The 56,744-nt window shown below is 70.8% G+C and carries 47 protein-coding genes (1 of these 47 running past the window's edge); 22 read left to right on the forward strand and 25 right to left on the reverse strand.

Annotated elements, in window-relative coordinates; all coding sequences use genetic code 11:
* A partial coding sequence (locus HG543_RS08255; RefSeq protein ID WP_211193803.1) for an NIPSNAP family protein occupies positions 1 to 354 on the reverse strand: 354 nt, incomplete at its 3' end.
* Positions 355 to 433: 79 nt separating this feature from the next.
* Between HG543_RS08255 and pdxR the strand changes: the two genes are divergently transcribed.
* The 6 genes from pdxR (at position 434) to HG543_RS08285 (ending at position 15,912) form a co-directional block, all read left to right on the forward strand.
* Positions 434 to 1,915, forward strand: coding sequence for a MocR-like pyridoxine biosynthesis transcription factor PdxR (gene pdxR / locus HG543_RS08260; RefSeq protein WP_169344147.1), 1,482 nt, complete (start codon positions 434 to 436; stop codon positions 1,913 to 1,915).
* A 48-nt stretch (positions 1,916 to 1,963) separates the two neighbouring features.
* On the forward strand, positions 1,964 to 3,325 hold the full coding sequence (locus tag HG543_RS08265; RefSeq protein WP_169344148.1) for an ATP-grasp domain-containing protein: 1,362 nt from the start codon (positions 1,964 to 1,966) through the stop codon (positions 3,323 to 3,325).
* Between the two features lie 148 nt (positions 3,326 to 3,473).
* Positions 3,474 to 5,297, forward strand: coding sequence for a GNAT family N-acetyltransferase (locus HG543_RS56235; protein ID WP_169344149.1), 1,824 nt, complete (start codon positions 3,474 to 3,476; stop codon positions 5,295 to 5,297).
* Position 5,298: 1 nt separating this feature from the next.
* Positions 5,299 to 7,122, forward strand: coding sequence for a DHHA1 domain-containing protein (locus HG543_RS08275; RefSeq protein ID WP_169344150.1), 1,824 nt, complete (start codon positions 5,299 to 5,301; stop codon positions 7,120 to 7,122).
* Positions 7,123 to 7,162: 40 nt separating this feature from the next.
* On the forward strand, positions 7,163 to 14,515 hold the full coding sequence (locus HG543_RS08280) for a non-ribosomal peptide synthetase (protein WP_439332601.1): 7,353 nt from the start codon (positions 7,163 to 7,165) through the stop codon (positions 14,513 to 14,515).
* Positions 14,516 to 14,652: 137 nt separating this feature from the next.
* Positions 14,653 to 15,912, forward strand: coding sequence for a tetratricopeptide repeat protein (locus HG543_RS08285; RefSeq protein WP_171817959.1), 1,260 nt, complete (start codon positions 14,653 to 14,655; stop codon positions 15,910 to 15,912).
* 6 nt (positions 15,913 to 15,918) lie between these two features.
* Here HG543_RS08285 and HG543_RS08290 read toward each other — a convergent pair whose 3' ends face one another.
* On the reverse strand, positions 15,919 to 16,533 hold the full coding sequence (locus HG543_RS08290; protein ID WP_169344152.1) for a DUF4230 domain-containing protein: 615 nt from the start codon (positions 16,531 to 16,533) through the stop codon (positions 15,919 to 15,921).
* Positions 16,534 to 16,615: 82 nt separating this feature from the next.
* Between HG543_RS08290 and HG543_RS08295 the strand changes: the two genes are divergently transcribed.
* Positions 16,616 to 17,218 (forward strand): 2OG-Fe(II) oxygenase, encoded by a 603-nt coding sequence (locus HG543_RS08295; RefSeq protein WP_169344153.1) that lies wholly within the window; start codon positions 16,616 to 16,618, stop codon positions 17,216 to 17,218.
* A 7-nt stretch (positions 17,219 to 17,225) separates the two neighbouring features.
* Here the strand turns inward: HG543_RS08295 and HG543_RS08300 are convergent, their stop codons facing one another.
* Positions 17,226 to 17,783, reverse strand: a complete 558-nt coding sequence (locus tag HG543_RS08300; protein ID WP_169344154.1) for a helix-turn-helix domain-containing protein — start codon at positions 17,781 to 17,783, stop codon at positions 17,226 to 17,228.
* A gap of 86 nt (positions 17,784 to 17,869) precedes the next feature.
* Between HG543_RS08300 and HG543_RS08305 the strand changes: the two genes are divergently transcribed.
* Positions 17,870 to 18,598, forward strand: coding sequence for an SDR family NAD(P)-dependent oxidoreductase (locus HG543_RS08305; RefSeq protein ID WP_169344155.1), 729 nt, complete (start codon positions 17,870 to 17,872; stop codon positions 18,596 to 18,598).
* Positions 18,595 to 19,620, forward strand: a complete 1,026-nt coding sequence (locus HG543_RS08310) for an S-adenosylmethionine:tRNA ribosyltransferase-isomerase (RefSeq protein ID WP_171817958.1) — start codon at positions 18,595 to 18,597, stop codon at positions 19,618 to 19,620. The genes HG543_RS08305 and HG543_RS08310 overlap by 4 nt, the downstream gene beginning before the upstream one ends.
* Before the next feature lie 8 nt (positions 19,621 to 19,628).
* On the opposite strand, the gene HG543_RS08315 is transcribed toward HG543_RS08310, so the two are convergent.
* The 10 genes from HG543_RS08315 to HG543_RS08360 form a co-directional block, all read right to left on the reverse strand.
* Positions 19,629 to 20,849: a zinc-dependent alcohol dehydrogenase gene (locus HG543_RS08315; RefSeq protein WP_169344157.1), complete on the reverse strand. Its 1,221-nt coding sequence runs from the start codon at positions 20,847 to 20,849 to the stop codon at positions 19,629 to 19,631.
* 155 nt (positions 20,850 to 21,004) lie between these two features.
* A complete protein-coding gene (locus HG543_RS08320) occupies positions 21,005 to 22,519 on the reverse strand; it encodes a Ppx/GppA phosphatase family protein (RefSeq protein WP_169344158.1) in 1,515 nt (504 codons plus the stop codon).
* Between the two features lie 95 nt (positions 22,520 to 22,614).
* Complete coding sequence (locus HG543_RS08325) at positions 22,615 to 23,517, reverse strand: DUF3396 domain-containing protein (protein ID WP_171817957.1); 903 nt, start codon at positions 23,515 to 23,517, stop codon at positions 22,615 to 22,617.
* Entirely contained in the window at positions 23,514 to 24,128 is a 615-nt protein-coding gene (locus HG543_RS08330) for a hypothetical protein (RefSeq protein ID WP_246356847.1), read from the reverse strand. Before HG543_RS08330 ends, HG543_RS08325 begins: the two co-directional genes overlap by 4 nt.
* A 394-nt stretch (positions 24,129 to 24,522) precedes the next feature.
* The gene (locus HG543_RS08335) at positions 24,523 to 25,341 is read right to left on the reverse strand and encodes a DUF3396 domain-containing protein (protein WP_246356848.1); all 819 of its coding nucleotides are present in this window, start codon (positions 25,339 to 25,341) and stop codon (positions 24,523 to 24,525) included.
* Between the two features lie 80 nt (positions 25,342 to 25,421).
* A complete protein-coding gene (locus tag HG543_RS08340; protein ID WP_246356849.1) occupies positions 25,422 to 26,036 on the reverse strand; it encodes a hypothetical protein in 615 nt (204 codons plus the stop codon).
* 394 nt (positions 26,037 to 26,430) lie between these two features.
* Complete coding sequence (locus HG543_RS08345) at positions 26,431 to 27,336, reverse strand: DUF3396 domain-containing protein (protein WP_211193805.1); 906 nt, start codon at positions 27,334 to 27,336, stop codon at positions 26,431 to 26,433.
* Positions 27,333 to 28,145 carry a hypothetical protein gene (locus HG543_RS08350; RefSeq protein ID WP_169344161.1) on the reverse strand — a complete coding sequence of 271 codons (813 nt, stop codon included), beginning with the start codon at positions 28,143 to 28,145 and terminating at the stop codon, positions 27,333 to 27,335. The genes HG543_RS08345 and HG543_RS08350 overlap by 4 nt, the downstream gene beginning before the upstream one ends.
* A gap of 92 nt (positions 28,146 to 28,237) precedes the next feature.
* Positions 28,238 to 29,371: a phospholipase D-like domain-containing protein gene (locus HG543_RS08355; protein WP_169344162.1), complete on the reverse strand. Its 1,134-nt coding sequence runs from the start codon at positions 29,369 to 29,371 to the stop codon at positions 28,238 to 28,240.
* A gap of 77 nt (positions 29,372 to 29,448) precedes the next feature.
* Complete coding sequence (locus HG543_RS08360) at positions 29,449 to 29,664, reverse strand: hypothetical protein (protein ID WP_169344163.1); 216 nt, start codon at positions 29,662 to 29,664, stop codon at positions 29,449 to 29,451.
* A gap of 197 nt (positions 29,665 to 29,861) precedes the next feature.
* Between HG543_RS08360 and HG543_RS08365 the strand changes: the two genes are divergently transcribed.
* Positions 29,862 to 30,875: a serine/threonine-protein kinase gene (locus HG543_RS08365; RefSeq protein ID WP_246356851.1), complete on the forward strand. Its 1,014-nt coding sequence runs from the start codon at positions 29,862 to 29,864 to the stop codon at positions 30,873 to 30,875.
* Positions 30,876 to 30,889: 14 nt separating this feature from the next.
* On the opposite strand, the gene queF is transcribed toward HG543_RS08365, so the two are convergent.
* Positions 30,890 to 31,252 carry a preQ(1) synthase gene (gene queF, locus HG543_RS08370; RefSeq protein WP_169344165.1) on the reverse strand — a complete coding sequence of 121 codons (363 nt, stop codon included), beginning with the start codon at positions 31,250 to 31,252 and terminating at the stop codon, positions 30,890 to 30,892.
* Positions 31,253 to 31,447: 195 nt separating this feature from the next.
* On the opposite strand from queF, the gene HG543_RS08375 reads away from it, so the two are divergent.
* The gene (locus HG543_RS08375) at positions 31,448 to 33,373 is read left to right on the forward strand and encodes a hybrid sensor histidine kinase/response regulator (RefSeq protein ID WP_169344166.1); all 1,926 of its coding nucleotides are present in this window, start codon (positions 31,448 to 31,450) and stop codon (positions 33,371 to 33,373) included.
* Here HG543_RS08375 and HG543_RS08380 read toward each other — a convergent pair.
* Positions 33,357 to 34,106 (reverse strand): carbohydrate deacetylase, encoded by a 750-nt coding sequence (locus HG543_RS08380; protein WP_169344167.1) that lies wholly within the window; start codon positions 34,104 to 34,106, stop codon positions 33,357 to 33,359. The genes HG543_RS08375 and HG543_RS08380 overlap by 17 nt on opposite strands.
* A gap of 185 nt (positions 34,107 to 34,291) precedes the next feature.
* Between HG543_RS08380 and HG543_RS57250 the strand changes: the two genes are divergently transcribed.
* Positions 34,292 to 34,369 carry a DUF3892 domain-containing protein gene (locus HG543_RS57250; RefSeq protein WP_369334958.1) on the forward strand — a complete coding sequence of 26 codons (78 nt, stop codon included), beginning with the start codon at positions 34,292 to 34,294 and terminating at the stop codon, positions 34,367 to 34,369.
* 87 nt (positions 34,370 to 34,456) lie between these two features.
* Entirely contained in the window at positions 34,457 to 35,167 is a 711-nt protein-coding gene (locus HG543_RS08390; protein ID WP_169344169.1) for a lysoplasmalogenase, read from the forward strand.
* A 49-nt stretch (positions 35,168 to 35,216) separates the two neighbouring features.
* Here HG543_RS08390 and HG543_RS08395 read toward each other — a convergent pair whose 3' ends face one another.
* Both HG543_RS08395 and HG543_RS08400 read right to left on the reverse strand, forming a co-directional pair.
* Positions 35,217 to 35,999, reverse strand: a complete 783-nt coding sequence (locus HG543_RS08395) for a zinc-dependent metalloprotease (RefSeq protein WP_169344170.1) — start codon at positions 35,997 to 35,999, stop codon at positions 35,217 to 35,219.
* 176 nt (positions 36,000 to 36,175) lie between these two features.
* Positions 36,176 to 38,524 carry a protein kinase domain-containing protein gene (locus tag HG543_RS08400; protein WP_169344171.1) on the reverse strand — a complete coding sequence of 783 codons (2,349 nt, stop codon included), beginning with the start codon at positions 38,522 to 38,524 and terminating at the stop codon, positions 36,176 to 36,178.
* Positions 38,525 to 38,682: 158 nt separating this feature from the next.
* Between HG543_RS08400 and HG543_RS08405 the strand changes: the two genes are divergently transcribed.
* From HG543_RS08405 to HG543_RS08415, 3 genes are all read left to right on the forward strand, one after another.
* On the forward strand, positions 38,683 to 39,141 hold the full coding sequence (locus HG543_RS08405) for a hypothetical protein (protein WP_211193806.1): 459 nt from the start codon (positions 38,683 to 38,685) through the stop codon (positions 39,139 to 39,141).
* A 66-nt stretch (positions 39,142 to 39,207) separates the two neighbouring features.
* The gene (locus HG543_RS08410) at positions 39,208 to 40,497 is read left to right on the forward strand and encodes an amidohydrolase family protein (protein ID WP_169344194.1); all 1,290 of its coding nucleotides are present in this window, start codon (positions 39,208 to 39,210) and stop codon (positions 40,495 to 40,497) included.
* A gap of 50 nt (positions 40,498 to 40,547) precedes the next feature.
* Complete coding sequence (locus tag HG543_RS08415) at positions 40,548 to 41,090, forward strand: peroxiredoxin family protein (protein ID WP_169344172.1); 543 nt, start codon at positions 40,548 to 40,550, stop codon at positions 41,088 to 41,090.
* A 21-nt stretch (positions 41,091 to 41,111) separates the two neighbouring features.
* On the opposite strand, the gene HG543_RS08420 is transcribed toward HG543_RS08415, so the two are convergent.
* The 3 genes from HG543_RS08420 to HG543_RS08430 are packed head-to-tail and all read right to left on the reverse strand — an operon-like array spanning position 41,112 to position 44,241.
* Complete coding sequence (locus HG543_RS08420; RefSeq protein ID WP_169344173.1) at positions 41,112 to 41,987, reverse strand: carbohydrate ABC transporter permease; 876 nt, start codon at positions 41,985 to 41,987, stop codon at positions 41,112 to 41,114.
* Entirely contained in the window at positions 41,984 to 43,405 is a 1,422-nt protein-coding gene (locus tag HG543_RS08425; protein ID WP_169344174.1) for an ABC transporter substrate-binding protein, read from the reverse strand. The genes HG543_RS08420 and HG543_RS08425 overlap by 4 nt, the downstream gene beginning before the upstream one ends.
* Entirely contained in the window at positions 43,402 to 44,241 is an 840-nt protein-coding gene (locus HG543_RS08430) for a carbohydrate ABC transporter permease (protein WP_169344175.1), read from the reverse strand. Before HG543_RS08430 ends, HG543_RS08425 begins: the two co-directional genes overlap by 4 nt.
* Positions 44,242 to 44,421: 180 nt before the next feature.
* Here HG543_RS08430 and HG543_RS08435 point away from each other — a divergent pair, with 180 nt between their 5' ends.
* Positions 44,422 to 45,522, forward strand: a complete 1,101-nt coding sequence (locus tag HG543_RS08435) for a serine hydrolase domain-containing protein (RefSeq protein ID WP_169344176.1) — start codon at positions 44,422 to 44,424, stop codon at positions 45,520 to 45,522.
* 64 nt (positions 45,523 to 45,586) lie between these two features.
* Here the strand turns inward: HG543_RS08435 and HG543_RS08440 are convergent, their stop codons facing one another.
* Positions 45,587 to 46,417 carry an NmrA family NAD(P)-binding protein gene (locus tag HG543_RS08440; RefSeq protein WP_343073301.1) on the reverse strand — a complete coding sequence of 277 codons (831 nt, stop codon included), beginning with the start codon at positions 46,415 to 46,417 and terminating at the stop codon, positions 45,587 to 45,589.
* 198 nt (positions 46,418 to 46,615) lie between these two features.
* Positions 46,616 to 47,368 (reverse strand): VOC family protein, encoded by a 753-nt coding sequence (locus HG543_RS08445; RefSeq protein ID WP_169344178.1) that lies wholly within the window; start codon positions 47,366 to 47,368, stop codon positions 46,616 to 46,618.
* A 204-nt stretch (positions 47,369 to 47,572) separates the two neighbouring features.
* Between HG543_RS08445 and ftsH the strand changes: the two genes are divergently transcribed.
* Complete coding sequence (ftsH, locus tag HG543_RS08450; protein ID WP_211193807.1) at positions 47,573 to 49,432, forward strand: ATP-dependent zinc metalloprotease FtsH; 1,860 nt, start codon at positions 47,573 to 47,575, stop codon at positions 49,430 to 49,432.
* A 74-nt stretch (positions 49,433 to 49,506) separates the two neighbouring features.
* Here the strand turns inward: ftsH and HG543_RS08455 are convergent, their stop codons facing one another.
* Positions 49,507 to 50,508 (reverse strand): UDP-glucuronic acid decarboxylase family protein, encoded by a 1,002-nt coding sequence (locus HG543_RS08455; protein ID WP_169344196.1) that lies wholly within the window; start codon positions 50,506 to 50,508, stop codon positions 49,507 to 49,509.
* A 271-nt stretch (positions 50,509 to 50,779) separates the two neighbouring features.
* Here HG543_RS08455 and HG543_RS08460 point away from each other — a divergent pair, with 271 nt between their 5' ends.
* Together HG543_RS08460 and HG543_RS08465 are read left to right on the forward strand one after the other, a co-directional pair.
* The gene (locus HG543_RS08460; protein ID WP_211193814.1) at positions 50,780 to 51,751 is read left to right on the forward strand and encodes an MDR/zinc-dependent alcohol dehydrogenase-like family protein; all 972 of its coding nucleotides are present in this window, start codon (positions 50,780 to 50,782) and stop codon (positions 51,749 to 51,751) included.
* A gap of 19 nt (positions 51,752 to 51,770) precedes the next feature.
* The gene (locus HG543_RS08465; protein ID WP_211193808.1) at positions 51,771 to 52,787 is read left to right on the forward strand and encodes a Gfo/Idh/MocA family protein; all 1,017 of its coding nucleotides are present in this window, start codon (positions 51,771 to 51,773) and stop codon (positions 52,785 to 52,787) included.
* Here the strand turns inward: HG543_RS08465 and HG543_RS08470 are convergent.
* The gene (locus HG543_RS08470) at positions 52,775 to 53,290 is read right to left on the reverse strand and encodes a GNAT family N-acetyltransferase (RefSeq protein ID WP_169344179.1); all 516 of its coding nucleotides are present in this window, start codon (positions 53,288 to 53,290) and stop codon (positions 52,775 to 52,777) included. The two genes, HG543_RS08465 and HG543_RS08470, sit on opposite strands and share 13 nt — an antisense overlap.
* A 112-nt stretch (positions 53,291 to 53,402) precedes the next feature.
* Here HG543_RS08470 and HG543_RS08475 point away from each other — a divergent pair, with 112 nt between their 5' ends.
* Positions 53,403 to 55,223 carry an ABC transporter ATP-binding protein gene (locus tag HG543_RS08475; RefSeq protein WP_169344180.1) on the forward strand — a complete coding sequence of 607 codons (1,821 nt, stop codon included), beginning with the start codon at positions 53,403 to 53,405 and terminating at the stop codon, positions 55,221 to 55,223.
* 72 nt (positions 55,224 to 55,295) lie between these two features.
* Positions 55,296 to 56,024 (forward strand): SitI6 family double-CXXCG motif immunity protein, encoded by a 729-nt coding sequence (sitI6, locus tag HG543_RS08480; protein WP_169344181.1) that lies wholly within the window; start codon positions 55,296 to 55,298, stop codon positions 56,022 to 56,024.
* A gap of 9 nt (positions 56,025 to 56,033) precedes the next feature.
* Here the strand turns inward: sitI6 and dsrP are convergent, their stop codons facing one another.
* Positions 56,034 to 56,744, reverse strand: the 3' portion of a protein-coding gene (gene dsrP / locus HG543_RS08485) for a sulfate reduction electron transfer complex DsrMKJOP subunit DsrP (RefSeq protein ID WP_211193809.1). It continues 567 nt past the right edge of the window; the window shows 711 of its 1,278 coding nt (coding positions 568-1,278); the start codon falls outside the window, past its right edge; its stop codon occupies positions 56,034 to 56,036.

A 56,744-nucleotide genomic window follows, 5' to 3' on the forward strand; every position in this document is an offset into this window, starting at 1 on the left:
GGCCGGGCGCTCGGCGGGGAGCTTCGCGAAGCCGGAGCCGGGGCGGGCGGGCTTGAGGAACAGCACGTTCGACGAGTCCAGCATCGTCTCGTTCGCGGCCTGACGGTGCGCCTTCCAGATGGGGCCTCCGTAGAACGCCTCCAGGCGTGCCTTCCGGGTGTGCAGGTCGGGGAAGCCTCGCAGCCAGACGAAGCGGTCCGGCCGGTCCAGGTCGCGGAACTGACCCGGGATGGACATGCCGACCGCCTCCTGGCTTTCGAGGAACTCGCGCTCGAAGAGCTCGAAGAGGGTGTCTCGCTGGCCGGGCTTCAGCGTGTACTGGCGGAGCTCGAGGATGGCGTCGTGGGAGTCCATGGGCGGGAATCTCCGCGCCCGTGTGGTCATGCGCCATGACCGCTTTCGCCCATTTCCGTATGACCATTATGGTGCGGGCATGAAGAAGGCTCCCTCGGGAATCCTGCCCATCATCGCGGTGGACCGGCGCTCGTCCGTGCCGTTGTACCGGCAGGTCTACGAGGGCTACCGCGAGGCCATCGTCGACCGCCGGCTGCGGGCGGGCCAGCGGCTCCCGTCGACGCGGAGCCTGGCCTCCGAGCTGGGCATCTCCCGCATCCCCATCCTGAGCGCGTTCGAGCAACTGCTGGCCGAGGGCTACTTCGAGAGCCGCGTGGGCGCGGGCACCTTCGTGGCCCGCTCGCTGCCCGACGAGGGAACGCCGCTGGAGGCACGCGCGACGGCTCGCGGCGCGGCGGAGCCGGAGCGTCCCGGCAGGCGCGTCGTCTCGCGGGCCTCGGAGGTGCTGAGCCCCACGGGTGACCCGTGGTTCGCCGGCCATGGCCCCTTCCGCCTGAGCGAGCCCGCGCTGGACCAGTTCCCCTTCCAGGTGTGGTCGTCCCTGATGGCGAGGCACTCGCGCAACCCCACCCGGAACCAGCTCGCCTATGGCGACCCCATGGGGTACCGGCCCTTCCGCGAGGCGCTCGCCGAATACCTGCGCACGTCGCGGGCCGTGCGCTGCGAGCCGGAGCAGCTCATGGTGGTGAGCGGCTCCCAGCAGGCGCTGGAGCTGTCGGCCCGCGTGCTGCTCGACACGGGCAGCCCCGTCTGGTTCGAGGAGCCGGGCTACGCGGGGGCGAAGGACGTGCTCACCCTGGCCAGGGCCCGGCTGGTGCCGGTGCCGGTGGATGAGGACGGGCTGGACGTGAGCGCCGGCATCGCCCGGTGCGCGAACGCTCGGGCCGTCTACGTGACGCCGTCGCACCAGTACCCGCTCGGCGGGACGCTGAGCGCGTCGCGGCGGCTCCAGCTCCTCGACTGGGCGCGGCGGAGCGGCGCGTGGATATTGGAGGACGACTACGACAGCGAGTACCGCTACGAGAGCCAGCCCATCTCCGCGCTGCAGGGGTTGGATAGGGACTCGCGCGTCATCTACATCGGGACGTTCAGCAAGGTGCTCTTCCCCGCGCTGCGCGTGGGCTACCTGGTGCTGCCCGAGGACCTGGTACCGCGCTTCGCCCGGGTACGCGACGCCATGGACATCTTCCCGCCGACCCTCTTCCAGGCGGTGCTGACGGACTTCCTCGCCGAGGGCCACTTCGCGCGTCACCTGCGCAAGATGCGGCAGCTCTACCGGGAGCGTCGCACCGCGCTCGTGGACGCGCTCACGCGGGAGCTGGGCGACACGGTGGAGGTGCTCGGCGCGCAGGCGGGAATGCACCTGGTGGCGGCGCTGCCGGAGCGGCTGCGGGACAGGCACATCGCCGAGCGCGCCGCGAAGGAGGGCCTCCGGGCCATGCCGCTCTCCACCTGCTACCTGGAGGATGCCACCCGCCAGGGCCTGGTGCTGGGGTACGGCGGCACGGACGCGGCGCGGATACCGGAGGCCGTGCGGCGGCTGCGCAGGGCCGTTCGCTGAGACATCTCGAATGTCTCACGTGGGACGGATGTGGAAGACTCCGTCACCATGCCAGGCAACGAACTCCAAGAGGCCATCTCCTTCTACGACGGGTTGCTCCAGGGCGAGGTCCTGCGAAGGACCCACGAGCTGCTCCTCCAGCACACGCAGGCGACGGGCGTGACGTATGGCGGGCGCTCGCTGTACCAGGTGCTCCGCCCGCGCTTCCTCACGCCCCGACAGCTGGAGGAGCACCAGCGCGCCACCCTCGTGGTGAGGCGGGGAATCGAAGCGGTGTACCGGCACGCCTGCCGCGACGAGTCCTTCCGCCGGGAGCTGGGCGTCCAGGACTGGGAGGAGCTGCTGATGCGCGTGGACGGAGAGAGCCGGATGCCCACCGTCGTGGGCCGCCTGGACGGCTTCGTCGGCCCGGACGGCGTCCTGCGCTTCATGGAGTACAACCCCGCACCCGGCGGCTATCTCCTGATGCACCTGCTCGGCGAGGCCTTCACCGCCACGCCCGTCCTGGAGGCCTTCTCTCGCCGCTATGACGTCACATTCCCCCGGACCGCGCCCAACATCATCGACGCGCTCAAGGCCAACCACGCGCGCATGGGGCGCGCCGGCATGCCGCAGCTGGTCCTGTTCGGCCCCGCGGGCCCGGACGACGTGGACGAGGAGAAGCTCCTCCAGTCGTACCTCCTCGAGCAGGGGGTGCGCTTCGAGCACGTCACCTCCGAGGACGAGTGGACGTACCGGGATGGCGCGCTGTACGTGCGCGACTTCCGCGTGGACGTCGTCACCTTCATCTCGTCCGTGGGGTTCGCCGGAATGCTCGTCGGCTGCGGCCCCGAGCACCCGGTGACGCGGGCGCTCACCGACGGCGCGGCGTACTTCATGAACGGCCTGTTCCAGCTGTGCGTGATGAACAGCAAGGTGCTCTTCGCCGCGCTCAGCACCCCCACGAACGCACACCTCTTCGAGCCGGACGTCCGCGAGGCGCTGGCCCGTCACATTCCCTGGACGCGGGTGGTGCGCGAGTGCACCACGTCCTACGGCGGCAAGGACGTGGACCTGCTCTCCTTCGTCTCCGCCCACCGCGAGCGCTTCGTCCTCAAGCCCGCCACCGGCTACGGCGGCATGGGCGTGATGCTGGGCTGGCTGGCCGACGCGGAGGCCTGGAACGCCACGCTGAAGCAGGCCCTGGAGGAGAAGTGGGTCGTCCAGGAGCGCGTCCTGACGGACCAGGAGTCCTATCCCATCCTCGGCGAATCAGGGCTGCACTTCGCGGAGCGCTACACGGACCTCAACCCGTACGTGTGGACCGACACGCGGCAGGAGGGCTACTTCGTGCGTGTCTCACCCAAGCCGATGATGAACCTGACCCAGGGCGGCTCGCTGGCGCCGCTCGCCGTGGTCCGCGAGCGCTGAAGCAATAGGGCCCTCGGACCCAGCACTCGCGAGGTGCGGGAGTCCCAGTCGGCTCGCACACAGCGTGTTTCCGGCGCGTGCCTACCCGTGGAGGCGGGCACGCGGGGAGCGTTGATTTGTCCCGTTTCACATTGGATTCTTAGAAACCATGATTCTCTACGACGAGAGCACGCTCGCCCGGATTCCGTGGCCCGAGACGCCGGAAGGGCGCTTCGCTCGCGACTACCTGGGCCCGCTGGTGCGTGACGGCAGCACGGCGCTCGTGTCGGACCGGACGACGTATCGAATCATCGGCATGGATGGGTTGCTCATCCCGGTGGCCATCAACGACGCCGAGCATGACAACTCGCCGCTGTTCTCCACCTACGCCCGCTACGTCACCGCGCAGCTGGCGATGATGGACGCGCGCAAGTGGGGCGGCGCGTCCGGGTTCGCCATCCGCCGCGTGCTCGAGGGGCTGGGGCTGGCGCTCAAGGCCGCGCGCATCGACCGGTGCGTCTACGTGGACCACTGGCTGGTGCTGCGCAACCTGAACGCCAGGCTGACCGCGGACCAGGTGCGGCGGCTCACGGCCTTCCTGGCCGAGCGCTTCCCCGGGCACGCCATCCTCTTCCCGTCGGTGAATACGGCCACGCACTCGCCCCTGCTCAACACCCTGCGGCAGGAGGGCTACGGCCTCGTCTACGCGTTCCACACCCGGATGCTGCTGCCCTTCAAGGCCGAGGTGAGCCGCCAGGTGCGGGAGAACCACCGGCGGGACGCGCGGCTGCTGGAGGCGGCGGGCTACCAGCTCCTGGATGGCGCGGACGTGCCGGGCTGCGCGCCCCGGCTCCTGGAGCTGTACCGCGCCCTCAACGAGGAGAAGTACTCGACGAACATGCGCATCACCCAGGCGTTCTTCGAGTCCGCGCTGAGGGACCGCACGATGCGCTTCCGCGTGGCGGTGAAGGACGGCCGCATCGACGGGTTCTACGCCTTCACGGTGAACGAGGACGTCGTCTTCTCGCCCTGGTTCGGGTACGAGATGAGCCTGCCCCAGGAAGTCGGCCTGTATCGCGGGCTCGTGTATCAGCTCATGCAGGAGGCGCTGGAGCACGGGCTGACCATCGAGCTGGGCGCCGGCGCGGACGAGTTCAAGAGCCGCCGCGGCGACAAGCCGGTGCCGCGTTACACCGCCGTTCACACCGGCCACCTGCCGGCCTGGCGGCGCGCGGGGTGGCGGCTGTTGCAGCGCTTCGCCAATGAGGCGCTGCTGCCGTCCTCGCGCTCGTACCTGCGGAGCATCGACGGTGACGGCGTGGTGGGCTTCGACGGCGTGCCCGAGGTCTTCACACCGCCCACGGGCCCCAGCCCGCGCGAGGCGGCGGACGCCCTGCGCCAGGAGCTGACCGCGCTGGAGCGCGCGCTGGAGGACGCGTCCACGCTCGAAGGCGAGGCCCTCGTCCGCGCCCTCACGCCGCTGTCCGAGAAGCTCCACAACTGGCCGCAGCCGACGCGGCGGGTGATGGAGCTGCGCGGGCGGCTGGAGGCGCTGGAGCAGCGGCAGCGGCGCAAGGTCAGCGCGAAGGCCCCGGCGTCGGCCGTCTCCGCCACCGAGGAGGCCCAGCGCCTGCTCGCGGGCGCGGCGCGGCTGGGTGACACCGCCCTGGTCGCCCACAACCTGCGGGACGCCTCGTCGAAGCACCTGAAGGACGTGGTGGAGTGCCTGAAGCAGCACGCGGGCAGCGCCGCCGTGGTGCTCGCCGCCACGCGGGGCGAGAAGGTGGTGCTCGTCACCGCGGCGACGCAGGCGCTGCTCCAGCGCGGCGTGGACGCGGGCCAGCTCATGGCGCGGGTCGCGCCGGCCGTGGACGGCAAGGGCGGCGGCGCGCCGGAGGTGGCGTGGGGCGGTGGCTCGCGGCCGGACGGCATCGACGCGGCGCTCGAAGCGGCGCGGCGGTACCTGGATGAGCGGCTCGGAGGAAAGGCCTGACATGAACCTCTACGACGAGCGTGACATCACCTCCGCCCCGTGGCCGGACACGGAGGCGGGGCGCGACGCCCGGGACTTCCTCGTGCCCCTCTTCCAGCAGGGCGCCATGGCGTTCTTCTCGGAGCGGACCCGCTTCCGGCTCCTCGAGGTGGACGGGCTGCTCATGCCCCTGTCCATCAACGACGCGGAGTACGGCAACACGGGGGTCTTCTCGCCCTTCGCGCGCTACATCACCAACCAGCGCGCGGCCCTCGCGGACAACGAGGCCTTCGCGGGGGTGAAGGGGCAGCTCGTCAGCCGTGTCCTCCAGGGCGTGGGCGGCGTGCTCAAGGCCGCTCGCATCAACAAGTGCGTCTTCGTGGACAACTGGCCCACGCTGCGCAACACCACGCCGCTCCTCTCCGCCGAGCAGGTGCGGCGCCTCACGCGCTTCCTCACGGAGCGCTTCCCCGGGCACGCCATCGCCTTCCCGGCGCTGAGCCCCGCCACGCACTCGCCGCTGCTCGACGTGCTGGCCGAGTGTGGCTACACGGCCCTCTACACGCCCTACAGCCGCATGGGCCTCGCTCATGGCGAGGACCCTCACCGCAAGGTGCGGGAGAACCGCCGGCGGGACGCGAAGCTGCTGGAGGGGTCCGGCTACCAGCTCGTGGATGCCCGGGAGCTGCCCGGCTGCGCTCCGCGGCTGTGCGAGCTGTACCGGATGCTCAACCGGGAGAAGTACCGCACCAATCCCGACGCCCGCCCCGAGTACTTCGAGACGGCCCTGCGCGGTGGGCTCATCCAGCTCCGCGCGCTGGTGAAGGACGGGCGCATCGACGTGTTCTACGGCTTCTCGGTGACGGGGGATGTCCTCTGGTCCCCCGTCGCCGGCTATGACTTGAGCGTTCCGCGAGAGGTCGGCCTGTACCGCATCCTCAACAGCCTGCTGCTGAAGGAGGCGGTGGACCGCGGCCTCGTCATCGAGACGGGCGCCGGCGCGGACGAGTTCAAGAGCCTGCGCGGCGACAGGCCGCTGCCCCGCTACTGCGTCGTCTACACCGACCACCTGCTCCCGCACCGCAAGGCGGGGTGGAGGCTGTTGCAGCGCTTCGCCAACGACTCGCTGCTGCCCGCCGCCCGGGCGTACCTGCGCCGCATCGACGGGGACACGGTGGTGGGCTTCGATGGCGTGCCCCAGCGCTTCACTCCGCCCTTCACGAGTCCCTCGGAGTCGGTGGCGCTGCTGCGCCAGGAGCTGGACGCGATGGAGGCCGAGCTGGAGGCGGTGTCCCGGCTGCCGAAGCGGGAGCAGGGCGGCCGTCTCGCCGCGCTCACGAAGCGGCTGGAGGACTGGCCCGCGCCTCCGCCGCCGCGCGTGTCGGAGCTTCGGGAGAAGCTCGGGCGAGTGACTCAGCGGCTGAGCGAGGAGAAGGCCGGCCGGAGCCGGGAGGCCACGCGCACGCGCCGGGCGGAGCTGGCCCGCTCGCTCGTCGCGAGCGCGGTGAAGGTGGGTGACACCACGCTCGTGCTCAGCCACCTGGGCAGCGCGCCCACGGAGCAGCTGCGCTCCATCGCCCACGCGGTCCGCGAGGCCGCCGCGTCCTCCGCAGTGGTGCTCACGGGCACGCAGGGCCACAAGGTGCTCGTTGTCGCCGCCACGGCGCCGGAGCTGCTCCCGCGCGGCGTGGACGCGAGCGGGCTGCTGGCCCAGGTGACGCCCGCCGTGGAGGGCCGCGCCGAGGGTGGCCCGGAGCTGGCATGGGGCGAAGGCACCCGCCCCGAGGGTGTGGCCGCGGCACTCGAGGCCGCGCGCCAGTTCCTCCAGTCCCGCCTGGGCGGTTGAGGCTGAGTTCTTCGCAAGAACCTCGAGAGGCAGGTGGAAGATGGCGATGACTCCCGAAGAGAAGCGGGCACGGCTGGCGCGGTTGCTGCGCGAGAAGGCCCGCCGTCCCCGGCGTGCGCCTGCCTCGTTCTCCCAGGAGCGCATGTGGTTCCTGGAGCAGTGGAACCCGGGCAGCGCCCTCTTCAACATGCCCGTGGTGGTGCGCCTGACGGGCGAGCTCCACCTGGAGGCGCTGAAGCGCGGCCTCCAGCACCTCGTGGACCGGCACGAGGCGCTGCGCACCACGCTCGGGGTGGAGGAGGGGCTCCCCGTCCAGTGCATCGCCCCGGCGCTGGAGGCGCCGCTGGAGGTGGTGGAGGAACAGGAGGCGCGGGCCTGGGAGCGCGTGTCCGTCGAGGCGCGGCGGCCGTTCGACGTGGAGCACGGGCCGCTCTCGCGAAACGTGCTGCTGCGGCTGGCTCCGGACGCGCACCTGCTCCTCGTCAACACGCACCACCTCGTCACCGACGCGTGGTCCCTGGGCGTGCTCGTTCGCGAGCTGGCCGCCGTGTACGAGGCCTTCGTCGAGGGGCGTCCCTCGCCGCTCACGCCGTTGCCGCTCCAGTACGCGGACTACGCGGCGTGGCAGCGGGAGTGGCTGCGGGGGCCGGTGCTGGAGGAGCAGCTGTCCTGGTGGTGTTCCCAACTGGACCCCACGTCCCGCCTGGAGCTGCCCACGGACAAGCCCCGGCCCGCGGTGCTCGGCTCGCGCGGTGAGCGGCAGGTGCGCTTCCTGTCCCCGGCGCTCACCGAGTCCCTCAAGGCCCTGGGCCAGCGCGAGGGGAAGACGCTCTTCGTCGTGCTGCTGGCCGCCTTCAAGGCGCTCCTGTACCGCTACACGGGGCAGATGGACCTGACGGTCGGCTCGCTCATCGCGGGCCGCAACCGCGCGGACCTGGAGGGCCTCATCGGGCTGTTCATCAACGCCCTGGCCCTGCGCACCCGGCTGACGGGCGAGACGTCCTTCCGCGAGCTGCTGGGCGCCGTGCACGAGACGACGCTCCAGGCCTACGCGCGCCAGGACGTGCCCTTCGAGAAGGTGGTGGAGGCGCTCAAGGTGCAGCGCGACTCCAGCCACCTGCCGGTGTTCCAGGTGATGCTCGTCCTGCAGAACGCGCCCCTGCCGCCGCTGAAGGCGCGGGGGCTGGTGATGGACGCGCTGCCCGTCGACACGAAGACGACGAAGCACGACCTGACGCTGTATGCGCTGGAGCTGCCCCAGGGACTGCGGCTCAGCGCGGAGTACAGCACGGACCTGTTCGAGGCCCCGACGATGGCGCGCCTCCTGGGCCACCTGGAGACGCTGCTGGCCGGCGCCGTCGAGGACCCGGACCGGCGCCTCGCCGAGCTGCCGGTGTTGACGGCGCCGGAGAGAGACCAGCTCCTTCGCGATTGGAGCGGCCCTCGGGCCGACCTCCCGCGTGACGCCTGCATCCACACGCTCATCGAGGCCCAGGTCCGGCACACGCCCGACGCAGTGGCGCTCACCTTCGAGGGCACGAGCCTCACCTACGCGGAGCTGGACGCGCGCGCGAACCAGCTCGCATGGCACCTGCGCTCGCTGGGCGTGGGCCCGGAGGTGCGTGTCGGCCTGTGCCTGGAGCGCTCGCTGGAGATGGTGGTGGCCCTGCTGGCCACGCTGAAGGCCGGCGGTGCCTATGTGCCGCTGGACCCGGCATACCCCGCCCAGCGACTGACGTGGATGCTGGAGGACGCGCGGCCCGCGGTGCTGCTCGCGCAGGAGCGGCTGTTGCCGCGGCTTCCTCCGCACGAGGCCCGGGTGGTGCTCGTGGACTCGCGGTGGGACGCGGTGGCCGAGCACCCGCGGCACGCGCCGCCGCCCACGGCGCATCCGGGCGGCCTCGCGTACGTCATCTTCACCTCGGGCAGCACGGGGCGTCCCAAGGGGGCGATGAACGAGCATGGCCCCGTGGTCAACCGGCTGCTGTGGATGCAGCGCGAGTACGGGCTGACGGCGGCGGACACGGTGCTGCAGAAGACGCCGTTCAGCTTCGACGTGTCCGTCTGGGAGTTCTTCTGGCCGCTGATGGTGGGCGCGCGGCTGGTGGTGGCGAAGCCCGGCGGGCACCAGGAACCGGCGTACCTCGCGCGGCTCATCGCGGAAGAGGGTGTCACCACGCTGCACTTCGTGCCCTCCATGCTCCAGGTGTTCCTGGAGGAGCCGGGGCTGGAGCGCTGCGCGTCGCTGAAGCGCGTGGTGTGCAGCGGCGAGGCCCTGCCGCTGGACCTGGCCGAGCGCTGCCTGAAGCGGCTGCCCGGCGCGGGCCTGCACAACCTCTACGGCCCCACCGAGGCGGCGGTGGACGTCACCTATTACGCGTGCGTGCCCGGCGAGCCGCGCCGCTCGGTGCCCATTGGCCGGCCCGTGGCGAACACCCAGATTCGACTGCTGGATGTGAATCTGCTGCCGGTGCCCATAGGCGTCTCGGGCGAGCTGTTCATCGGCGGCGTGCAGGTGGGGCGCGGCTACCTGGGCCGGCCGGAGCTGACGGCGGAGCGCTTCATCCCGGACCCCTTCAGCGACACGCCGGGCGCGCGGTTGTACCGCACCGGCGACGTGGCGCGCTGGCTGCCGGACGGCGCCATCGAGTACCTGGGCCGCGCCGACTTCCAGGTGAAGGTGCGCGGCCTGCGCATCGAGCTGGGGGAAATCGAGGCCGTACTGGAGCAGCACCCGTCCGTGCGGCAGGCGGTGGTGGTGGCGCGCGCGGACGGAGGCGGCGACAAGCGGCTGGTGGCCTACGTCGTGGGACGGGGCGAGGCCGTGGACCCCGAGGCGCTGCGGGCGCTGATGCAGGCGAAGCTGCCCGAGTACATGGTGCCCTCGGCCTTGATGGTGCTGGAGGCGCTGCCGCTCAGCCCCAACGGCAAGGTGGACCGCAAGGCCCTGCCCGCGCCGGAGCTGGAGCGCGCGAGAGAGGGCCACGTGGCCCCCGCGACGCCCACCGAGGTGGAGGTGGCCGCGCTCTTCGGCGAGCTGCTCGGCGTGGAGCGCGTGGGTGCGCGGGACGACCTCTTCAAGCTGGGGGGCAACTCGCTGATGGCCACGCGGGTCCTCGCGCGGCTGCGCGCTCGCTTCGGCGTGGAGCTGCCGCTGCGCACGCTCTTCCAGCACTCCACCGTTCAGCAGGTGGCGCGGCTGGTGGACGAGGCCCGAGCCAGCGTGGCGCCCGTGCCGGAGCGAGCCGCCACTCCAGAGCAGCGGCGGCGCCTGCCCGTCGTTCCCCTGCGCGCCGATGCGCTGCCCCCGGAGCTGGACACGCCCGCGTCCTTGGAGGCACCGCTCACCGAGGAGGAACGTCACCGTCTGCTGGTGGAGTGGAACGACACGGCCGCGGACTTCCCCCGAGAGCTGTGCCTGCACCAGCTCGTGGAGGCCCAGGCCCGGAAGACGCCCGATGCGGTGGCGGTGGTGGCGGGCCCCACGCGCCTCACCTATGCGGAGCTGGAGGCGCGGGCCAATCGCCTCGCATGGCGCCTGCGCTCGCTGGGCGTGGGTCCGGAGGTGCGCGTCGGTCTGTGCGTGGAGCGCACGGCGGACATGGTGGTGGGGATGCTCGGCATCCTCAAGGCGGGCGGCGCCTACGTTCCGCTGGACCCTACGTACCCCCGGGAGCGGCTGGCCTTCCTGCTGGAGGACGCGCAAGGGCCCGCGCTCGTCGCGCACTCGCACCTGCTCTCGGCGCTGCCGCCGCACACGGCCACGGCGGTGTGCCTGGACACGGAGTCGCTGGAGTCCCTGCCCGCGACGCCGCCTCCGGCTCCGACGCTGCCGGAGAACATCGCGTACCTCATCTACACGTCGGGCAGCACGGGCCGTCCCAAGGGCGTGGCCATTCCGCACCGGGCCACCGTCGCGTTCCTCTCGTGGGCGCACGGTGTGTTCACCGACGACGAGCTGCGCGGCGTGCTGGCGGGCACCTCGCTCAACTTCGACCTCTCCGTGTTCGAGGTCTTCGCCCCGCTGAGCCGAGGTGGCGCCGTCATCGTCGCGCGAGACGCGCTGGCGCTGGCGGAACTGCCCCACGCGTCGGAGGTCACCCTGGTCAACACGGTGCCCTCGGCCATGGCGCAGTTGCTGCGGCTGGGCGCGCTGCCCGCCTCGGTGTGCACCGTCAACCTCGCGGGGGAGCCGCTCCCGGCGCCGCTGGCGCGGGACGTGTACGAGGTGCCCACGGTGCGGCGCCTCTACAACCTCTATGGCCCGTCCGAGGACACCACCTACTCCACCTTCTCGCTGGTGAAGGCCGGGCAGCCGCCGCACATCGGCCGGCCCATCTCCAACACCCGCGCCTACGTGCTGGACGAGCACCTGCGGCCGGTGCGCGTGGGCGCTCCCGGAGAGCTGTACCTCGCGGGACAGGGGCTGGCGCGGGGCTACCTCCACCGTCCAGAGCTCACCGCCGAGCGCTTCCTGCCGGACCCCTTCGGCCCGCCGGGCTCGCGCATGTACCGGACGGGAGACCGGGTGCGCTACCGGCCAACGGGCGAGCTGGACTACCTGGGCCGCAACGACTTCCAGGTGAAGGTGCGCGGCTTCCGCATCGAGCTGGGCGAGGTGGAGGCCCGGCTCCAGGCGCTGCCCGATGTCCGTGAGGCGGTGGTGGTGGCGCGGGATGACGGCCCGGGAGGCCAGCGCCTCGTGGCGTACGCGGCGGGGCAGGGGCTCGATGCCGACACGCTGCGCGAGGGACTGCGCGCCACGCTGCCCGGGTACATGGTGCCCTCGGCCTTCGTGGTGCTGGACGCGCTGCCGCGCAACGCCAACGGCAAGGTGGACCGCAAGGCGTTGCCCGTGCCCGCCGTCGAGCGCGCCAGCCTCCGTCCCTACGAGGCCCCGCGCACGGCCACCGAGGAGCTGCTGTCGGGACTGTGGCGTCAGGTGCTCGGCCTGGAGCGCGTGGGCGTGAAGGACCACTTCTTCGAGCTGGGCGGCCACTCGCTGCTGGCCACGCAGGTGGTGGCGCGGCTGCGCACGGCGCTGCGGACGGAGGTGCCCCTGCAGGCCTTCTTCGAGGCGCCCACGCTGGAGGCATTGGCCGAGCGGGTGGACGCCGCGCGCGGTGACACCGAGGCCACGCCCGTGGTGCCTCCGCTGCTGCCGGTGCCGAGGACGGCGAACGCGCTGCCGGTGTCCTTCGCGCAGCAGCGCCTGTGGCTGCTGGACCGGCTGGAGCCGGGAAGCACCGCGTACACCATCCTCGCGGCGCTGCGCCTCCAGGGGACGCTGAACGTGCGCGCGCTGGTGCTCGCCTTCCATGCGCTGCTCGCGCGGCACGAGAGCCTGCGCACCGTCTTCGGCGAGGACGCGCAGGGGCCGACGCAGGTCATCCTCCCGCCCGGGCCGCCGGACATGGGGCTGGTGGACCTGCGGGGGCTCCCCGAGTCGGAGCGTGAGGCCGAGGCGCACGCGCTCGCGGAGGACGAGGCCCGGCGGCCGTTCGATCTCGCGCGAGGCCCGCTGGTGCGCGCCCTGCTGGCGCGGCTGGGCGAGGGGCACCACCTGATGGTGGTGTCGATGCACCACATCATCTCGGATGGCTGGTCCTCGGCGGTGCTCATCCGCGAGCTGTCCGCGCTCTACGAGGCCTTCGCGCGCGGAGAGGAGCCCCGCCTGCCACCCCTGCCCGCGCAGTACGCGGACTACGCGGTGTGGCAGCGCCAGTGGCTGAAGGGCGAGGTGGTGGAGTCGCAGCTCGGCTGGTGGAAGCAGCAGCTCGCCGGGGCGCCCTCGCTGCTGGAGCTGCCCACGGACAAGCCTCGCCCGGAGGTGCTCTCGCCGAGAGGCGGCCGCGTGCCGGTGCGGTTGGGCGAGCCGGTCTCCACGGCGTTGAAGGCCCTGTGTCACCGCGTGGGGGTCACGCCGTTCATGGCCCTGCTGGCGGGCTTCGTGGGGCTGCTGGCGCACGAGTCGGGGCAGCAGGACGTGCTGGTGGGCTCGCCCGTCGCGGGCCGCGGCCTCCCGGAGCTGGAGGGGCTCATCGGCTTCTTCGTCAACACGCTGGCGCTGCGCACGCGGCTGCACGGCAACCCGAGCTTCCGCGAGCTGCTGGGCCGCGTGCGCGAGGTGACGCTCGGAGCGTATGCGCACCAGGACGTGCCCTTCGAGCGCGTGGTGGAGGCGGTGCAGCCGCAACGAGGGCCGGACCGCTCACCGCTGTTCCAGGTCATGTTCGTGCTGCAGAACGCGCCGTGGGCGCAACCCATGGGGCCGGGGCTGTCCATGCGGTTCGAGGACGTGGAGCGGCACTCGGCGAAGTTCGACCTGACGCTGGCGCTGTGGGAGACGGAGGAGGGGTTCTCCGGCTCGCTGGAGTACGCGAGTGACTTGTTCGAGCGCACCACGGCGGCGCGGCTGGCGGAGCGCCTGCGCGGCCTGCTGGCGTGGGCGGTGGCGCATCCGGAGGAGCCGCTGTCCCGGCTGGACCTGGCGCCCAACGTGAGAGACCTGCTCGTGCCGTTCCAGTCCGGGGGCTCGCGTCCGCCCCTCTTCTGCGTCCACGCGGTGGGCGGCACCGTGTCGAACTACACCGAGCTGGTCCGCCACCTGGGCTCCGAGCACACCTTCATCGGCGTGCAGGCACGCGGGCTGGAGGGCGAGCAGCCCCCGCTGGAGTCCATCGAGGCGATGGCGGCGCTCTACGTGGAGGCCGTGCGCACCGTGCAGCCCCAGGGCCCGTACCGGCTGGGGGGCTGGTCCCTGGGAGGGGTCATCGCCTTCGAGATGGCGCGCCTGCTCCACGAGGCAGGGGAGGTGGTGGAGCCGCTCATCCTCATCGAGCCGAGCCCCACGTCGTACGCGCAGGGCACGCGCGTGGAGGAGTCCGCGACGCTGGAGGGCCTGTTCGCGCTGAACCTGGCGCGCACGCTGGGGCTGCCCGTGGCGCCCGAGGACGTGCAGCGGATGGATGACGGCCCGGCGCTCTTGAAGCACCTGCTGGAGAGGGGCCGCCGCGCGGGCGTCTTCGGACCCGAGGTGGGGCTGGCGCGGCTCCAGTCGCTCCAGCGCGTCTTCATCTCCTGCGCGCGCGCCCTGCATCAGCACGTGCTGCGTCCCCTGGCGCTCCCGGTCATCCTGCTGCGAGGCACGGAGGCGGAGGTGGGCGAGGCCCACGTGCCCGACCGTGGCTGGGCGGCGCTCGCCTCCGAGGTGGACATCGTGGAGGTGTCCGGGGACCACTACACGGTGCTGCATGCGCCGCACGTGGAGACGCTGGCCAGCGCGCTGACCCGCGTGCTGGAGGGCTCCCCCATGCGGGACTCGGCTGGGCTGGAGGGCCCTCCGCCGAGGAACGAGGTGGGCGGGCGGTCCAGGAAGCGCACCTCGCGGTAGTGGGGACGGACGCGGAGGGCCGGCCTCTGGACCGCGATGGGGCGGCGTCCGCTCGCCGGCCCACCGGGCTGTCGGTGGTGGAGCCGGAGCACTCCGGGGAGTTGGGCGCACGGGGGCTCGGCACTAGAGTCGGGCGGGTGAGCGCCCCCCATGAACTGGAGCGCGTCCGCCGCAAGGTGGAGGCGGGCGAAGTCCTCGGCGACGCGGAGCTGGCGCTGCTGCGCGAGGCGGCCCGGCACACCCCGGGCCCCACGCTGCGGTTGGCGGTGGCCCACGCCCTCATCAACGCGGGCGCGGAGCGCGAGGCCCTGCCGCTGCTGGAGGCCCTCCGGCGCGACTTCCCCCGCGACGTGCCCGTGCGCCTGGGGCTGGCGCGGGCGCTGCTGGGCTTGGAGCGGCACGGCGACGCGGAGGCGCTGCTGCGCGAGCTGCAGGCCCAGGAGCCGGACGACCCGGAGGTCCTCAAGGTGCTCGCCGTGCTCGGCCTGCGGCGCGGCGAAGCCGACAAGGCCCGCGCGTATATAAAGGATGCGCTGGCCAGGGACCCCTTCGACGCCGAGGCGCGGCTGCTGAAGGAGGAGCTGGAAGCCGCCGACCTGCCACCGCCACCCGCGCACCGCGAGGAGGTGCTGCGCCCGGAGTTCACCACCGCGCTCACCGCCGCGCTCGCTCGTGCCCGGGTGGCCTTCCGGCGTCAGGGGAAGGACCTGCTGGTGAAGCTCGCCAGCGGTGGAGTGGGGCGCGTGGACGTGGGCTCGCTGTACGCGGCCTGGCGTGAGTCCCCGGGCACCGAGAGTCTCACCGCGTACGTGGATGCACTGGCGGCGCGGCTGGGCGGGCTCTCCTCGGGATTGGCCACGGAGGACGCGGCGCTGGAGTCCCGGCTGCGCCCGGTGCTGCGGCCGGCGGACTTCTCGGCCCGGGCGGTGGGCGCGCTGCACCGGCCGGGGCCCGCGGGCCTGGAGGTCTTCTACGTGCTGGAGGACGCGGACTTCGTGCGCTACCTGCCGGAGGCCGCGCTCGCTCCGGCGGGGCTGACGGCGGCGGCGGTGGACGCGGCGGCGTGGCGCAACCTGGAGGCGCATCCCGCGCCGGTGCGGCCTGTCCTCATCGACAAGGGCGAGGTGCGGTTGGCGGAGGCGTTCTCCGGCCTGTGGGCGGTGGCGGAGGGCGACGGCCATGACGGCGCGCGCCTGCTCACCCGGGCGCAGTGGAGCGAGCTGGCGCGAGTCGCCGGTAACGAGCCACTGCGCGTGTCACTGGGCCGCAGGGAGCTGGCGCTCGTGTGCCGCGAGTCGGACGCCTCCGCGCGCGAGGCGCTGGAGCGGCTGGTGCTCGCGCCGGACGGAATCGCCGGCGTCTTTCGGCTCACCGCCGAGGGACTCTCCGCCGCGTGAGCCCGGTCAGCCCGCGGTGGCCGTGGGCAGGCTGTTCACGAAGAGCACCTCGCGGTAGCCGAGGGTGAGCAGCAGCGAGCGTAGCGCGCGCTCCGCGGAGTCCCGGGCGCGCTGCTTGAGGCGGGCATCGGCGCGCACCTCCTGCTCGAAGGCCACGCGGGCCTTCTCCAGCAACTGCGCCGTCTGCGCGCTGTCCAGGTTGGAGTCGATGACCTCGGTCTCCCCCGGACGCAGCTCCACCTTCACCTCCATTGGCGGCAGCACCACGTACACGCGGGTGCCGGAGACCTGGAGGTGCGTCGCATCGAAGCGCTGGAAGTCGAACCCCAGGCGCGCGTCCGCGAAGACGATGGCGCGGCCATGCGGGTTCTCGATGGCGTAGCGCGCCCAGTTGAGCACGTCCTTCCACAGGGCATCCGTGGCCTGGGGCTCGGGCGTGAAGGTCACCTTCTTGTAGAGCGCCACGTCGAGCGTCTCCAGCCGGGCCACGTCGCGCATCTGCTGCACCACGGACGGGGTGTCCGGGAAGGAAGGAGGCGGAGGCCGGAGGAGCAGCCAGGCGCCCAGTGCGCCAAGCACGCCACCCAGGAGGACAGTCAGGACTCGCGAGAGGTGCGCCATGAGGGCAGTGTACCTCCTTCCCTGGAGCGGACGTCTGGGGCACGGTGCGCGGGTGTAAGCGCGGTGTGTCGAGGAGGAAGCAGTGGAATTAACGGACCAGGATGTCGAAGCCCTGGGGACGTGGGGATATTTCATCCGCTCCACGTTCCTGGGGGAATCAAGGGCCCGCGTCGTACGAGACGCGGTCCAGGCCCGCGTGGAAGCCGGAGGGCTCAAGCCGGCGGGCATTCGTCGAGGCGCGGACCTGACGCGCAACTCGGCGGTGAGGGGAGACCTCATCGACTGGGTGCTGCCGGAGCCAGGCACGCCTCTGGGTGAATTGTGGGAGGGCTACCGCGCGCTGGGAGAAGCGCTGTCCACGGGGGCGTACCTGGGGCTGGGACGGTTCGACCTTCAGCTCGCCTGCTACCCTGGCGGAGGGGCCCACTACGCGCGCCACCGAGACGCCTTCCCCGGGCAGTCCAACCGGCGCGCCACCGCCATCTGGTACGCCAACGCGGGATGGGAGCCGGCGCACGGGGGCGTGCTGCGGCTGTACCCCGAGGACTCCGCGCCGGTGGACGTGCCGCCCGTGCTGGACACGCTGGTGGTGTTCCTCAGCGAGCGCATCGAGCACGAGGTGCTGCCCGCCTTCGCCCCGCGCCTGGCGCTCACCGCCTGGTACTACGGGCGCGACGCGGGCTGACGCGGCTTCACACCGAGGGCGTGAGCAGGACGACGGAGTAGCCCACGGCCGTCTTCGTCCCCGGGTTTTCGTACGAGTGCTTCTGGTCTCCCCGGAAGACGACCACGTCTCCGGGCTGGAGGTGGAAGCGCTCGCCGCTGGCGACGAGCAGCAGCTCCCCGACTTCGCACGTGAGGTACTCGCGGGTGCCCGGCGTGTGGGGCACGCCGGTGATGCGCACCTGGGGCGGCAATTCCACCCGGTCGAACTCCATGCCGGGCAGCGGGTCGGGCAGCAGCTTGCGCAGCATGCCAGCGCCCCGCATGCGCACGGGCAGGCTGGTACGAGGATAGTGCCGGGCGCTCGCCCGCGGCTTCGCCACCAGCTCCTCCAGCGACACCTGGAGCGCCGCGGCCACGCGGTGCAGCACGGACAGCGTGGGGTTGGCCGCGCCGGATTCCAGGTGCGCCCACGTGGCGCGAGGCACGCCCGCCAGCTTCGCGAGCTGCGCCTGCGTGGCCCCGCGCGTCTCGCGGAGCGTTCGGATGTTGCGTGCCAGCCGGTCCGGCAGGTCCTCGTCGTTCATGGATTGGCAATCTGCCAAGGCTTTGGCCTCCGCACCAATGTTTTGGCGCGAGGCGGGTATCCCTCCCAGGAGAGGAGGAATGACGCATGAATCTCGTGGGAAAGGCCGTACTGGTGACGGGAGCGAGCCGGGGGCTGGGGCAGGCGCTGATGGCCACCTTCGCCCGCCGGGGGGCGCGAGTGGTGGGCGTGGCGCGCCACGCGGCGGAGCTGGAGGCCGCCGCCGCGCCCCTGCGCGCGGAAGGACTGGAGGTGCACACGCTGGCGTTCGACGTGGGGGACAAGGAAGCCATCTACCCGCTGGTAGGCGCGGCCACCGCGCTGGTGGGCCCGGTGGACGTGCTGGTGAACAACGCGAGCACGCTCGGACCCACGCCGCTGCAGCTGTTGCTGGACACCGCGTGCGAGGACCTGCAGCGGGCGCTGGAGGTGAACGTGGTGGGCCCCTTCCGGCTCACCAAGGCGGTGGCGGGCAGCATGGTGGTGCGGGGCGGGGGGCTGGTGCTGAACATCACCTCGGACGCGGCGGTGTCCGCCTATCCGCGCTGGGGGGCGTACAGCGTGTCGAAGGGCGCGCTGGAGCACCTGAGCCGCATCTGGGCCGCGGAGCTGGAGGGCACCGGTGTACGCTTCCTCAACGTGGACCCGGGGGAGATGGACACGCGGATGTACCGCGACGCGATGCCGGACGCGGACTTCACCCAGCTCCAGCGTCCGGAGGCGGTGGCGGCACGCATCGTCGCGTGGGTGGAGGGGCGGGCGGAGTCGCTGTCCTCGGGCAGCCGCCTGGAGGCAACGAAGCTGGAGGCCGCATGAAGCCCGCGACCTGGCCCAATGCCCACCCGGAGACGGGGCGCCTGTTGCACGTGGAGCCGCGCGCCGGACGCTTCTCCGACGCCCACGTGGCGGACCTGCCGTCGCTGTTGCGAGCCGGCGACCTGCTGGTGGTGAACGACGCGGCCACGCTGCCCGCCTCCCTGCCCGGGCGCACCGAGTCCGGCGAGCGCATCGAGCTGCGGCTGATGTCTCGCGAGCCGGACGACACGTGGACGGCGGTGCTCTTCGGCGCGGGTGACTGGCGCAAGCGCACCGAGGACCGGCCGCCCCCGCCGGTGCTGCCGGTGGGGACGCGCTTCATCGTGGGAGGACTGACGGCGCGGGTGGTGGAGGTGCTGCCGCCCTCGCCAAGGCTGCTGCGGGTGGCCTTCGCGGAGACGGGCGCGGCGCTGTGGGCGGCGCTGTACCGGGGAGGACGTCCGGTGCAGTACGCGTACACCGGCGGTCCGCTGGCGCTGTGGCACGTGCAGACGGTGTACGGCGCGCGTCCGTGGGCCGTGGAGGCGCCCTCCGCCGGCCTGCCCCTGACTGGAAGCCTGCTGCTGGGTTTACGAAGGAGAGGCGTGGCACTGGCGTCCCTCACCCACGCCGCCGGGCTGTCCTCCACGGGCGACGAGGCACTGGACTCGGCGCTGCCCCGGCCGGAGCGCTCGGACATTCCGCGGGCCACGGTGGACGCGGTGGAGCACACCCGGGCGGCAGGCGGGCGCGTGGTGGCGGTGGGCACCACGGTGGTGAGGGCCCTGGAGGGCCGCGCGGCACGGCACGGCGGACGGCTGGTGGCGGGAGAGGGGACGACGGACCTGCTGCTGGGGCCGGGCTACGTGCCACGCGTGGTGCACGGGCTGCTCACCGGAGTGCACGAGCCGGGCAGCAGCCACCATGCGCTGCTCCAGTCCTTCGCGCCGCTGCCGCTGTTGCGCGAGGCGGCGGCGCACGCGGAGGCACAGGGCTACCTGGGGCACGAGTTCGGGGACTCGTGCCTCCTGCTGGACGCGTGAGGCGACGGCTACTGAATCTGCGACGGCTCGAGCTCCACCTTCACCCAGCCCGGCTTGCGCAGGTCGAAGTTGCGGTAGGCGTCGATGGCGCTCGTCATCGGCTCCACGTGGGAGAGGATGGCGGTGGGGTCCACCACGCCGGTGCGCACCAGTTCCAGCAGCTTGGGGATGTACTTGCGGTGGTTGCAGTTGCCCATCTTCAGCGTGAGGTTCTTGTTCATCGCGATGCCGATGGGGAACGTCTTCATCTGCTGTGGGTAGACGCCGATGATGGACAGCGTGCCCGCCTTGGCGAGGGACTCCACGGCCCACATCGCCGCCTGGGCGGGCGCGTCGCCGGGCACCCAGTTGTCGCCTTCGGGGTTCGTCTTGGGGGCGACCTCCTTCACCTCGCGCTTGAACTCGGCCTTCTCCGCCTTGGCGGCCTTGGCCGCCGGGCCGTGGTGCGCGTGCATGGAGTCCACGCCCACCGCGTCGATGGCGCGGTCCACGCCGATGCCCTTGGTGAGGCGCATCAGCGCCTCGACGGGGGACTCCTGGTCGAAGTTGATGATCTCGGCCCCCTGGGCACGCGCCAGGTCCAGCCGGTCCTCGTGGCAGTCGATGGCGAACACACGGCCGGCGCCCAGCAGCTTCGCGCTGACGATGGCGAACAGGCCCACCGGCCCGCAGCCGAACACCGCCACGGTGTCACCGGGCTTGATTTCCGCCAGCTCGGCGCCGAAGTAGCCGGTGGGGAAGATGTCGGAGACGAGGATGGCCTGCTCGTCGGTGACGCCCTCGGGCACCCTCACCATGCCCACGTGGGCGAAGGGCACGCGCACCTTCTCCGCCTGCATGCCGTCGAAGGCGCCGGTCATGGCCGGGCCGCCGAAGAAGGCGGTGCCCGCCTGGGGGCCGTTGGGGTTCGCGTCGTTGCACTGCGCGTAGTACCCGGCGCGGCAGTACGAGCAGTTGCCGCAGGCGATGGTGGAGCAGATGACGACGCGGTCGCCGATGGTGAAGTTGCGCACGTCGTCACCGAGCGCCTCGACGTAGCCCACGCCCTCGTGGCCGAGGATGGTGCCCGGCTTCATGCCCGGCATGGTGCCGCGAATCATGTGGAGGTCCGTGCCGCAGATGGCGCTCGCGCTCAGCCGGACGATGGCGTCCGTTGGTTGCTCGATGCTCGGCTCCTCCACCTCGTCGAGCCGGATGTCCCCAATCCCATGGAAAACGACAGCCTTCATCGCGCGCGCTCCTGCCCCGTGACCGGGGCCTTTGTGCCAGGCAGACGGGCCCGCGGTGAGGGCAGACCCGTGCGCCTTGGAGGCTGGGCATCACCCTGGGTGGGGGCAAAGCGCGCGCCGCCTCCTCTTCTGGAGGGCAGGCGGACGGGCGGGCGTTAGCGCGGGGCACCCTGGTGGACGTGGAACGACAGCCGCTTGCCGAAGACGCGGCGGAAGTTCAGCACCTCGTGCTCCACGTTCCACAGCTCCAGGTCCACGGGGTGGCGGGCGTGCAGGTGCAGGGCGACGCCCTCGCGGCCGTTGGAGACCTTGAACTCCTTGATGGGCTGGTGATGGCTCAGGTCGAGCGAGTTGGCCACGCGCAGGAGGGTGGCCAGCTTGCGCACGGTGCGGGCCTCGGTGGGGTTGAGCCCGTCCATGCCCGAGTGGGTCAGCTCCGGCGGGCTGCGCCGGTGGTAGCGGGCGATGCGGGCGACCAACTCGCGCTCCCGGTCCGCGAGGCCGGGGATGTCCCCGTGGCGGATGAGGTAGTACGTGTGCTTGTGGTGGCGCTCGTAGCTGACGGCGTGGCCGATGTCGTGCAGCAGCGCGGCCACCTCGAGGTGGGGGCGCACGGACAGCGGGAGCTGGTGGAGGGCGGCGAGGCTGTCGAAGAGGGTGAGGGAGAGACGGGCCACCTGGCGCGCGTGCTTCTCGTCGAAGAAGAAGCGCTGGCCCATGGCGATGGCGGCGTCGGCGAGGCTGTGGTCCTCGCGCTCCTCGTCCTGGCGGTAGAGCAGGTCCACGAGGATGCCGTCGCGCAGGCCGCGGTTGACGACGCTGACGGACTCGATGCCCAGGTGCCGGGCCACGGCCTCGAGGATGACGGCGCCGGAGACGATGATGTCGGCGCGCTTGGGGTCGAAGCGCTTGCGGCGGCGCTCGGGGGACATGTCCGCGAGCGTGTCCACCGTCTGGGTGAGCTGGCGCACGGTGGCGTTGCCGCTGTTCTCGCTGGCGGCGAAGGACACCACGGCGTTGATGGTGCCGGACGAGCCGAGCGCCACACGGGGCAGGTTGGGCGGGCGCTCCGGGAGCATCTTGCGCAGCGCTTCGTAGACGAAGCTGCGCATGAGGCGCAGCTGCCTGGCCGTCACGGTGCCGGAGGCGTCGAAGACCTCGGTGAGGCGGACGGAGCCGAGGTTGAGGCTCCAGAGATTGTCGGGCTTCTCGCCCACGGCGGTGGCCACCTCGGTGCTGCCGCCGCCGATGTCGATGAGCAGCGAGCGGGTGCCGGGGGGCTTTCGGTGGAGGACGCCGAGGCAGATGAGGCGGGCCTCTTCCTTGCCGCTCACCACTTCGAGGTTGAGGCCGGCCTCCTCGCGGACGCGGCGGACGATGTCGTTGCTGTTGCGGGCCTCGCGCAGGGCGCTGGTGGCGACGGCGCGCACCTGGGCCTTGTGACGGCGGCAGAGGGCGGAGTAGCGGCGCAGGGTGGAGAGGAGGCGCTCGGCGGTCTCCTCGGGCATGGCGCCGGTGGCGAAGACGCCCTCGCCGGGACGGATGGGGTCTCGTTCCTGGTGCAGCGTCTCGAGCGCGCCATCGGCGTCCGGGCGTGCCAGCTCCAGGCGCACGGCGTTGGTACCCACGTCGATGGCGGCGAGAACGGGCTGGAGGGTCGGAGCGGGCATGTCGTGGTGTCGAGTGTAGGGCGCGACGCCGCGGGGTGCAGCGGGAATGGCACGGCGCTGTTCGGCAGCGGCCGTGTCACAAGGATGTTGCGCGCTCAGTCGAGGAAGCGGCGCTCCCACCGGCGGGTCTCCTCGGGGTCGCCGAGGATGTTGTCTCCCCGGTGGGTCCACGGCTCCAGCACGCGTGCCAGCTCGCGGTACGCGGGGAGGTCCTTGCCCTGCTCTGTGTCCCCGGCTTCGGGCCAGGCGCCGAGGGTGACGACGGCCCGGTCGCCTTCGAGCTCCTGCACGGTGGTGCCGGGGGTGTGCAGGCGGGAGCGCAGGCCGGACACGCCGCCCAGTTCGCCGAGCACGGGCTGGCCGAGGAAGGTAAGCCAGGAGGGACCGCGCACGCGTGTGCCGATGTTCATGGCGGTTGAGCGCGGATGGAGCACGTCCATCCCGGGATAGCGGAAGCAGTGCTTGCGGACTTCACGGCTGACGCCCACCACGTCCAGCCGGCAATTGAAGGCAAGGCCCGCGTTGCCGGAGTTGAAGGGCAGGGGGGCCGCAAGTTCCAGAATCAGCTCGCGCACCCATTGAGGCCCGCGCTCTTCCAGGAGTTCGGAGGGAAGCCAGTAGAGGACAAAGCCTGTTTCGTCCGGACCGCGGTGAATGGACGGGTCATCGAATGCGCGTCCCCGATAATCGAACCGGTACCGCACCTCGCGACTGGAGGAGTCCACCAGATGCACGTTGGCATAGCGTGGATTCAGCAGCTTCTGTCGGGTGTGCTCCCAGCTTGCCTCGTCGAGCCGCTGCCATTCCCCTTCTTCGTCCGCATACGAGTTGAGCGAATTGGGACCCAGGGCACGCAGGTAGGTTTCAAGGGAATGCATCACTCCTGACGCGACTTCAGAGTGCGGGCGCATCATGAAGAAGCAGATGCTCAGGCCTTCACGAATCAGGAGATATCCGCTCTGTGCGCGGACTCGAATCTCGGGAAAGTGCTCGCTCATCGAATGACCCCGATTCTGGGCTGGATGACCGCGGGGAGCTGCGTCGGCCTTAAAGCACCCATATACAGGTCTTGCTGATTACGGCCCTCATGCGGTGAACCGGAAGGGTAATCCCGCCATTGGGTGGGCTCGTCGGTGTTCACACACGGGAACTTGAAGTCATAGACTTCGAAAACCCGGTTGGGATCTCCCGTGTGGATGACGACATCTGGCGCGATGGAGCCCTTCAGTTCCCCGCCGCGTCCCTGCTCGAGCAGCGACCTGACCGTTTTCTCGTCGATGAACTCCCACCGCTCTGTGAGCGTGTCATAGCGATAGCTCGGCTCCAGGCTGAATCCACCCGGGCGCAGCTCGCTCAACCTCCGCTGGGCACATTCACGCGCACGCTTGTGCATCTCCGTGCCGAGCTTCCGAGCCCATGACACGGGCTGGTTCTTCTTGTCCCTCGCGGCCTCCTCCCTGCACTTCTCCTCGGTGGGAGGCACTCCATCGAGCAGCGCCAGAATCACCTCGGAGCGCGCCGCTTCGGCGCATTCTACCAGCGCCTGTTCAATCAGGTCCCGCTCTACCTCCGTCAGCACCCGCAGCACCGCGCTGCCTGCGGTGCCCACGGAAGCCGCCACCTGCACGGACCGGCTCGCGGGCAGGAGCGTCTCCTCTCCCGCCACCCTCGCGCACAGAGCCGGGGTCTGCCGGCAGGACGCCGTCGCCGAGTCCAGCCCGTACCGGTCCGTCCGCCCGCGCTCCGGTGTGCCCGCGCACCCTGAGAGCCACACAGCGAAACCCACGACCCACGGCCACCGCGGCATGTCCCCTCCCACGCGCGCCGACTCACAGCGCGCCGGGAGCGGACTCTAGGAACCCCGCACGCCCCACCTGAATACGGGGAACCCGCAGCCCTTCACTGCTTCCGCCGCCGGCCGATGAAGCTGGCGAACCGCTCCGCGAAGCGCGCCATCGGCGTCCGGGCATGCCCGCACCAGGCGCAGGGTGTTGCGCGCTCGGTCAGTCGAGGAAGCGGCGCTCCCAGCGGCGGGTCTCCTCGGGGTCGTTGAGGATGTTGTCTCCCCAGTGGGTCCATGGCTCCAGCACGCGTGCCAGCTCGCGGTACGCGGGGAGGTCCTTGCCCTGCTCGGTGTCCCCGGCTTCGGGCCAGGCGCCGAGGGTGACGACGGCCCGGTCGCCTTCGAGCTCCTGCACGGTGGTGCCGGGGGTGTAGAGGCGGGAGCGCAGGCCAGAGACTCCGCCCAATTCGCCGAGCACGGGCTGGCCGAGGAAGGTGAGCCAGGCGGGACCGCGCACGCGCGTGCCGATGCTCATGGCGGTTGAGCTCGGATGGAGCACGTCCATTCCGGGGTAGCGGAAGCAGTGCTTGCGGACCTCTCGGTCCACCCCTGCCTCGTCGAGGTGGCAGTTGAACGAGAACCCCGCGTTGCCCGAGGAGAAGGGGAGGGGGGCGGCGAGCTCCAGCACGAGTTCGCGCATCCTCTGGGGACCGTGCCGCTCCAGGACTTCAGTGGGAAGCCAGTAGGACACCGCGCAGACTTCCTCCGGGTTGTGGAAGATGGAGGAAGGGTCGAGCGACTTGCCGAGGTAGTCGACGAGGTACTGCTCCTCGTTTCTGGAGTCGCTCACGAGATGCACCGAGGCGAAGGGCTCTTCCAGCAGCGTGCGGCGGATGTGCTCCCACGCACGCTCATCGAGGCGCTGCCATTCACCCTCTGGGCCCGCATGCCAGGTCAGCGCGTCGGGCTCCAAGGCGCGTCGGTAGGTCTCGATGGAGCGCAGGACGCCACGAGCCAGCTCGGCATGGGGACGAGGCATGTAGAAACAGGCACTCAGTCCGTCTCGGACCCAAAGCGACCCATCGCGCGCGAAGACCCGAATCTTCGGGGGATGTCCGTTCATTGCGTGGCTCCCAGCCTGGGAATGATCTGCGTGGGACCGTGCTGTGGCTTCAGCGCCTTCTTGTACACGATGTCCTGTGCCTGCCCCGCATGCGCGTGGCCCTTGGGATACAGGGGCCAGGGAGGAAGCTGGGTGGGATTCACGCAAGGAAACTTGAAGTCGTAGATGGCCAGAGCCTGAAGCGGGTCACCTGTGTGGATGACGATGTCCGGGACAATCGTTCCCTTCAATTCATGGCTCCGCCCCTGGCTGAGCAGCGACCTGACGGTCTCTTCGCTCAGGAATTCCCAATGTCGTGTCTCCGGGTTGAAGCGATAACGCGGCTCCAGACTAAACCCTCCGGGGCGTAACGCTCCCAGTCTCCTCTGGGCACACTCCCGCGCAACCTTGTGCATCTCCGTGCCGAGCTTCCGCGCCCAGGACACGGACTGATTCTGTGCATCCTTCTCCGCCTCGTCCCTGCACTTCTCCTCGGTGGGAGGCTTCCCGTCGAGCAGTTGGAGGATGACCTCCGAGCGCGCCGCGTCGGCGCATTCCTCCAGTGCTTCTCGTATCCGGTCCCGCTCTACCTCCGTCAGCACTCGCAACACCACGCTGCCCGCGGTACCCACGGAAGCCGTCACCTGCACGGACCTGCTCACGGGCAGGAGCGTCTCTTCCCCGGCCATCCGCGCGCACAGCGCCGGGGTCTGCCGGCAAGTCGCCGTCGCCGAGTCCAGCCCGTACCGGTCCGTCCGCCCGCGCTCCGGCGTGCCCGCGCACCCCCAGAGCCACACAGCCAAACCCGCAACCCACAGCCACCGCGGCATGTCCCCTCCCACGCGCGCGGACTCACAGCGCGCCGGGAGCGGACTCTAGAAACCCCGCACACCCCACCTGAATGCGGGGAACCCGCAGCCCGTCACCGCTTCCGCCGCCGCCCGATGAAGCTGGCGAACCGCTCCGCGTTTCGAGCACGCCATCGGCATCCGGACGGGGCAGCTCCAGGCGCACGGTGTTGCGCGCTCAGTCGAGGAAGCGGCGCTCCCAGCGGCGGGTCTCCTCGGGGTCGTTGAGGATGTTCTCACCCCCGAGGAGCGTCCATGGCTCCAGCACACGCGCCAGCTCGCGGTACGCGGGGAGGTCCTGGCCCTGCTCGGTGTCTCCGGCCTCGGGCCAGGCGCCGAGGGTGACGACGGCCCGGTCGCCTTCGAGTTCCTGCACGGTGGTGCCGGGGGTGTGGAGGCGGGAGCGCAGGCCGGAGACGCCGCCCAATTCGCCGAGCACGGGCTGGCCGAGGAAGGTGAGCCAGGAGGGGCCACGCACGCGCGTGCCGATGCTCATGGCGGTAATGCCCGGGTCAGGCACGTCCATTCCGGGGTAGCGGAAGCAGTACTTGCGGACTGCCCGTCTGACGCCCACCAAATCCAACGCGCTGTTCAAGGAGAGGCCCCCATTGCCTGAGTTGAAAGGCAAAGGAGCCGCAAGCTCCAACATCAGCTCGCGGACCCATTGAGGGCCGCGCTCTTCCAGAATCTCGGAGGGAAGCCAGTAGGAGACGAAGCTTGCTTCATCCGGATGGGTATGGGGCGATGGCTCGTCAAGTGGCCGTCCCTGGTATTCGAAGTGGTACAGCTCCTCCCCATGGGAGATGCCGACGAGCTGGACATTGGCGCAACGTGGATGCAACAGCTCCCGACGGGTGTGCTCCCAGCCTTCCTCGTCGAGGCGTTGCCATTCCCCTTCCATATCAGCGTACGACTTGAGCGCCGCGGGACCCATGGCGCGTCGGTACGCCTCGAGTGAATGCATCAGACCGGTACGGAGCTCCGAGTGTGGTCGTTTGATGAAGAAGGAAACGCTGAGGCCATCGCGAATCAGGACGAAGCCGTTCTGTGCTCGGACACGGACATTGGGAATGCGTTCGCTCATCGGACGACCCCTATCCTGGGTTGTATGCTCGCGGGCCGGTGCGTTGGCCGTAATGCATCCTGGTACAGCCGCTGTTGGTTTCTGCCATTGTAAGGAGGATCCGGAGGGTAGCGCCGCCAGGGTGCGCGCTCGTCGGTGTTCACACACGGGAATTTGAAGTCATAGATGGCGAATACCCGGTTGGGATCTCCCGTGTGGATGACGACATCTGGCGCGATGGAGCCTTTCAGTTCCCCGCCGCGTCCTTGCTCGAGCAACGACCTGACCTCTTTCTCGTCGATGAACTCCCACTTCTCCGTATCCGGGTCATAGCGATACCTCGGCTCCAGGCTGAATCCGCCCGGGCGCAGCTCGCTCAACTTCCGTTGGGCACACTCGCGCGCGACCTTGTGCATCTCCGTGCCGAGCTTCCGAGCCCATGACACGGGCTGGTTCTTCTTGTCCCTCTCCGCCTCCTCCCTGCACTTCTCCTCCGTGGGAGGCACTCCATCGAGGATTGCCAGAATCACCTCGGAGCGCGCCGCTTCGGCGCATTCCACCAGCGCCTGTTCAATCAGGTCCCGCTCTACCTCCGTCAGCACCCGCAGCACCACGCTGCCCGCGGTACCCACGGATGCCGACACCTGCACGGCCCGGCTCACGGGCACGACGGTCTCTTCCCCCGCGACCCTCGCGCACAGCGCCGGGGTCTGACGGCAGGTCGCCGTCGCCGAGTCCAGCCCGTACCGGTCCGTCCGCCCGCGCTCCGGCGTGCCCGCGCACCCAGAGAGCCACACAGCCAAACCCGCAACCCACAGCCACCGCGGCATGTCCCCTCCCACGCGCGCGGACTCACAGCGCGCCGGGAGCGGACTCTAGAAACCCCGCACACCCCACCTGAATGCGGGGAACCCGCAGCCCGTCACCGCTTCCGCCGCCGCCCGATGAAGCTGGCGAACCGCTCCGCGAAGCGCGCCACCGCGAGGCCCACGATGTCCAGCAGCCACCGCTGGAACCCCGAGCGCGAGCAGTCCTCCAACAGCACGCGCCGCGACAGCGCCAGGTGCTTCTCCAGCCACAGCGCCGACTGCGCCGCCACGCCGGGCTCCTCCACCTCCACCAGCGTCTCCAGGTTCACGAGCGACAGCGGGTCCAGGTTGAAGCTGCCCACCAGCAGCTTCTTCCCATCCACCACCGCCGCCTTCGCGTGCAGCGTGGACGCCGTCCACTCGTGGATGCCCACCCCCGCGCGCAGGAAGTCGCGGTACAGCCGCATCGTCGCCGCGCGGGCGAACACCACGTCGCTGCGCCCGGCCAGCAGCAGCGACACCTTCACGCCCCGCCGCGCCGCCCGCTTCAGTGCCCGCACGAAGCCCACGTCCGGCAGGAAGTACGCGTGCGCCAGCACCAGCTCGCGCTTCGCCCCGTCAATCGCCGAGAGGTACCGCTTGCGCAGCCGGTGCCCACCGCCGAAGCCCGACAGGAAGACGCTCACCGCCCCCGACACCAGCGCGGACGCCCCCGCGTGCAGCCGCGCCCCGAGCTGCCGGCAGATGTCGCCCCGCAGCTCCAGCGCCAGATCCGCCCAGCCCGGCTCGTCGCCATGCGCCGCGTACTCGTCCCCGATGTTGATGCCACCCAGGAATGCCACCGCGTCATCCACCAGGAGGATCTTCCGGTGGTTGCGCCACGAGCGGCCCATGAAGAGCGACGTGAGCGGGTTGTACACGCGCACCTTCGCCCCGGCGGCCTTCAGCGTCTGCGTGAGGTGGCTGCTGGCCTTCATGCTGCCCCAGCCGTCCACCACCACCTTCACCGTCACACCTCGCCGCGCCGCCGCCACCAGCGCGTCGAGGAAGCGCGCGCCCACGCCCTCGCGCTCGAAGGTGTACACCTCCAGGTGCACCCGCTGCTTCGCGGAGGCGATGGCCTCCAGCATCCGCGGGTACGCCTCCGTCCCGCCGTCCAGCAGGGTGATTCGCTCTTCCGCGGTCACCTCCCGCGACGAGGGGAGGACCGGGGCGAGCGGGGGAACCATCAGGGCTTCGGGACGCACGCCCCCACCCTACCGCTCCCGGTGCGGAAGCGGGACGGCCTCCCAGTGACAGCGGCGCCATCCCACCCGCGTGGGCTTCAGTCGTCGTGCTTGCGAGCGCCCTTGCCCTTGCCCTTGTGCCGGCACTGATCGCCATCCCAGTACTGGCTCGGGTGGCACTCCTTGCGCTGCTTGCTGCTGACCTTGGACTTCTTCGACCGAGACGGAGAATCGTCGTGGTGTACGCGGTGGTAGATGCAACCCTGAAGTGAGACCAGGGCGAGGACGGGGACGAGGAATCGCAGATTCTTCATGGGGGGGCGCGCAGGGTAGCGGACTCCACCGTGGAGTCATCTCCCCCCGGACCCGCTCGCCCGGTGGGTGGCCACACGGGGCATCGACGCTGCGCGCGCGCTCCGCTACCCTCCGGCCCGTGCCTCCCGCAGAGAAGCTGACCCGTCATCGAAAGATTGGCGCCTACCGCGTGCTCGGAGAGCTGGGCCGCGGCGGCATGGCAGTCGTGTACCGCGGCCTTCACGAGATGCTGCAGCGTGAGGTGGCCATCAAGGAGCTGCTCCCGGCGGGCCAGCGCGACAAGGAGACCCTGTCGCGCTTCCGCCGCGAGGCGCTCGCGCTGGCCGCCTTCCGCCACCAGAACATCGTCACGCTGTACGACCTGGTGGAGAAGAACGACACCCTCTTCATGGTGATGGAGCTGGTGGACGGGCCCACCCTGCACACGCTCATCCGCGAGGGGCCGCTGCCTCCGGACGTCACCGGCGTCATCGCCGCGCGCATCGCCAGCGCGCTGGACCACGCGCACTTCCGCCACATCATCCACCGCGACCTCAAGCCCGCCAACGTCATGCTCACCAAGGCCGGTGAGGTGAAGCTGATGGACTTCGGCATCGCCAAGGACGTGGGCCTGGAGGCCCTCACCCAGCAGGGCATGGCCGTGGGCACCCCCTCGTACATGTCCCCGGAGCAGGTGACGGGCGCGCCGCTGGATGGGCGCACGGACATCTTCTCGCTCGGCGTGCTCCTCTACGAGGCCCTCTCCGGCGCACGGCCCTTCCAGGGCAAGACGGCGGGCGAGGTCTTCGCGAAGATTCGCGACGGCAAGTACACGCCGCTGGCCAAGGCGGCCCCGCACGTGCCCGCTCCGCTGGCGCGCATCATCCAGCGCGCCATGGAGGTGAAGCCGGAGGAGCGCTTCCCCGACGCCGCGGCCATGCGGCGCGAGCTGGACGTGTTCCTCGCGCAGGAGGTCCAGGTGTCCCACGCGGCGCTGCTGGTGGCCTTCCTGCGCCACCGCAACCGGCTGACGGAGACCGAGGCCCAGCAGCTCATGCGCCCGCAGGAGCTGGACGCCGCGTCGGTGGTGTTCGACACGCCGCGCTCCAGCTCCAATGGGAAGCTCAAGTGGGTGCTGGCCGCGGCCGCTGCGGTGGTGACCGCGGCGGGCACGGGGCTCTATCTGTCGCAGTCCCAGTGGGCGCCGCTCTTCGAGCAGCTCACCCGCTGAAGGGACGGCGCGCTTCAGCCCTTCTTCTTCTCGTGCGTGACGGTGACGATGGTGCCGATGCCGCCACGCACGAAGAAGTCGCCCACCACCGTGAGCTTGCGCGGCTGGATGGCCTTGATGATGTCGTCCGCGATGGTGTTGGTGACCTTCTCGTGGAAGGCCCCCTCGTTCCGGTAGGCCCACATGTAGAGCTTGAGGCTCTTGAGCTCCACGCAGAGCTGGTCCGGGACGTAGGAAATCTTGAAGCGGGCGAAGTCCGGCTGGCCCGTTAGGGGGCACAGGCAGGTGAACTCCGGGCAGTCGAAGGCGATCTCGTAGTCGCGCTCGGGGGCCGGATTGGGAAAGGTCTGAAGTTCCTTGGACGGCTGCGAAGGCATGACGCTGTCGTCTACCACACTGACGCTGAGTGTCATCCGTTCCGTGGATGTCCGCTGGCCGCCTGCCTCCAGGGGCATCTGTCGGGGCCCGAACGTGGCGGCCGTCCACCAGCGGGGAATCCAGGGGGAGGGCCGGTTGCCGGTCCGGCGAGGGGCTCATAATCCACCCAGGGTTTCTCCCCCCGCCCCGAGCACATGCCGCTTCCCACTGACGTCGAAGATGCCTTTTCGTGCCTTCCGCTGGCCCTCCTGCGCGTCGGTCCGGACCTGCGCGTCCAGTGGTGCGAGGAGGGCTTTTCCAGCAAGACGGGCGTGGAGCTGCGCGCCGGGGGCGACCTGCTCGACGCGCTCGAGCGGGGGCGCAGCCTGGACGCGGTGGAGCGCGCCATCCGCGAGGGCCGTCCGCACACCGGCCACGTCATCACCCGCGCGCTGAGGCAGGTGCGGGTGCAGGTGAGGCCCGCCCGGACAGGCGAGCGGCCGGGTGCCTGGCTGGTGGTGGAGCCCTCGGGCGTGGACGACGAGGGGGCCTTCTCGCAGGCGGTGCAGGAGATCGCTCGCGCGGTGGGCGAGACGCTGGAGGTGGACAGCGTGTGCGCCGCGGCCGTGGTGGCGCTGGTGCGCTGCGCGCAGGTGCGGCGCGCCGAGGTGTTCCTGTGCGACACGGACGGGAAGAACCTGCGCCGCGCGGCGGTGTCGGACCTGGCCGGGGGCGACGCGCCGGAGGATACGTTCGACGCGGAGGACGACCCGTTCCGCCAGGCGCTGGCGACGCGGCAGGCGCAGCTCGGCATCCAGCGCGGCTATGGCGACGCCATGGGCTCCATCTTCGCGGCGGTGCCGCTGTGCGCGCCGCGCCGGACGGTGGGGCTCTTGCTGCTCTACAAGGAGCAGGGCACGTCCTTCTCCGTGCGCGAGCTGGAGCTGTGGAGCGCCGCGGCCAACCAGCTCGCGGTGGCGGTGGAGAACGCGCGGCTGTTGCGCGAGGCAAAGGCGGCGCTCCAGGTGCGCGAGGACTTCATGTCCATCGCCAGCCACGAGCTGAAGACGCCGCTGACGCCGCTGAAGCTGGGCCTGTACACCATGGAGCGGCGCATCTCCGCGAACCAGCCGGTGGAGCTGGCCACGGTGCTCAAGTCCAAGCGGCAGGTGGACCGGCTGGTGGGGCTGGTGGATGACCTGCTGGACGCGTCGCGGCTGGACTCGGGCAAGCTGGAGCTGAAGCTGGCGCCGCTGGAGGTGGGGCAGCTGGTGGCGGAGGTGGTGGACCACTTCCGCGCCGCCTTCGAGCGGCCCTTCACCGTGGAGGTGCCGAGAGACCGCGTCTGGGTTCACGGCGACCGTGACAGGCTGGAGCAGGTGCTGGTGAATCTGCTGGAGAACGCGCACAAGTACAGCCCCGCGGGCGAGCCCATCACGGTGAGGGTGGAGAAGCTGGAGGGCGAGGCGCGCATCCACGTGCAGGACCACGGCATCGGCATTCCGGGGGCGGACCAGTCGCAGGTGTTCCAGCGCTTCTACCGGGCGCGCAACGTGTCGCACCGCAACTTCGGCGGGCTGGGGCTGGGCCTCTTCATCAGCAGCTCCATCGCGAAGCTGCACCGGGGCTCGCTCACGCTGGCCAGCTCGGAGGGCCACGGCAGCACCTTCACGATGACGCTGCCGCGCATGGCGTCGCACGAGGTGAAGCGGCTGCCGCGCCGGGTGCTGCTGCTGGACGAGGACCGGACGCAGGAGGCGCTGGCCGAGCGGGTGCTGCTCGCCGAGGGCTTCGAGGTGCTCACCGCGCGCGACGGGGCGGAGGCGTTGCGGCGGGCCACGCACCTGCCGGTGGACCTGATCGTCCTGTCCACGAGCGCCACGGGCGGACAGGTGGGCGTCTTCCTGGAGACCTTCGCCACGCTGCCGCGCGCGCGGCCGGTGCCCATCCTGCTGGCCGGCGACGAGCGGCCCTGGTGGGCGCAGGAGAGCACCACGCTGTGCACGCGCCCGTACCGCCCGGATGAGCTGGTGGCGCGGGTGCGCAACGTGCTGACGGTGGAGAAGCGCCGGGGGCCGGCGCTGTCGTCCTCCGGGAGCCGGAGCGAGGGGCCGCTCGAGGGGCTCAGCTCCCGGGTGTGAGGACGCGGAAGTCCGCCGGGGTGATTCCGGCGCGGGACAGCAGCTCGCGGGCCTTCGGGTGGAGGAAGGTGTCCAGCTCCACCTCGCGCTGGGCGGAGTAGCCGCTCTTGAGCGTCTCCGGCCGGTAGCCCGGGTGGCACATCAGCTCGATGACGCCGTCGGTGGGCAGCGAGGCGAGGTGTGATTCGAGGCGCTCCAGCGTCCAGTATGCCTCCGTGCCCGCGTCGCCGATGAAGTGCGCGTTGGTGGCCACGCCGTGGGACTGGAGCGCGTTGCGCATGGCTGTGTCCGTGGAGCGCACCGGCAGCCCGGCGGTGCGGGCGGCGCGGGCGAGACCCTGCAGGACCTGGGGATGCTGGTGCAGGTGCTTGTGCACGTCCACGTGGGTGGCCGGCTGACCGAGCAGCGCGGTGAGCCGCGCGAGCTGGGCGAAGGCCTCGGCCTCCACGACGTCCGAGGGCAGGGAAGCGGCGCGGGACTCCACGAGGCCGCCGTCCTCGCCGAGGAAGGCGCGGGGGAAGCCGCTCCACACGGGAGTGCCCCGGGCGAGGTTGAAGTGCAGGCCGATGGACAGGCCCCGGGCCTCGCGCGCGGCGGCCTCGGAGTGGGGCGTGTTCACCATGAAGGTGGCGGAGGAGACGACGCCCTCGCGCATGGCGCGGAGGATGCCTCGGGTGACGGCCGGGTCGTAGCCCAGGTCGTCGGCGTTGATGATGAGGGCGCGGGTGCTCATGCGGGGAGAATCACCACGCCGCACGCGTGGCGTCCAGGTCCGGTTGGCCGGGGTGTCATCGGCGGAACCGGGCCGGGTGCTGCCCGGGGGACCGAGTCCAGCGTTGCTCCTGGGGACGTGATGGCCGTACCCCCGGAGCGGTATGGGCGAAGCCCCGGCGGACCCTTGGAACTTCTGTATCAACGGTGAATCCGAAGTACATCCGGACGAATCCGGATGAGACCAAGGTCGACAACCTGCTCGAGCTTCCGGACTGCGCATAAGAGCACCGAGCCAGAACGGGCCGCTCTCTTGGGGGCCGATTGAGACTCGCACGGCTGGAGTGGGGCTGACCGGATAGGATGCCCGCCATGCACGATGAGAGCGCCGGTCGGACGAGGATCCTCGCGGGAGTGGGTATTGCGGGCGCGGTGGCCTTCTTTCTCGGGCTGGTCCTGGAGAGCCATGTCCTCCGCATGGCCACCAAGCCGGTGCCCATGCTCTGCCTGCTCCTGTGGCTGTGGCCGCCCCAGGCGCGCTATGCGCGGTGGGTCTTCGCCGGGCTCGTGCTCTCCCTGGTGGGAGATGTGCTGATGGAGGTGGGGCCCGAGCTCTTCCTCCCGGGGCTCGGCGCCTTCCTGCTGGCGCATGTGAGCTATGCCGTCGCGTACCTCACCGTGACCCGGAGCCTCCGCCTGGCGAGGGCGCTCCCCTTCGCGTTCTTCGGCGTGGGCGCCAGCGTGTTCCTGTGGCCGGGCCTCGGGAGCATGGCGCTGCCCGTGACAGCCTATGTGGTCGTCATCTGCACGATGGCATGGCGCGCGGCGGCCATGATGGGGGCCGAGGGGTTGGCGCGGCGCGAGCAATGGGCCGCGTTCGTGGGCGCGCTGTTGTTCGCCGCCAGTGATGGGTTGCTCTCCCTCAAGCTCTTCGTGCTCCCCCTGCCGGGCGCGAGCTACGTCATCATGCTGTTGTACTGGGGCGCGCAGCTCTGTCTCGCCCGCTCGGCTCACGAGGGGCTCTCGCGGGCCGAGCAGCGAAGGCCGCACCGGGTCGGGCAGCTTTCGACCTCATCCGAGTAGCGAACCCAGGACCACCTGCGCGGAGGCCGGTCTCCCCCAACTCCCGTTCTCAGCAGTTCCCGTAGAGGTAGTTCAACGCGATGATGTCGTAGCTGGTGAACTCACCCGTCTCGGTCGAGCGGAAGCACGAGTTCATGATGGAGCTGCCCACCGTGGCCGTGGTCGGCGTCCCGGGGATGTGGATGGCACCCACGCCAGCGGTGCCCTCGTTGGTGGCGGAGCCGCCGCAGCTGATGGCCCGGTTGTAGTAGTCCGTGTGGCGCAGACCGATGGTGTGGCCCAGCTCGTGGGTGATGACGTGCTCGATCACGTCCACGCCATAGCTGTTCAGCCCGGTGCCGATGTTGATGGTCCCATAGGGACGGCCGTTCGAGGGGAAGCCCGCGGAGCCGCCGGTGCCGGACATGGTCTGCGCGGTGATGTTCGCGTCGCAGCCAGTGGTCGGTCCCCGCGCCATGGTGAAGCAGAGCCCCAACTGGTTGTAGTTGGCGATGGCCGCGTCCAGACCCTGGCTGAGCCGGGCGTAGCTGTTGAACGCGGAGGTCGGGTTGATGCAGATCTTCTTCACGACGGAGACGTCGACGAGGTTGGTCGTGCAGAAGTGCTCCGCGCTCTTCTCGCCGCGCTGGAGCAGCTCACGGGACGCATCGAGGCTCACGTGGGTGTCGCGTCCCACGTAGACGGCGCCGTCGACGACCATGATGTCGTCGGCCGGAAACCCGGCCTCGACGAGGTTGGAGATGGTCTCCTCGTTCTCGAGGTGCGGGTCGGTATCGCAGCCGGCCAGCAACACGCCACAGCTCACCACGAGGACTGCCGCTTTCTTGAGCATGTTGGTTTCCCCTCCTGTTCAGGAAAGGGATTGTACCGGAAAAATCCGCGATTCGTGGCTTTGCGGAAAGGAATGATGATGGGCTGGCCGGTCCGTCCCGGCCCCGCGGGTGCTGTCTGACGCGGCTCGCCGTGCTGGAACCGAGGGTGCCCCAGGAACGACGAGGCCGCTCCGGCTCAGCTCCCCGTCGAGCACTCCGCCACGAGCGCACTCGCCCGGTCCGGGAAGCGCTCCGCGAGCACGCGCTTCACCTCGTCCACCGCCGCCGTGTTGCCGGTGTGCGCGTGGAGCTGGCAGCGCGCGGTGAGGGCGCGCGGGTCCTGCGGCGCGAGCCGGTCCGCCTCGCGATACGAGCGCTCGGCGGCGGCCGTGTCTCCCTGACGGAAGAGGACGGCCCCCAGGTAGTAGTGCGCCACGGAGAGCCGCGCGTCCTTGCGAATCGCGCGCTTGAGGAGGCTGGCCGCGTCGTCCACGCGCTGCTGGCGGAAGCGCACGAAGCCCAGCTCCGCGAGGCACTCCGCGTCGTCGTCGTTCTCGCGTGTCCATGCGGCAAGGACGGACGCCGCCTCGTCCAGCCGGCCGCTCTGGGACAGGAGCCGGCCATAGCGCGGCGTCACCTCGCGCGAGCGCGGCTTCAGCGAGTGGGCCTTCGCCAGCGCCGCGAGCGCGCCCGGCACGTCGCCCTGGCGCTCGCGCAGCTCCGCCAGCGCCAGCACGGGACGGACATCCTTGGGCGCCAGCGCGGTGGCGTCCTCGATGGCGCGCTCGGCCCGCTTGCCCATGCGCAGCTCCGTCGCCGCGCGCGCGGCCAGCAGGTGCGCCTGGACGTTCTTCGGGAAGCGCGAGGTGAAGGCCTCCGCCAACGTCAGCGCCTGGGTGTGCGCGCCCGCCGCCACCAGCAGGGCCCCGGCCCTGGCCAGCTCCTCCTCGGTGGCCCGCGCGTCCGTGCCCAGCCCGTCGAGCGCGGACACCTTCGCTTCAGGGCTGGCGGCGGCCTCGGCCTTCGCGAGCCGCTCGGCCGGAGGCATCGCCGGGCGCATGAGGAACCACGCCGCGCCTCCTCCGACAACGCCGAGCGCGAGCACGCCTCCGAGGATGGCGCCCAGCCGCGAGGACTTCCCGCTCCGGGCTTCCTCTCCGGACCGCGCCGCGTCCTTCGGGCTGGAAGCCGCGGGCTTCTCCCGCGAGCCCTTCGTGCCAGCGGAGTCAGCAGGCCTCGCCACGGCTGCTTCGCCCGGCGCGGTGCCGGTCTGCGCGTGCAACCCCTGGGGCGTCGCGCGCCGTCCTCCGGACACGGTGCCTGCCGTGACGCCTGGGACTCCGTGTGCATCGTGCGGCGTCTGCCCCCGTGCTTCCGGCGCCATCTGCGCCGCGGATGGGGAGGGGAGGGCACCCGCCGCTGAGTGCGGAGTCGCACCCCAGCCCTCTGCCGGGACGCCGCCATGCTCCGCCTGCGCCAGCGCGGGCCCCGTCCCATACGGATTCACGGCAGGCCCGAGACCGGCCACCTGCCGCACGTGCCCCGGAGGCGTCCCTCCGTGAGAAGGGTCCGCGAGCCGCGCCCGGCGCAGGGCCTGTCGCTTGGTATCCGTGTTCGGCGGGAACAGGGTGTCCACGTATGCCGCGAGCTGCTCGTGCGTGGCCACCTCCGCCGAGCCGCCAATGGCCTCAATCGCGTCGATGAACGACTCGAGGCTGTCGAAGCGCGCGGCCGGGTCCCTCGCCAGCGCGGTGAGGCACACCAGCTCCAGCGCCGCCGGCACGGAAGGGTCGAACGCCGTGGGGGGCTTCGGCCGCCCCTCCGCGATGCGCCCCAGCACTTCCTCCGCCGTCAGTCCCGTGAAGGGCCGCCGGCCGCAGAGCTGCTCGTAGAGCATGACGCCCGCGGCGAACAGGTCCGCGCGGTGGTCCACCGGCCTGCCGGCAATCATCTCCGGCGACATGTAGAAGAACTTGCCCTTGAGCACCCCGGGCTCCGTGCCCGAGCCCAGCGACTCCGCCTTGGCGATGCCGAAGTCGATGACCTTCACCGCGCCATTCACGCCCACGTGGATGTTGTCCGGCGTGAAGTCGCGGTGGACGATGCGCAGCGGCCGGCCCGTCTCGTCCACGGCCCGGTGCGCGGCGTCCAGTCCCCGGCACGCATCCGCCAGCACGCGCAGGGTGATTCCCAGCGGCACGCGCTGCCCGTTCTCGGCGGCCTCCTGGCGCAGCTCCGCGAAGGAGCGCCCCTCCAGGAGCTCCATGGCGATGAAGGGCTCCGTGCCCTCCATGCCCAGCTCCAGAATGGTGACGACGTTGGGGTGGCGCACCTGCGCGGTGATGCGCGCCTCGTTGAGGAACATCTGCACCACGCGCCGGTCCGAGGCCAGGTGCGGCATCAGCCGCTTCACCGCCACGGCCGGGCCGCGCTGCCCGTCCTCCTCGATGCGACGCCCGAGGTACACCTCCGCCATGCCGCCTGTCGCGATGCGCGCGGACAGGCGGTAGCGGCCCACCCAGTAGGGGTTCTGCTCCGGCTCCAAAGTGCCGGCAGTCTACGTGTAGGGGCCCACCCGCGTCCTCCTCCTGTCTCGGGCCCTGGCTGCTCGCCCACCCGCCGCGAACAACTCCACCGGAAACTTGCCCCATTCCACCGGGCGTCTCACCCTGGACAGTCCGAGCGCGCGACGCGGAGGCCGGCATGACGGGCATGGACAGGCTGCTATGGCTGGTGCACGCCGCATCCACCCTGTTCATGGCGGGCGTCATCGCCGTCATCCAAATCGTCCACTATCCGCTCTTCGCCCGGGTGGGCACCGCCGGCTTCCCGGCCTACGCGGCCGAGCACGGCTGGCGCATCACCTGGGTGGTGGCGGGGCCCATGCTCGTGGAGCTGGCGACCGCCGTGTGGCTCGTCTTCCGTCCGCTGCCCCCGGGCGTGCCCGCCTGGATGGCGTGGGCGGGGTTGGCCGCCGTCATCGCCCTGTGGCTGTCCACCTTCCTCCTCCAGGTTCCCCAGCACGAGGTGCTCCGGGTAGGCTTTGACCCCGAAGCGCACCGCCGGCTGGTCTTCACGAACTGGCTGCGCACGGCGTTGTGGTTCCTACGCGGGGTGTGGGTGCTCTACCTGCTCGCTCGCGCGATGGAGCGGGAGTGCTAACCTCCGGGGCCTTTCTGGCCCACGGGAGGAGGGCCCTGACACGCACGCGGTGCGTCCGGAGGGATGTTGGGCACGGTCCTCAAGGGTGGATACGTCGTCGAGCTGGAGCCCGCGCTGGTGGAGCGCGTGGACCTGCGCATCGAGGGTGAGCGCATCGTCGCGCGCGGGCCGGACCTGACGCCCGCGGCCGACGACGAGGTCGTCGCCCTGTCCGGCAAGCTCGTCTTCCCGGGGCTCGTCAGCGCGCATCACCGGCTGCACGCGGTGCTCGGCCGCGGCATGCCGCACCCCAAGCTGGAGACCTACCAGGACAGCCTGGAGAAGGTGCTCTGGCCCTACGAGAGCGCGCTGGATTTGGACGCCGTGCAGGTGGCCGGGTGCGCCGGTGGCCTGGAGGCGCTCCAGTGCGGCACCACCACCGTGTGCAACCTGCACGCGTCGCCCAAGGCCGTGTCGGGCTCGCTGGTGCGGCTGGCGCGCGGGCTCCATGAAGTCGGCGTGCGCGGCGTGCTGTCCTACGCGGTGTCGGACCGGCTGGGCGCGGTGGGCCGCGAGGAGGGGCTGGAGGAGACGGTCAGCTTCGCGAAGAAGGCCAAGGGCCGCTTCCGCGGACAGGTGGGCGCGGGGCCCTGCTTCACGCTCGGGCCGGACGGCCTGCAAGGGCTGGCGGAAGCGCTGAAGACGCTGGGCAACGCCGGGCTGCACCTGCCGCTCGCCGAGGACCCGCTGGACGAGCGCCTGTCCACCGAGCGCTACGGCGCGTCCCCCGTGGCGCGGCTGATGGAAGCGGGGCTCCTGTCCCCCAAGAGCCAGCTGGCGCACGTGGGCCACCTGGAGTGGGCGGACCTGGCGCAGGTGATTGCCACCGGTGCGTGGATTGTCCACACGCCGCGCTCCAACCAGGGGCTGGAGGTGGGCTACGCGCCCGCCCTGAAGTTCGGCCACCGCGCCACGCTGGGCGTGGACGCCGTGTCCGCGGACCTCTTCGCCGAGGCACAGGCGGCGTACCTGCGCTCGCGCGAGGCGGGGCAGCCCATCGACGTGCTGCGCTACCTCGCCAACGGCCACCGGCTGGTGTCCCAGGTTTTCGAGACGCCGGTGGGCCCCATGCGCGAGGGCGCGCTCGCGGACCTGCTCATCCTGGACTACCTGCCGGCCACGCCGCTCACCGCGGAGAACCTGGCGTGGCACGTCGTCTTCGGCCTGGGCAGCCGCCACGTGGAGGCGGTGATGGTGGACGGCGTGTGGCGCATGTGGGCGCGCCGGCCGTTGTCCGTGAATCCCACCGTGGTGGCGGAGCAGGCCCGCGAGGCGGCCTCCGCCGTGTGGGCGCGCATGGCCGAGTCCAAGGCCTGAGCCGTCTGGCCGCTTGCCTTCCCACCGGGAAGGCCGGTTAATTCCCGGCCATGCTCATTCCAGTGCTCGTCGCGGGCCTCTTCAGCGGAGCCATTCCGCAGGTGGGGGACACGGCGCCGGACTTCACGGTGAAGGACACCGCCGGCAACGTGTACACCCTGTCTGAGATGGTGAAGCAGGGTCCCGTCATCGTGGCCTTCTTCCCGAAGGCCTTCACAGGTGGTTGAACCCGCGAGCTCTCGGCGTACCGGGACAGGTACTCGGACATCGAGAAGCTCCACGGCCAGGTCCTGGCCGTCAGCATGGATGATTCAGAGACGCTCGCGCGCTTCAAGGCCGAGCTGAAAGCACCATTCCCCTTCATTCCCGACCCGGAGGGCAAGGTCGTCGCGGCGTATGACGTGAAGATGCCGCTCTTGTCCGTTCCCAAGCGGTACACGTTCGTCATCGGCGAGGGACGCAAGATTCTGAAGGTGGAGACCGGCAGCGACGCCATCGACCCGAATGGGGCGATTGTGTCGTGCCCCATCCGCAAGCCCGGCTCGAAGCCCGCGGGCACGGACGGGGGGACGCCGGACGGAGGGGCGAAGTAGGCGGGAGCCCTCTGGCGCGCCTCAGGCTTCTTTCGAGGCGCGCCACCCGCGCAGCACCCACAGCTGCGCGGCCACCATGGCCGCGGTGACGAGGAACATCACCCACGTCATCGCGGACGCGTACCCGAGCCGCAGGTACTCGAAGCCGTTCTGGTAGATGTAGAGCGGCAGGAAGGTCGTCGCATAGCGCGGGCCTCCCTGGGTGATGACGAGCGCGGGCACGAAGGTCGTCTGCAGGCTCACCACCACGTCGCGCGCGGCGAGCAGCGCCAGCGTGGGCGCCATCAGGGGCAGCGTCACCTTGCTGAAGACGGTGAGCGCGCCGCCGCCCTCCAGCTCGCACAGCTCGTACAGCTCCTCCGGCAGCTCGCGCCGCGCGGCCAGCAGCACGACGAAGACCTCGCCGAGCTGGAAGACGGTGAGCGCCACCAGCGCCCCGCGCGCGCCCCACGGTGTGAGCAGCCACCCCGTGTCCGCCACGCCCACCGCCTTCAGCGCGAGCGCCAGCGGGCCGTACAGCGGGTTGAGCAGCCACAGCCACAGCAGCGCGTAGGCGATGTCCGGCACCACCGTGGGCAGGAACACCGCGGAGCGCGCCAGCCGTCCGCCCCGGTGCAGCAGCAGCGCCAGCCCCAGCGCCACGGCCAGCCGCAGCGGCACGGCCATGGCGGCGAACAGCAGCGAGTTGCCCAGCGCCGTCCAGAAGAGCGGGTCGTCCCACAGCCGGAGGAAGTGGTCCACGCCCACGAAGCGAGGGGCGCTCAGCGCGTCGTACTCGGTGAAGGCCAGCCCCAGCGCCAGGAGCGCGGGCAGGCCCACCAGCAGCGCCGCCGCCACGAGGAACGGCGCCGCCAGCCACACCATGGCCTCGCGGCCGCGCGGAGCGCCCGGCTTCATGGCGTGCCGGACTTCGGCGCGGAGTCGAGGATGCCCTGCACGGCCTCGGTGACCTCCTGCCCCAGCGCGTTCACCTCGTTGCCCTGACGCAGCAGCCGGCGCATGGAGCCACCGGCTTCCTGCCCGGGCCGCACCTCCTTCGAGTCCGACTCCGTCAACTGGGTGCCGTGCGGGGGCACGGTGTAGAACCACTCCTCCACGATGACGTCCGCGCGCGTCTCCACCTCGTTCCACACCGCCACGTTGGGCAGCCGGCGGATGGAGAGGATGGAGTCGAGGAACACGCGGGCGGAGGCGGGGCGCTGGTTCGGGTCGAGGAAGGCGGGGCTCTCCGCCACGCGCTTCAGCGATGGCACGGTGCGACCGCCGCGCGCCACCAGCTCCGCGCCCGTGGAGCCGAGCGCGAACTCCACGAAGCGGAAGGCGGCGTCCTTGGCCTTGGACGCGCGGGACATGCAGTAGGCATCCGAGTGGAGGACGGTGGCCGTCTTGTGGTGCCGGGGCAGCGGCGCCACGTCCCAGTCGAGGTCCGGCACGGCGCGCAGCGTGGGCACCAGCCGGCGGCTGTTGAGGAGCATGCCCAGCCGGCCCGCGGCGAAGCGCGCCTCGTGGTTCTCCGACTTCGCCTCCTCCAGCGAGGGCGTCACCTTGAAGACGCGCTGCAGGCGCAGCACGAAGCGCAGCGCCTCCAGCGCAGGCTCGTTGAGCAGCTGCATGTGCCGCGGGTCGTTCACGTCGTCCACGATGTCGCCGCCGGCCTGCCAGATGAAGGGCGCCAGGCGGGACAGCGTCGGCTCGAAGGCGAGCCCGTGGACGTCCATGCGCCCGTCGCCGTTCTCATCGCGGGTGAGGGCCTGCGCCGTCTTGCGGAAGTCGTCCCACGTCCAGTCCGGCTTCGGCGGCGGCACGCCCAGTCGCTGGAAGAGGGCGCGGTTCCAGTAGACGACGAGGCTGGAGACGTTCTGCGGGAGGCACTCCAGCGCGCCGTCGTAGCGGAAGGCCTCCACCGCCTGCGGGTAGAAGTCCCGCTCCTTCAGGACGGTGCTCTTCTCCAGCCGGGGGCCCAGCGGCTCCAGCACGTCCTTGGCGGCGAACTGGGCGAAGCGCCGGTAGTTGATGAGGAAGAGGTCGGGCGGCGTGCCACCGGAGAAGGCGGTGGTGAGCTTCGCCATGTGGTCCTTCTGCTTGCCGATGGGGACCAGTCGTACCTTCACGTCCGGGTTCTTCGCCTCGAAGGCGGAGATGAGCTGGCGGTAGCCCTCCACCTCGGCCGGGTCTCCGAAGAGCTGGAGCGTCACCTCCGTGGGCGCGGCGGCGGTGCCCGGCTTCGCGGGCTCCGGGGGCTTCTCCTCGCGCTTGCAGCCGCCGAGCAGCACCGCACCGGCCAGCGCGAGCGCGGCGGTCCACCTCTTCGTCATCGTCCGAGCCATCCGCTTCCTCTCTCCTCGCCGAGAAACATGCGCTGCGCGCCGAGGAAGGCGAGGACGGCGGGCAGGGTGACGACCACGGCGCCGGCGAGCAGCACGGGCCACTGCGTGGAGCCGAGCAGCTCCAGGGAGTGCAGCGCGAGGGGCGCGGTGAGCGCGTCCTCGCCGCTGAGGTACAGCAGCGGGTCGATGAAGTTGCTCCACGACAGGCCGAACGCCAGCAGCGCGACCGCGGCGGTGGTGGGGCGCACCAGCGGCAGGGCGATGGAGCGCCACAGGCGCAGGGGGCCGGCGCCCTCCAGCCGAGCGGCCTCGAACAGCTCCTGGGGCAGGCGTCGGAAGGCCACCGCGTAGAGGAGCACGAAGAGGGGACTGCCGCCCATGAGCGCGGGCGCGATGAGGGGCACGGCGGTGCCGGTGAGGCCCAGCACCTTGAAGACGGCGAAGCGCGTGAGCCACACGGCGGTGGCGGGCACCATGACGAGCAGCAGCACCGCGCCGGCCAGCGTCCGCCAGCGCCACCCGGACGTCTGCGCCAGGGCCAGCCCCGCCCAGGACGCGGTGACGACGCTGAGCGGCACCATGATGGCGGCCAGCAGCACGGAGTTGAGGAGCGCGCGGCCGAAGGGCACCAGCTCGAAGGTGGCGGCGTAGGCGGCCAGCCCGGCGCCCTCGGGCAGCAGCTCCACCCCGCGCGGCGGCGGCAGCCCCGGCGGACGCAGCGAGCCGGTGAGCATCACCACCAGCGGCGCGAGGAACAGCACCACCAGCGCTCCGACGAGGAGGGCACGCGACGTGGAGCGGAGGAGTCGGACGGGTGACGGCATCGCGGGGAGACCCCATTCGCGCCCACCGGGTGCCGGGCCGTCAAGCCGGGAATGGGGCTGGAGGCCCTGGCTGGAAGGACAGGCAGGCGAGCAGGAGGCGCGGGCCGCTCGGTGTTGCGGCCCTGTCCGGCTGTTCCGCAATCAGGTGGCGGGGCTGCCGTAGGAAGGGCTGGAGGTGGAATGGCGCTCTCGAAGCAGGCGTGGTGCGGAGGGTGGGTGGTGTCCGTGCTCCTCATGGGGCTCCAGGCCTCGGCGGCGGTCCCGGAGGCGCTCATCTCGCGGTTCGTCGCGGACACCGGCTTCAACGGCGTCATCGTGGTGGCCACGGACGAGGGGCTGGTGCACCAGGGCGCCTATGGTCACGCCGACATCGAGGCCGGCACGCCCACCGCGTTCGCGACGCGCTACCAGCTCGGTTCCATCTCCAAGTACGTCGCATCGCTGGTGGTCCTGCGGCTCGTCGACGAGGGGACGCTGTCCCTCACCCGGCCCATCTCGGAGTACCTGCCGGACCTTCGTGGCGACGTGGGGAGCCGGGTGACGCTGCACCACCTCCTGGCGCATACGAGCGGTGTGCCCAACGACGTCATCGCCGCGTTCCGCAAGGACCGGGACGTGGCGAAGGTGGAGCTGTCCACGGCCACCGCGGTGGAGCGCTACGCGAGCGGCGCGCTCCAGTTCGAGCCCGGAAGCCGGTTCGACTACTCCCACTCCAACTGGATTCTGGTGCGGGCCATCATCGAGCGCGCGTCGGGTCGCTCCTACGAAGAGAACGTCCAGCGCCTTCTTCACCCGCTGAAGCTTCGGGGCATGGGCACCTTCGCGGGCGACTTCGGGTCCGTGAGCGGAGGGGCCGTGGGCTACGCGTCCCTACGACCCGAGCCGAAGCGCGCCTCGACGCCTACGCCCGCCTTCATGGCCTGCGCGGGGGGCATGTTCGGCACCGCGGCCGACCTGCTCACCCTCACCCGCGCCGTGCACGGCGGCCAGCTCCTGTCCCGTGACTCCGTCCAGCGGCTCGGCACTCCGTATACACACGAGGACGGCGTGGGCTACGCCTACGGAGGCCACGTGCGGACCCTGAAGCTGGGCGGCAAGGACGAGGTCGTGTCCTGGCTGAGCGGCTCCAACGGCCCCTTCAAGACCCGGGTGAGCCGGGTGCTGTCGAGTGGGCTGACGGTCATCCTCATGAGCAACACCACCGCGGACCTCGGAAGGATGGGGGCGCTGACGGAGGATTTGCTCCACGGCCTGTCAGGTGAGGCAGGCGCGGGTCGGTAACCCAGACGGCCCTTCCAGGAGCCGGAGACCTGGAAGATGCACGCCCCACTCCTGCTCGACGCACTCAGCCGCGCCACGCGCCGCGAGCGGCCGCCTCCCTGGCGTACGTCTCGAAATCCTTGGGGGCGCGTCCGGTGAGCCGTCGCACGACGTCGTTCGGCTTCGCGTCACCGAGCTCCCGCAGCGCGGTGAAGGCCTGGACCTCCTTCAACGTCTGCTCGCGGGGCACGCCGAACGCACCCATCGCGGCCAGGTAGTCCTCGGGCGCTCCCCGGAACTGGACCTTGCGGCCCGACGCGCGGCTGATGATGTCGACGGCTTCCGCGAAGGACAGCGCTCGGGGCCCGGTCAAATCGTAGCTCTGGCCGGCGTGGCCCTTTCCGGTGAGCACTGCTGCTGCGGCGGCCGCGATGTCGTCGGCATCCACGAAGACCTGGCGCGCATCACCCACCGGCATCGCGACCTCTCCCGCGAGGACCGCGTCCCGGAGCACGCCTTCATCGAAGTTCTGGTTGAACCAGTCCGGCCGCAGGAGGGTCCAGTCCACACCGGAGTCCCGCACCGTGCGCTCGGCCGCCATCAGGCGCTCGTCGCCCATGGTCTCGATGCCCCGGCTGGACAGCAGGACGATGTGCCGGATGCCCTTCTTGGCCGCGAGCCGGACGAAGGCCGGGTCTATCGGCATGTCATGCGGCGCCATGAGGTACATCCGCGAGGCGCCCGTCACCGCGGGCTCCCAGGTCCCCATGTCGGTCCAGTCGAAGCGCACCTCGCCTTTGCGCGAGGCGGCCCGTACCGGGACTCCGGCCGCGCGCAGCAGCGCGGTCAACCGCCGGCCGGTGGTTCCAGTGGCTCCGAGGACGAGGACTTCGTTCTTCGTCGTGTCAGCGTTCACAGGCCCTCCAGTAGGAGACATGCATGTTGTCGCCGCGTGCTGCTGTTGCAACAGGAGAACGCGCGAGGACGCATCCCTCTTTCCGTCCTGTTGACTGCCGCGCACGGCCAGGAAGTCCAGCCCCGTGAAAGGGGAGAGCCTGGGAGGCCCTCGCGGAACGGAGATTCCATTCCGCACGAGGGGGCGGGGGCAGGTGGCTCAGACCGTCCGGACGGATTGGCGCAGTGCGAACGCGGCGCCCTGTGGGTCCTCGCACTGGGCGACGCGGTCACCGCTGGGCACCTGCATCGGCCCGTTCAGCACCCGGCCACCCAGGGCGCGGAGCCGCTGCAGCGCTGCGTCGAGGTCCGGCACCGTCAGATAGAAGAGCCAGTGCGTGTGGATGGACGGGAGGCGCGCCGTGTTGACCATGGCGCCCACGTCCCGCCCGGCTCCCTCCCAGGTGAACATCTGGTACGTCCCAAGCTGGGGCCCCAGCTCCAGCTTCCCGGTCGCCCTCCAGCCGAACAGCTCCGAGTACGCGGCCCACGCCTGCTCGCGGTCCGTCGTGTTGAGCTCATGCCAGGCGATGGCCCCGGGGCTCCCGCCACTCCTCCTCGTGCTCATCGAGAAGACGGCGCCCTGCGAATCCTTGAGGATGGCGACGCGCTGTCCCGGCACGGGCTGCTGAACGGGCCCGAGCATCTGGCCCCCGCGTTCCACGAAGCGGCGCGCCATCGCGTCGACATCCTCGACGCCGATATGTCCGAGCCAGTGCGCCGGAGCGCCCTGGGCCCGTGCTCGCTCGGGAAGGGCCATGAGCAGGCCCACGGGCTGCGTGCCCGCGAGGAACACCCGGGACTCGCCCGAGCGCTGGACCTGCCAACCCATGAGTCCCGTGTAGAACGCCTCGGCCGCGTCGAGGTCCGTGGTCCTCAGGTCGTATGAAACGAAGGTGTGGGTCGTCGTCATGAGCGGCGGAGCCTATGTCACCGGCAACGGTGGCCGCGACGGAACGTGCAGTAACTGCGTGGCATGACGAGGGTCCGCAGGATTTGCGCGCCATGCCCCGGCGTACGCCTGCCAGCCGCCCCGGCACACCCGCTGCAATCCCGGTCCGAGGCCGCGCCCACCCGGAAGCAGGGACACGGCCATCCAGCCTGGGAGACACACGCGATGGCGGTGAAGGAACCGAAGACCTCGAAGTGGCGGCCCTGGCTCCCCGCGGTGTTGCTGCTCCTGGGTGTCTTCGCCATGCAGGAGTTCGCGCGGTTCCGCGACCCACCGCCCTTCACCTGGACGGCCTTCCGTGAGGCGGTGTCCCAGGGCCGCGTGGAGTCCGTGGTCGTCACCGGCGGGCGCATCCACGGGCGCTTCAAGGGCGAGGACGGCAAGCCCGGGCAGACCTTCACCACGGTGAAGGTGGACGACCCGGACGTCCTCAAGGACCTCCAGGCGCACGGAGTCCAGGTGTCCGCCGAGCTGCCGGAGAACCCGTGGCTCGTCACGGCCCTGTGGCTGCTGCCGCTGGGCGTGTTCCTGTGGCTAAGCCTGCTCCGTCAGCGAAGCGGCGGCGCTGGAGCGGGGAGGGGCCCGGGAAGCATGTTCGCCGTGGGCCGCAGCAACGCGCGGATGTACGCGGAGAAGGACATCCATGTGCGCTTCGCCGACGTGGCGGGCGTGGACGAGGCGAAGGAGGAACTGCGCGAGGTCATCGCCTTTCTCAAGACGCCGCAGAAGTACCGCCGGCTGGGAGGCAAGATTCCGAAGGGCATCCTGCTGGTGGGCCCGCCGGGCACGGGCAAGACGCTGCTGGCGAAGGCGGTGGCCGGCGAGGCCGAGGTGCCCTTCTTCAGCATCAGCGGCTCGGAGTTCGTGGAGATGTTCGTGGGCGTGGGCGCCGCGCGCGTGCGCGATTTGTTCGAACAGGCCCAGGCGCAGGCCCCGTGCATCATCTTCATCGACGAGCTGGACGCGCTGGGCAAGGCGCGCAACGCGGGGCCGATGTCGCACGAGGAGCGGGAGCAGACGCTGAATCAGCTCCTGGTGGAACTGGACGGCTTCGACCCGCACACGGGCGTCATCCTGATGGCGGCCACCAACCGGCCCGAAATCCTGGACCCGGCGCTGCTGCGCGCGGGGCGCTTCGACCGTCACGTGGTGGTGGACCGGCCGGACCGCGACGGGCGGCTGGACGTCCTGAAGGTGCACGCGGCGAAGGTGCCGCTGGAGGACCCGAAGGACCTGGAGCTCATCGCCGCGGCGACGGTGGGCATGGTGGGGGCAGACCTGGCGAACATCGTCAACGAGGCCGCGCTGCTGGCCGCGCGGCGTGGCAGGGAGAAGGTGGGCCGCGCCGAGCTGGAGGAGGCGGTGGAGCGCGCCGTGGCCGGCCTGGAGAAGCGCAACCGCGTGCTGAGCCCGCTGGAACGCGAGCGCGTGGCCTTCCACGAGCTGGGGCACGCGCTGATGGCGCTGGCGCTGTCCCGGGGTGGCGAGGCGGTGCGCAAGGTCTCCATCATCCCGCGTGGCGTGGCGGCGCTGGGCTACACGCTGCAGGTCCCCACGGAGGACCGCTTCCTGATGACGCGCAGCGAACTGGAGGACCGCATCGCGGTGCTGCTCGGCGGAAGGATGGCGGAGGAGCTCATCTTCCACGAGTCCTCCACGGGCGCGCACGACGACCTCCAGAAGGCCACGGACATCGCGCGAGGCATGGTGATGACGTACGGGATGAGCGAGGCGCTGGGCCTCGTGACGCTGAGCCCGGGGCAACGGTCGCTCTTCCTGGAGTCGGGCCCGGCGGGCGCGCGGGGTGAGTACAGCGAGGCCCTGGCGGAGCGCATCGACGCGGAGATGCGCGGCATCATGGATGCGCAGGCGGAGCGCGTGCGGAGGCTGCTCGGCGAGCGCGAGGGGGTGCTCCGCCACGCGGCAAGGCGGCTGCTGGAGCGCGAGGTGCTCAGTGGCGAGGAACTGGCGGCGCTGCTGAAGGAGCAGGCGGTCGCCGCGGCTCCGGAGCGCAGCGCTGCCTGATGCGGGCGGTGCCGTGAGCGCCGCGCTCGCCTGCTCACGAGGGAGTCCGGCACCTCCACCGCCTGCCGAGGGGGCTACGGCGTCGCGCCCACGGAGGACTTCCCGGCCGGCACCTGTGCGTGCGGCGCTCGCGGCGTCACCACCTTGCGGAAGTACGCGAGCGTCTCCACCAGCCCCTCCTCCAGTGGCACCATCGGCTCCCATCCGAGGAGCGTCTTCGCGCGGGAGATGTCCGGCTTGCGCTGCTTGGGGTCGTCCTTGGGCAGCGGCTTGAAGACGATGCGCCCGCCGCCGCCGTGGGCCTTCCGCACGGCCTCGGCGAACTCGAGAATCGTCATCTCGCGCGGGTTGCCGATGTTCACCGGCTCGGTGACGTCGGACAGGGCGAGGCGCACCAGCCCGTCGATGAGGTCCCTCGCGTAGCAGAACGAGCGCGTCTGCGTGCCATCGCCGAACACGGTGAAGTCCTCGCCGCGCAGCGCTTGTCCCACGAACGCCGGCACCACGCGCCCGTCCTCCAGCCGCATCTTCGGGCCGTACGTGTTGAAGATGCGGGCGATGCGCGTGCTCACCCCGAGCGTGCGCCCGTAGGCCGCGGTGATGGCTTCTCCGTAGCGCTTGGCCTCGTCGTACACGGAGCGCGGGCCAATGGGATTCACGTTGCCCCAGTAGTCCTCGCGCTGCGGGTGCACGAGCGGGTCGCCGTAGATTTCGGACGTGGACGCCTGGAGGAACACCGCGCCCTTCTCCCGCGCCAGCTTCAGTCCGTTCTCCGTGCCGATGGAGCCCACGCGCAGCGTCTCGATGGGCAGCTGCGCGTAGTCGATGGGCGAGGCCGGCGAGGCCATGTTGAAGACGTAGTCCACGGGCCCGTCCACGCGGATGGACTCGGTGATGTCGTGCTGGATGACCTGGAGCTTCCCCACCGGGGCCACGTCCGCGAGGTTGTGCTCGTTGCCGGTGATGAGGCTGTCGAGGCTGAGGACCTCGGCGGCGCCGTCCCGCAGGAGCCGCTCGCACAGATGGGAGCCGAGGAAACCCGCGCCCCCGAGGACGACCACTCGCTTGCCCTTCATGTCGCTCATGGTCGCGAAGGTTTCCTGTTCACGACCATATGGGTAGCCGTCCGGAGGGACAGGGTGGTGGGTAAGGTCGCTTCCTGGACTCACATGCAACGGCTGCATCCGTTGTCCGGCAATCGCCTCGTTCATCACCACACGGAGCAGGGGCATGCACCTTCGGCCAGCTTGTTCGGTGCGCTTCAGGGGCATACCCCCAGGCCCCACCTCGCGGTGGGCGCCCGGGCTCCAGGTGCCCGGCCCACCGCCGCTAGCGGAGGCAGCAGTGATGGAAGCAGGGGCGAAGATGAAGGCGGCGGTCATCGCCGCGCCCAAGGGGGCGCGGGTGGAGAACGTGGTGCGGCCCGACCCCGGGCCGGGGCAGCTCCGCGTGAAGCTGGAGGGCTGCGGCGTGTGCGGCTCCAACCTCCCCACGTGGGAGGGTCGCGAGTGGTTCAAGTATCCCATGGCCCCTGGCGCTCCGGGCCACGAGGGCTGGGGCGTGGTGGAGTCGCTCGGCTCGGGTGTGCAGGGCTACAAGGTCGGCGACCGCATCGCCTTCCTCTCCGGCAATGCCTTCGCCGAGTACGACGTCGTGGGCGCGGACTCCGCGGTGGTGCTGCCCTCGTCGCTGGCGGGCAAGCCGTTCCCCGGTGAGCCGCTCGGCTGCGCGATGAACATCTTCCGCCGCGGCGACATCCAGCCGGGGCAGACGGTGGCCATCATCGGCATCGGCTTCCTGGGCGCGCTGCTGACGCGGATGGCGACCAACGCCGGAGCGCGCGTGCTGGCGATTACGCGCCGTCCGTGGGCGCTGGAGCTGGCGGCGAAGTACGGCGCCGCCGAGTGCATCCCCATGGATGACCACCACCGCATCATCCAGCGCGTGAAGGAGCTGACGAACGGCGACTTCTGCGAGCGCGTCATCGAGGTGGTGGGCGAGCAGTGGCCGCTGGACCTCGCGGCGGAGCTGACGCGCGAGCGCGGCAAGCTCATCGTCGCCGGCTACCACCAGGATGGCCCGCGGCAGGTGAACATGTGGCTGTGGAACTGGCGCGGCCTGGACGTCATCAACGCGCACGAGAGAGACCCCAAGGTGTACCTGGAGGGCATCCGCATGGCGGTGGACCAGGTGGCCTCGGGCAAGCTGGATCCGACGCCGCTGTATACGCACCGCTACGGGCTGGACAGCCTCAACCAAGCCTTCGAGGCGATGAAGACGCGCCCCGACGGCTTCCTCAAGGCCCTCGTCACCTTCTGACCCCGGGAGCGCACACACCATGATGAGTGGAATCGCGGCGAAGCAGCAGACGCAGCGTCCCCGCCTGGGCTTTCTGGGTGTGGGCTGGATTGGCCGGCACCGCATGGAGGCCATCGCCCAGAGCGGCGCGGCCGAGGTGGCCGTGGTGGTGGACCCCTCCACGCAGGCGCTGGAGGCGGCGGAGAAGTCAGCGCCCGGCTGCGAGCGGGCGGGCTCGTTCGAGGAGCTGCTGACGAAGCCGCTGGACGGCATCGTCATCGCCACGCCGAGCGCGGTGCACGCCGAGCAGGCGGTGGCCGCGCTGGAGCGGGGCCTGGCGGTGTTCTGCCAGAAGCCGCTGGGCCGCGACGCGGCCGAGGTGCGGCGCGTGGTGGACGCGGCGAAGGCGAATGACCGGCTGTTGGGCGTGGACCTGTCGTACCGCTGCACGCACGGCATGCGGCAGGTGAAGGAGCGCGTGCGCGCGGGCGAGCTGGGCGACGTGTTCTCGCTCAACCTCGTCTTCCACAACGCCTACGGCCCGGACAAGGCGTGGTTCTACGACCCGAAGCTGTCCGGCGGCGGGTGCGTCATGGACCTGGGCATCCACCTGGTGGACCTGGCGCTGTGGGTGCTCGACTTCCCGAAGGTGACGCGGGTGAGCAGCCACCTGTACTCGGGCGGCAAGCCGCTGACGTCGCGCGAGACGCAGGTGGAGGACTACGCGGTGGCGCAGCTCGAGCTGGCCACCGGCGCGTCCGTGCAGCTTGCCTGTTCGTGGAAGGTGAGCGCCGGCTGTGACGCGGTCATCGAGGCGTCCTTCTACGGGACGAAGGGCGGCGCCTCGCTGCGCAACGTCAACGGCTCCTTCTACGATTTCACCGCGGACCTCTTCCATGGCACCTCGCGGCAGCGGCTGGCCGAGCCGCCGGACGCGTGGGGCGGACGTGCGGCGGTGGACTGGGCGACGCGGTTGGCGGCGGGCCAGCGCTTCGACCCCGAGTGCGAGCGGTTGGTGGTGGTGGCCGACGCGTTGGATCGCATCTACCGGCCCTGAGCGCGGGACGGTGACTGGCGCCGGTTGTCGAAGATTTGAGCCGGCGCCCCGTCCACCCGCGTGTCCTGGAAGTCGCCGCGGGTGTACTCGGAGATGACGCCGCGCCAGAAGTCGATGGCGGCGCGGTTGGCGGGCAGCTGCGACACCTCCCATAGGCCCCGGTAGCGGTCGAACACGGCGCGGGCGGCGAGGCGGCCGAGCCCATGCCGACGCTCGCCGCGAAGGATGAAGAACTCGCTCATCCGGAAGTCGCGTCCCCGCGTCATGTAGGGGAAGGGTGCCTGCCCCACGAAGGCGAAGCCCACGGTGCGGTCCTCATGGCGGAGCAGGAGGGGGTGCACCTCGGGCGAGCCACTCAGCCAGGTGGGCAGATAGTCCGGCTGCCAGTGTCCCTGCTCGTCGAGCCGGTACTCGACGCCGAACTCGCTCAAGTCATGCAGGTAGAGCGGGTAGAGGTTGCGCAGCAGGGGGTGCTCGGCGGGGGTCGCGCGGAGAATGTCCATGATGAGCCTCCCGGTCCCGCAGCATGACGGGTTGGTCGCTCTCCATCCAGGGCGGGTTTTGGGGCACCGTGGGGAAGGGCACACACGGGAATGCCGGTTGGGAGGGGCACTCATGGAGACCTCCCCCTCGGCAACTCCCCGCCCTCGTGCCCGCCTGCGCCGCAGCCTTGGCTACCTTCGCCCGTTCCGTGGCTCGGTGGCGGGCATCCTCGCGCTGGTGCTCACCGCCGGGGCGCTCAATGCCCTGGAACCGCTGGTCCTCAAACATATTTTCGACAACCTGGGCGCGGGGCAGGCGTGGCGCTCGGTGGTGATGGGCGTGGTGCTGCTGGTGAGCGCTGGCCTGTTGCGCGAGGGCGTCAACGCGGTGTCCAACTGGCTGACGTGGCGCACGCGCATTGGCGTGCACTTCTCGCTGATGGAGGAGGTGGTGGGCCGGCTGCACAAGCTGCCCCTGAGCTTCCACCGCGAGGAAGGCGTGGGCGCGACGATGACGCGGCTGGAGCGCGGCATCCAGGGGTTCGTCCAGGGGGTGAACGACATCGCCTTCAACGTCATCCCCGCGGCGGCGTACCTCATCATCTCCGTGGTGGTGATGCTGAAGCTGGACTGGCGGCTGGCGCTGGTGGTGATGGCCTTCGCGCCGCTGCCGGTGGTGATTGCGCAGTGGGCGGCGCCTCGGCAGACGACGCGTGAGCGGAACCTGATGGACCGCTGGGTGAAGATCTACCAGCGCTTCAACGAGGTGCTCTCGGGCATCGTGACGGTGAAGAGCTTCGCGATGGAGGAGCGCGAGAAGCAGCGCTTCCTGCACGACGTGCACGAGGCGAACGGGCTGGTGACGCGCGGGGTGGGGCTGGACTCGGCGGTATCGGCGACGCAGAACCTGGTGGTGCTGGCGGCGCGCGTGGCGGCGATTGCGTTCGGCGCGGCGCTGGCGCTGAAGGGAGACATCACCGCGGGCACGCTGGTGGCGTTCCTGGGCTACGTGGGCGGCATGTTCGCGCCGGTGCAGAGCCTGAGCAACGTGTACCGGACCATCCGCACGGCGTCGGTGGCCATGGACCAGGTGTTCGACATCCTGGATACGCAGGACCACCTGGGTGACGCGCCGGACGCGGTGGAGGTGACGGAGGTGAAGGGGGAGGTGGAGTTCGCGGACATCCACTTCGCTTACGGGCCGGACCGGAGCTCGCCGCTCATCAATGGTATCGACCTGCACGTGAAGCAGGGCGAGCACGTGGCGTTGGTGGGGCCGAGTGGCGCGGGCAAGAGCACGCTGATGGCGCTCTTGTGCCGCTTCTACGACCCGGTGCAGGGCTCGGTGCGCATCGACGGGAAGGACATCCGCGGGCTGAAGCAGATGTCCTTGCGCAGGCACATCGGCGTGGTGCTACAGGACGGCCTGCTCTTCAACGAGAGCGTGCGCAACAACATCGCGTACGGGCGGCCGAACGCGTCGATGGACGACATCATCGCGGTGGCGAAGGCGGCGAACGCGCACGACTTCGTCATGAACCTGCCGCAGGGCTACGACACGGTGGTGGGCGAGCGCGGCAGCCGCCTGTCCATGGGCGAGCGGCAGCGGGTGACGATTGCGCGCTCGCTGCTGAAGGACCCGCCCATCCTCATCCTGGACGAGCCGACGAGCGCGCTGGACGCGGAGTCGGAGTCGCTGGTGCAGGAGGCGCTGAACAAGCTGATGAAGGGGCGCACGGTCTTCGCCATCGCGCACCGACTGAGCACGGTGGTGGACTCGGACCGCATCCTGGTGCTGAAGGGTGGGCGCATTGTGGAGGAGGGCCGGCACGAGGCGCTGATGGCGCACGACGGCTACTACGCCTCGCTGGTGCGCCGGCAGACGCGGGGCCTGCTGCCGGACAGCCCCCTCATCGCTGAGCTCGGTCCTCGCAAGGTGTCCGGGGCGGCGTGAGCTGGTCCCTGTGGGCAACGTCTCTGGACATTTGCAGCGCCTCGATGCCTGTGCCGAAGGTAGAGATGCGCCATGCGGTTCTTCCGAATCGTCAAGGACTCCTCACCCCGCTACACGGGTGACCTGAACGCCGCCCACAGGTGGGGGCTTCCAGGCGCGCAGCCCTGTCCCGCGTGTGGTCTCGGCGGCGCCGTGCTCGGGCTGGAGTATCCATGCGTGGACCTGTCGAGCCTGCCCTCCGCGGAGCTGAAGAGGCTGTCCAATCCCGCTCCCGTGTCACTGGTCGAGCTTGAGCGCCTGCGCGAGCTGGTTCGTCCGCTCGCGCCGAGCAACGCGGTGCTGGAACCAGGAGCCGAGTTCGGGCCGCTGACCGGGACAGGCTCAGGCTCCTTCGGCCAGGTCTTCTTGCAAGCCGACTGGTCGCTGTGCATGCGCCATGAGGCACGGGAGCGACTCCAGGACGCCGGCATCAGGGGGCTCCTGGGGGGCCCTGTCGAAGTGCGCTTCCGTGGGAAGAACCCTCCGAGCCTGCTGAACATGCAGCTCGATGTTCAGGGCCGCTTCCATCCCGAATCTCTGACATGGGCGCGGAAGCCGCCGTGCCCCCGTTGCGGCGCCAGCGATGTGGACGGCCCCATGCCAGACCCCGTGGTCCTTGATGCGGCGACACTGCCAAAAGGACTGGACCTGTTCCGGCTGGCGGATGCCCCAGGCATCATCGTCGCGTCCGAGCGCTTCGTGGAGGCGGCAACGCGGCTGGCCCTGGACGGTGCGGAGTTCCACCCACTACAAGCCCGTTGACTGGGTCCCTCACGCCGCCGCGCGGTGCTCCTTCTCTTGAGACGTGGGCTCCCCCTTCGGCGCGGAATGGGACGCGAGCTGCCCGCTGAGCACGGGCAGCGCCACCTTCACCGCCACCGTCAGCAGCATCAGCCCGAACGCCCAGATGCCAGCGGTAATCTTCCACTCCGTCACGGTGGGCACGTACTCGACCATCTCGTGCAGGGTGCTGGGCACGAAGCCGGGAATGATGAGCCCCATCCCCTTCTCGATCCACACGCCCACGAAGGCCAGCACGCACGCCACGTTCAGCACCGTGACATGCCGCCGGCTCGCCGGCAGGTGCAGCAGTACCGCCGAGGCCACGTTGCACGCCACCGCCGTCCAGATCCACGGCACCAGCGCGTGGTGCCCGTGCAGCCCGAAGAACAGATACTGCGCCGGCCCGGCGTGCGCCCCGCCCGTGTAGAACGCGGTGAACACCTCCGAGCCCAGCATGAAGAGGTTGAGCAGCACCGTCACCCGCATCACCGACGTCAGCGTGCGCCCCGGCCCCTCGCCAATCGGCAGCCCGGTGAACTTCCGGATGACCTGCAACAGCAGGATGACGAACGCCGGCCCCGTGATGAACGCCGACGCGATGAACCGCGGCGCCAGGAGCGCCGAGTTCCAGAACGGCCGCCCGCCCAGCCCGCTGTAGAGGAACGCCGTCACGCTGTGGATGGACACCGCCCAGAAGAT

Origin of the sequence: Pyxidicoccus fallax, from assembly GCF_012933655.1 — a bacterium.
Classification (GTDB): domain Bacteria; phylum Myxococcota; class Myxococcia; order Myxococcales; family Myxococcaceae; genus Myxococcus; species Myxococcus fallax.

Excerpts from the sequence above, each read along its gene's own strand:
- HG543_RS08290 (WP_169344152.1), bottom strand. The coding sequence starts at position 16,533 with ATGGCGCACCTCTCGCGAGTCCTGACTGTCCTCCTGGGTGGCGTGCTT.
- HG543_RS08300 (WP_169344154.1), bottom strand. The coding sequence starts at position 17,783 with ATGAACGACGAGGACCTGCCGGACCGGCTGGCACGCAACATCCGAACG.
- HG543_RS08275 (WP_169344150.1), top strand. The coding sequence starts at position 5,299 with ATGAACCTCTACGACGAGCGTGACATCACCTCCGCCCCGTGGCCGGAC.
- HG543_RS08375 (WP_169344166.1), top strand. The coding sequence starts at position 31,448 with ATGCCGCTTCCCACTGACGTCGAAGATGCCTTTTCGTGCCTTCCGCTG.
- HG543_RS08315 (WP_169344157.1), bottom strand. The coding sequence starts at position 20,849 with ATGAAGGCTGTCGTTTTCCATGGGATTGGGGACATCCGGCTCGACGAG.
- HG543_RS08395 (WP_169344170.1), bottom strand. The coding sequence starts at position 35,999 with ATGCTCAAGAAAGCGGCAGTCCTCGTGGTGAGCTGTGGCGTGTTGCTG.
- HG543_RS08430 (WP_169344175.1), bottom strand. The coding sequence starts at position 44,241 with ATGCCGTCACCCGTCCGACTCCTCCGCTCCACGTCGCGTGCCCTCCTC.
- ftsH (WP_211193807.1), top strand. The coding sequence starts at position 47,573 with ATGGCGGTGAAGGAACCGAAGACCTCGAAGTGGCGGCCCTGGCTCCCC.
- HG543_RS08280 (WP_439332601.1), top strand. The coding sequence starts at position 7,163 with ATGGCGATGACTCCCGAAGAGAAGCGGGCACGGCTGGCGCGGTTGCTG.
- HG543_RS08345 (WP_211193805.1), bottom strand. The coding sequence starts at position 27,336 with ATGAGCGAACGCATTCCCAATGTCCGTGTCCGAGCACAGAACGGCTTC.
- queF (WP_169344165.1), bottom strand. The coding sequence starts at position 31,252 with ATGCCTTCGCAGCCGTCCAAGGAACTTCAGACCTTTCCCAATCCGGCC.
- sitI6 (WP_169344181.1), top strand. The coding sequence starts at position 55,296 with ATGCGGTTCTTCCGAATCGTCAAGGACTCCTCACCCCGCTACACGGGT.
- HG543_RS08455 (WP_169344196.1), bottom strand. The coding sequence starts at position 50,508 with ATGAAGGGCAAGCGAGTGGTCGTCCTCGGGGGCGCGGGTTTCCTCGGC.
- HG543_RS56235 (WP_169344149.1), top strand. The coding sequence starts at position 3,474 with ATGATTCTCTACGACGAGAGCACGCTCGCCCGGATTCCGTGGCCCGAG.
- HG543_RS08350 (WP_169344161.1), bottom strand. The coding sequence starts at position 28,145 with ATGCCGCGGTGGCTGTGGGTTGCGGGTTTGGCTGTGTGGCTCTCTGGG.
- HG543_RS08405 (WP_211193806.1), top strand. The coding sequence starts at position 38,683 with ATGACGGGCATGGACAGGCTGCTATGGCTGGTGCACGCCGCATCCACC.
- HG543_RS08310 (WP_171817958.1), top strand. The coding sequence starts at position 18,595 with ATGAAGCCCGCGACCTGGCCCAATGCCCACCCGGAGACGGGGCGCCTG.
- HG543_RS08475 (WP_169344180.1), top strand. The coding sequence starts at position 53,403 with ATGGAGACCTCCCCCTCGGCAACTCCCCGCCCTCGTGCCCGCCTGCGC.
- HG543_RS08420 (WP_169344173.1), bottom strand. The coding sequence starts at position 41,987 with ATGAAGCCGGGCGCTCCGCGCGGCCGCGAGGCCATGGTGTGGCTGGCG.
- HG543_RS08365 (WP_246356851.1), top strand. The coding sequence starts at position 29,862 with ATGGCAGTCGTGTACCGCGGCCTTCACGAGATGCTGCAGCGTGAGGTG.
- HG543_RS08305 (WP_169344155.1), top strand. The coding sequence starts at position 17,870 with ATGAATCTCGTGGGAAAGGCCGTACTGGTGACGGGAGCGAGCCGGGGG.
- HG543_RS08320 (WP_169344158.1), bottom strand. The coding sequence starts at position 22,519 with ATGCCCGCTCCGACCCTCCAGCCCGTTCTCGCCGCCATCGACGTGGGT.
- HG543_RS08325 (WP_171817957.1), bottom strand. The coding sequence starts at position 23,517 with ATGAGCGAGCACTTTCCCGAGATTCGAGTCCGCGCACAGAGCGGATAT.
- HG543_RS08465 (WP_211193808.1), top strand. The coding sequence starts at position 51,771 with ATGATGAGTGGAATCGCGGCGAAGCAGCAGACGCAGCGTCCCCGCCTG.
- HG543_RS08470 (WP_169344179.1), bottom strand. The coding sequence starts at position 53,290 with ATGGACATTCTCCGCGCGACCCCCGCCGAGCACCCCCTGCTGCGCAAC.
- HG543_RS08265 (WP_169344148.1), top strand. The coding sequence starts at position 1,964 with ATGCCAGGCAACGAACTCCAAGAGGCCATCTCCTTCTACGACGGGTTG.
- HG543_RS08435 (WP_169344176.1), top strand. The coding sequence starts at position 44,422 with ATGGCGCTCTCGAAGCAGGCGTGGTGCGGAGGGTGGGTGGTGTCCGTG.
- HG543_RS08460 (WP_211193814.1), top strand. The coding sequence starts at position 50,780 with ATGGAAGCAGGGGCGAAGATGAAGGCGGCGGTCATCGCCGCGCCCAAG.
- HG543_RS08380 (WP_169344167.1), bottom strand. The coding sequence starts at position 34,106 with ATGAGCACCCGCGCCCTCATCATCAACGCCGACGACCTGGGCTACGAC.
- HG543_RS08360 (WP_169344163.1), bottom strand. The coding sequence starts at position 29,664 with ATGAAGAATCTGCGATTCCTCGTCCCCGTCCTCGCCCTGGTCTCACTT.
- pdxR (WP_169344147.1), top strand. The coding sequence starts at position 434 with ATGAAGAAGGCTCCCTCGGGAATCCTGCCCATCATCGCGGTGGACCGG.
- HG543_RS08335 (WP_246356848.1), bottom strand. The coding sequence starts at position 25,341 with ATGCCTCGTCCCCATGCCGAGCTGGCTCGTGGCGTCCTGCGCTCCATC.
- HG543_RS08445 (WP_169344178.1), bottom strand. The coding sequence starts at position 47,368 with ATGACGACGACCCACACCTTCGTTTCATACGACCTGAGGACCACGGAC.
- HG543_RS08390 (WP_169344169.1), top strand. The coding sequence starts at position 34,457 with ATGCACGATGAGAGCGCCGGTCGGACGAGGATCCTCGCGGGAGTGGGT.
- HG543_RS08425 (WP_169344174.1), bottom strand. The coding sequence starts at position 43,405 with ATGACGAAGAGGTGGACCGCCGCGCTCGCGCTGGCCGGTGCGGTGCTG.